Annotated in this window: 36 protein-coding genes (1 of these 36 cut by a window edge); 15 read left to right on the plus strand and 21 right to left on the minus strand. The window is 60.4% G+C overall.

All coding sequences use genetic code 11. From position 1 onward, the window contains the following. Positions 1 to 541 carry the 5' portion of an oligosaccharide flippase family protein gene (locus PSV38_RS18075; RefSeq protein ID WP_300549898.1) on the minus strand. The gene continues 1,007 nt to the left of window position 1, outside the view, so 541 of the gene's 1,548 nt are visible here — the first part of the coding sequence; the start codon lies at positions 539 to 541; its stop codon lies off the left edge, out of view. A gap of 499 nt (positions 542 to 1,040) precedes the next feature. Between PSV38_RS18075 and PSV38_RS18080 the strand changes: the two genes are divergently transcribed. Together PSV38_RS18080 and PSV38_RS18085 are read left to right on the plus strand one after the other, a co-directional pair. After that, complete coding sequence (locus PSV38_RS18080) at positions 1,041 to 1,877, plus strand: hypothetical protein (RefSeq protein WP_300549901.1); 837 nt, start codon at positions 1,041 to 1,043, stop codon at positions 1,875 to 1,877. Further along, a complete protein-coding gene (locus PSV38_RS18085) occupies positions 1,874 to 3,058 on the plus strand; it encodes a glycosyltransferase family 2 protein (protein ID WP_300549903.1) in 1,185 nt (394 codons plus the stop codon). The genes PSV38_RS18080 and PSV38_RS18085 overlap by 4 nt, the downstream gene beginning before the upstream one ends. On the opposite strand, the gene PSV38_RS18090 is transcribed toward PSV38_RS18085, so the two are convergent. Next, a complete protein-coding gene (locus PSV38_RS18090) occupies positions 3,035 to 4,183 on the minus strand; it encodes a glycosyltransferase (RefSeq protein WP_300549907.1) in 1,149 nt (382 codons plus the stop codon). The genes PSV38_RS18085 and PSV38_RS18090 overlap by 24 nt on opposite strands. Next, entirely contained in the window at positions 4,180 to 5,430 is a 1,251-nt protein-coding gene (locus tag PSV38_RS18095) for an acyltransferase (protein ID WP_300549909.1), read from the minus strand. Before PSV38_RS18095 ends, PSV38_RS18090 begins: the two co-directional genes overlap by 4 nt. Positions 5,431 to 5,463: 33 nt before the next feature. On the opposite strand from PSV38_RS18095, the gene PSV38_RS18100 reads away from it, so the two are divergent. Next, positions 5,464 to 5,973 carry a hypothetical protein gene (locus tag PSV38_RS18100; protein WP_300549911.1) on the plus strand — a complete coding sequence of 170 codons (510 nt, stop codon included), beginning with the start codon at positions 5,464 to 5,466 and terminating at the stop codon, positions 5,971 to 5,973. A 7-nt stretch (positions 5,974 to 5,980) separates the two neighbouring features. On the opposite strand, the gene PSV38_RS18105 is transcribed toward PSV38_RS18100, so the two are convergent. Beyond that, positions 5,981 to 7,339 carry an O-antigen ligase family protein gene (locus PSV38_RS18105; protein ID WP_300549914.1) on the minus strand — a complete coding sequence of 453 codons (1,359 nt, stop codon included), beginning with the start codon at positions 7,337 to 7,339 and terminating at the stop codon, positions 5,981 to 5,983. 406 nt (positions 7,340 to 7,745) lie between these two features. Then, positions 7,746 to 9,080, minus strand: coding sequence for a hypothetical protein (locus PSV38_RS18110; RefSeq protein WP_300549917.1), 1,335 nt, complete (start codon positions 9,078 to 9,080; stop codon positions 7,746 to 7,748). A 577-nt stretch (positions 9,081 to 9,657) separates the two neighbouring features. On the opposite strand from PSV38_RS18110, the gene PSV38_RS18115 reads away from it, so the two are divergent. Further along, positions 9,658 to 12,249, plus strand: a complete 2,592-nt coding sequence (locus PSV38_RS18115; RefSeq protein WP_300549920.1) for a hypothetical protein — start codon at positions 9,658 to 9,660, stop codon at positions 12,247 to 12,249. Between the two features lie 63 nt (positions 12,250 to 12,312). Here PSV38_RS18115 and PSV38_RS18120 read toward each other — a convergent pair whose 3' ends face one another. The 4 genes from PSV38_RS18120 to PSV38_RS18135 all read right to left on the minus strand — a co-directional run bounded on the left by PSV38_RS18120 (position 12,313) and on the right by PSV38_RS18135 (position 16,905). Beyond that, on the minus strand, positions 12,313 to 13,488 hold the full coding sequence (locus PSV38_RS18120) for a hypothetical protein (RefSeq protein WP_300549922.1): 1,176 nt from the start codon (positions 13,486 to 13,488) through the stop codon (positions 12,313 to 12,315). Positions 13,489 to 13,505: 17 nt separating this feature from the next. Next, a complete protein-coding gene (locus PSV38_RS18125) occupies positions 13,506 to 14,672 on the minus strand; it encodes a glycosyltransferase (RefSeq protein ID WP_300549924.1) in 1,167 nt (388 codons plus the stop codon). A 101-nt stretch (positions 14,673 to 14,773) separates the two neighbouring features. Next, the gene (locus tag PSV38_RS18130) at positions 14,774 to 14,965 is read right to left on the minus strand and encodes a hypothetical protein (RefSeq protein ID WP_300549925.1); all 192 of its coding nucleotides are present in this window, start codon (positions 14,963 to 14,965) and stop codon (positions 14,774 to 14,776) included. Between the two features lie 131 nt (positions 14,966 to 15,096). Further along, positions 15,097 to 16,905 (minus strand): TolC family outer membrane protein, encoded by a 1,809-nt coding sequence (locus PSV38_RS18135; protein WP_300549928.1) that lies wholly within the window; start codon positions 16,903 to 16,905, stop codon positions 15,097 to 15,099. A gap of 390 nt (positions 16,906 to 17,295) precedes the next feature. Here PSV38_RS18135 and PSV38_RS18140 point away from each other — a divergent pair, with 390 nt between their 5' ends. Next, complete coding sequence (locus PSV38_RS18140) at positions 17,296 to 17,856, plus strand: transglutaminase-like cysteine peptidase (RefSeq protein WP_300549930.1); 561 nt, start codon at positions 17,296 to 17,298, stop codon at positions 17,854 to 17,856. A gap of 22 nt (positions 17,857 to 17,878) precedes the next feature. Continuing rightward, entirely contained in the window at positions 17,879 to 19,792 is a 1,914-nt protein-coding gene (locus PSV38_RS18145; protein WP_300549932.1) for an EAL domain-containing protein, read from the plus strand. A 7-nt stretch (positions 19,793 to 19,799) separates the two neighbouring features. Here the strand turns inward: PSV38_RS18145 and PSV38_RS18150 are convergent, their stop codons facing one another. The 4 genes from PSV38_RS18150 to PSV38_RS18165 are packed head-to-tail and all read right to left on the minus strand — an operon-like array spanning position 19,800 to position 24,632. Then, on the minus strand, positions 19,800 to 21,242 hold the full coding sequence (locus tag PSV38_RS18150) for an HlyD family type I secretion periplasmic adaptor subunit (RefSeq protein ID WP_300549934.1): 1,443 nt from the start codon (positions 21,240 to 21,242) through the stop codon (positions 19,800 to 19,802). A 21-nt stretch (positions 21,243 to 21,263) separates the two neighbouring features. Continuing rightward, positions 21,264 to 23,468: a type I secretion system permease/ATPase gene (locus tag PSV38_RS18155; RefSeq protein ID WP_300549936.1), complete on the minus strand. Its 2,205-nt coding sequence runs from the start codon at positions 23,466 to 23,468 to the stop codon at positions 21,264 to 21,266. Further along, positions 23,469 to 24,014 carry an NUDIX hydrolase gene (locus PSV38_RS18160; protein WP_300549938.1) on the minus strand — a complete coding sequence of 182 codons (546 nt, stop codon included), beginning with the start codon at positions 24,012 to 24,014 and terminating at the stop codon, positions 23,469 to 23,471. Positions 24,015 to 24,044: 30 nt separating this feature from the next. Then, entirely contained in the window at positions 24,045 to 24,632 is a 588-nt protein-coding gene (locus PSV38_RS18165) for a chorismate lyase (protein ID WP_300549940.1), read from the minus strand. 84 nt (positions 24,633 to 24,716) lie between these two features. Here PSV38_RS18165 and pgeF point away from each other — a divergent pair, with 84 nt between their 5' ends. Continuing rightward, positions 24,717 to 25,451: a peptidoglycan editing factor PgeF gene (gene pgeF / locus PSV38_RS18170; protein WP_300549942.1), complete on the plus strand. Its 735-nt coding sequence runs from the start codon at positions 24,717 to 24,719 to the stop codon at positions 25,449 to 25,451. On the opposite strand, the gene PSV38_RS18175 is transcribed toward pgeF, so the two are convergent. Further along, positions 25,377 to 25,661: a hypothetical protein gene (locus PSV38_RS18175; RefSeq protein ID WP_300549944.1), complete on the minus strand. Its 285-nt coding sequence runs from the start codon at positions 25,659 to 25,661 to the stop codon at positions 25,377 to 25,379. The genes pgeF and PSV38_RS18175 overlap by 75 nt on opposite strands. 328 nt (positions 25,662 to 25,989) lie before the next feature. On the opposite strand from PSV38_RS18175, the gene phaC reads away from it, so the two are divergent. The 3 genes from phaC (at position 25,990) to phbB (ending at position 29,593) form a co-directional block, all read left to right on the plus strand. Next, a complete protein-coding gene (gene phaC, locus PSV38_RS18180; protein WP_366526671.1) occupies positions 25,990 to 27,561 on the plus strand; it encodes a class I poly(R)-hydroxyalkanoic acid synthase in 1,572 nt (523 codons plus the stop codon). 52 nt (positions 27,562 to 27,613) lie between these two features. After that, complete coding sequence (locus PSV38_RS18185; protein ID WP_300549948.1) at positions 27,614 to 28,792, plus strand: acetyl-CoA C-acetyltransferase; 1,179 nt, start codon at positions 27,614 to 27,616, stop codon at positions 28,790 to 28,792. 63 nt (positions 28,793 to 28,855) lie between these two features. Continuing rightward, entirely contained in the window at positions 28,856 to 29,593 is a 738-nt protein-coding gene (gene phbB / locus PSV38_RS18190) for an acetoacetyl-CoA reductase (protein ID WP_300549950.1), read from the plus strand. A gap of 83 nt (positions 29,594 to 29,676) precedes the next feature. Here the strand turns inward: phbB and PSV38_RS18195 are convergent, their stop codons facing one another. Beyond that, a complete protein-coding gene (locus tag PSV38_RS18195; RefSeq protein WP_300549952.1) occupies positions 29,677 to 29,919 on the minus strand; it encodes a hypothetical protein in 243 nt (80 codons plus the stop codon). A gap of 131 nt (positions 29,920 to 30,050) precedes the next feature. Then, complete coding sequence (lexA, locus tag PSV38_RS18200) at positions 30,051 to 30,749, minus strand: transcriptional repressor LexA (RefSeq protein ID WP_300549955.1); 699 nt, start codon at positions 30,747 to 30,749, stop codon at positions 30,051 to 30,053. An 84-nt stretch (positions 30,750 to 30,833) separates the two neighbouring features. On the opposite strand from lexA, the gene PSV38_RS18205 reads away from it, so the two are divergent. Further along, positions 30,834 to 31,820: an asparaginase gene (locus PSV38_RS18205; RefSeq protein ID WP_300549958.1), complete on the plus strand. Its 987-nt coding sequence runs from the start codon at positions 30,834 to 30,836 to the stop codon at positions 31,818 to 31,820. Between the two features lie 126 nt (positions 31,821 to 31,946). Here the strand turns inward: PSV38_RS18205 and PSV38_RS18210 are convergent, their stop codons facing one another. Further along, positions 31,947 to 32,537: a methylamine utilization protein gene (locus tag PSV38_RS18210; RefSeq protein WP_300549960.1), complete on the minus strand. Its 591-nt coding sequence runs from the start codon at positions 32,535 to 32,537 to the stop codon at positions 31,947 to 31,949. Positions 32,538 to 32,548: 11 nt separating this feature from the next. Beyond that, positions 32,549 to 33,043: a group 1 truncated hemoglobin gene (locus PSV38_RS18215; RefSeq protein ID WP_300549962.1), complete on the minus strand. Its 495-nt coding sequence runs from the start codon at positions 33,041 to 33,043 to the stop codon at positions 32,549 to 32,551. 122 nt (positions 33,044 to 33,165) lie between these two features. On the opposite strand from PSV38_RS18215, the gene PSV38_RS18220 reads away from it, so the two are divergent. The 4 genes from PSV38_RS18220 (at position 33,166) to PSV38_RS18235 (ending at position 38,769) form a co-directional block, all read left to right on the plus strand. Continuing rightward, on the plus strand, positions 33,166 to 34,065 hold the full coding sequence (locus tag PSV38_RS18220; protein WP_300549965.1) for a DUF3034 family protein: 900 nt from the start codon (positions 33,166 to 33,168) through the stop codon (positions 34,063 to 34,065). A gap of 90 nt (positions 34,066 to 34,155) precedes the next feature. Beyond that, on the plus strand, positions 34,156 to 35,376 hold the full coding sequence (locus tag PSV38_RS18225; RefSeq protein ID WP_300549968.1) for an efflux RND transporter periplasmic adaptor subunit: 1,221 nt from the start codon (positions 34,156 to 34,158) through the stop codon (positions 35,374 to 35,376). Positions 35,377 to 35,392: 16 nt separating this feature from the next. Continuing rightward, a complete protein-coding gene (locus PSV38_RS18230; RefSeq protein ID WP_300549970.1) occupies positions 35,393 to 37,345 on the plus strand; it encodes a MacB family efflux pump subunit in 1,953 nt (650 codons plus the stop codon). Positions 37,346 to 37,371: 26 nt separating this feature from the next. After that, positions 37,372 to 38,769, plus strand: a complete 1,398-nt coding sequence (locus PSV38_RS18235) for an efflux transporter outer membrane subunit (protein ID WP_300549972.1) — start codon at positions 37,372 to 37,374, stop codon at positions 38,767 to 38,769. 6 nt (positions 38,770 to 38,775) lie between these two features. Here the strand turns inward: PSV38_RS18235 and PSV38_RS18240 are convergent, their stop codons facing one another. The 3 genes from PSV38_RS18240 to PSV38_RS18250 are packed head-to-tail and all read right to left on the minus strand — an operon-like array spanning position 38,776 to position 42,112. Continuing rightward, a complete protein-coding gene (locus PSV38_RS18240; RefSeq protein ID WP_300549974.1) occupies positions 38,776 to 39,498 on the minus strand; it encodes a glycosyltransferase in 723 nt (240 codons plus the stop codon). A 12-nt stretch (positions 39,499 to 39,510) separates the two neighbouring features. Further along, positions 39,511 to 40,839: a UDP-glucose/GDP-mannose dehydrogenase family protein gene (locus tag PSV38_RS18245; protein WP_300549976.1), complete on the minus strand. Its 1,329-nt coding sequence runs from the start codon at positions 40,837 to 40,839 to the stop codon at positions 39,511 to 39,513. Between the two features lie 19 nt (positions 40,840 to 40,858). Next, on the minus strand, positions 40,859 to 42,112 hold the full coding sequence (locus PSV38_RS18250) for a glycosyltransferase (protein ID WP_300549977.1): 1,254 nt from the start codon (positions 42,110 to 42,112) through the stop codon (positions 40,859 to 40,861). Positions 42,113 to 42,314 lie beyond the last annotated feature (202 nt).

Here is a 42,314-nt window from a genome sequence, read left to right on the forward strand (position 1 = left end):
CGGCCTTGCCCAGTGCGAGCAGGCCCACGCCTGCGGCATAAACCAAACTCATGACCGTGTTGGTCAGGGCCTCAACGGAAAACTTCTTATGGCCTTTGGCGATAGAGACATCAAACAGATAGGCGGCCTTGGATGCCACGCCAATGATCAAAATGGACAGCAACAATGTTCGATGGTGTTCCCATCCCGCCATTGGAAGCCACCATGATGCAATCGTGAATACCAACAATATCAGCAAAGTGCTGATTTGCTGCCATTTATTCAACCAGCCGTGTATTTGGCGGGCGATTTGCTGCTGACCACGTCCGAGGTATTCAGAGACGAATCGAATCCCGGAAATGCCCAAGCCGTGATTGCAAAATACCACGAGTAAACCTGACATCCAGATGAGGTAGGAGTACCTTCCGTAGTCTTCGGGGCCCAGGCTGCGGGCGATGATTGTGCTGACAACTAAGCCCATCACCGTTGTCACATAAGTGGCAGCCGTTATGAGCAATGCATCACGGAGAGATGCTAGGCGTCCTGATGCGGGGGCGGTCACAGGCGGTGTACGATGGTCTCGTTGCATCGCCTGGGCGACATGCCCGAGGCTTTTACTCGAAGGGGTAGTGTAACATCATGAACTGTTGTTCACCTTGCTACATACTGTCAGTTTGGTCTGTTGGCGATGTGTGTCGGATGTTCAAATATTTTTCGCACCCATGACGTCTTTCCTACTTTTGATTTTGATGGTCGGCGTTGCGGCGGTCGCTTTCCTGGCCTGGGAAGTCCGAAAAAAAAATACGCTTGTTTGGTTGCCCAGCTACTTTAAGCAAGATTGGAAAGCGCCAGTTGAGCCGGGTGTGACCAGGCATCTGATGTTCTGCTTTGTTGATCACTACGAGCCAATGTGGCTCAAACCAACTTACGAGGTGGAGTGTGCTCGGGTCGCACGCTGGAGGCAAGACTACCCAAAACTGTGTGCCGACCACAGAGACGCGGACGGTCGAGCCCCCGTGCACAGCTTCTTTTATCCCGAAGAAGAGTATCGGCCTGAGCACATGCGTGCCTTGGTTGAGTTGTGCCAGTTGGGCTTGGGTGAGATTGAAATCCACCTTCACCATGACCAGGACACGGAAGCCGCTTTGCGAGAAAAGCTGTCGCGCTTCACCGAGTTGCTGGCTCGCGACCATGGCGCCTTGCCCAGAAACACGGTGACCGGGCAGCCGATGTGGTCCTTCATCCACGGCAATTGGGCGCTGGACAACAGCCATCCCCAGGGCCACCACTGCGGGGTCAACAACGAGTTGCTCATCTTGCGCGAAGAAGGATGTTACGCAGACTTCACCTTGCCTTCGGCGCCAGACCCCTGCCAGACCAGCACCATCAACAAAATCTACTACGCCATTGATGACCCGCACCGCCCGAAGTCGCACGACAAGGGCCCTCGCGTGCGTGTGGGGGGGCAGCCGGTTGGAGACCTGATGATCATTCAGGGACCATTGGGTTTCATGGCGGGGAATCGTAAATTCGGGATCATTCCCAGGATCGAGAGTTCGGATGTGCGCACAAGCTGCCCACCGAAACTGGACCGAATCGATGATTGGGTGAGCACTGGCATCCACGTGGAGGGGCGTCCCGAATGGATTTTCGTCAAGGTTCACACCCACGGCACACAAGAGCGTGACATGGACACCTTGCTGGGTGAACCCATGGACAAGGCCTTCACCCACCTTGAAACGCGTTACAACGATGGCAAGGCCTGGAAGCTCCATTACGTCAGCGCGCGTGAGATGTACAACATTGTCAAAGCGGCAGAAGGGGGGTTGGTTGGTGATCCCGGCCTGTACCGAGATTACATCGTGCCCCGACCAAGTTACGTGCCCGAGGCGGTATGAGCGTACTTGAGTGGGTGGTGGCTGCCAGTCTGGGGCTGGTCTTCTATTCGTATGCGCTTTATCCTTTGATTTTGGCCTTGGTGGCCATGGTGGTGCAGTTGCGAAGGGATGCGCGGTATGTGTCCTCCAAACAAGATCGTCGTGTGCCCGCCCAAGCTCGCATGCTTCCTGCCGTGGCGGTGATCATCTCGGCTTACAACGAACAAATGCATTTGCGGCAGCGCATCGACAATCTGCTCACGATGAACTACCCGCCAGAGTTGCTGAGGTGTTACATCGGGTCCGATGGCAGCAGTGATGCCACCGCCAGCATTCTGGCGGCGTGCACCGATCGGCGCATTCAGGCTTGTGTGTACGACGTCAATCGGGGCAAAGCCAGTGTTCTGAATGACCTGGTCGCGCAAGCGTCAGCCCCCATTCTGGTTTTCTCTGACGCCAACACGTTCTTTCATCCTGACGCGATCACAGTCCTGGTCAAGCATTTCGATCAAGCCGATGTGGGTGGGGTGAGCGGTGAGCTTCGCTTGAAAGGCAGTGGGGGCGACAACCAGGACAGCGTGTACTGGCGCCTCGAGCAATTTCTGAAATTTTTCGAAGGGCGCATCAATGGGCTGTTGGGCGCGAATGGTGCCATTTATGCCATTCGGCGCAACCTTTGGCAGCCTTTGCCGCCAGACACCATTTGCGATGACTTTTGTGTGGCCATGAATGTGTCGGCATCAGGGCATCGCCTGGTGTACGAGCCTGCGGCCTGGGCAGAGGAAGACACCCCACAAGCCATTGCTGAAGAGTACAACCGGCGTTTGCGCATAGGCATTGGCAACTTCCAAGCCTTGGTCCGGCATCCCGAGTACATCACCCGCACTTCTCTGGGCACATCCTTCGCCTATTTGTCGCACAAGGTGCTTCGCTGGACGGCGCCGCACTTGCTGTTGCTGGGATTGGTGGCATCGGCCATCCTGGCGACGCAATCCATCGGCTGGTTGAGCCTCACGTTGCTGCAGCTGGCTGCTTATGGAGCGGCCATGTGTTTGTATCAGCTGACGCAGCGCCAGGTGGTGCTGCCTTCATTGCTCCGGATGGCGGCGTTTCTGTATGCGCTCAATTGGGCGTTCATGGTTGCTTCTTGGCGCTTTGCCCGAGGCAATTACCGCGGCTCATGGCGCCGAACCGAGCGCTGAGCGGTAAAACCGGTCGTACGCTAGATGCAGGGCTTTGGCCGAGGCGTGTTCGAGCACCCAACGACGTGCGGTTTCACCCAGGCGGGCTCTGAGCGACGAGTCCTCCAGCAGCCGCAGTAGGGCGGCTTGCGTGGCAGGCGCATCGTCGCTGGCAACCAGAAGGCCGCTGTGGTCGTTTTTGATGATTTCGGGATTGCCTCCGACAGATGAGGCCAAGACGGCCAAGCCTGTGGCGCAGGCTTCCAGCAGCGCGATGGACAGGCCCTCCGTCAACGATGGCAAGGCAAAAACATCAAACGCCGGCAGCAAGTCGGCAACGTCGGAGCGTTGGCCGGTGATCAGCAGGTGCTTGGACACGCCCAGTTGAGCCGCCTGTTCATTCAACGCTTCGTGCAGTTCACCGTACCCCACGATGACCAGCTTCAGGTTGGGGTGGGCCTGGATCAAGGCGGGCAAAAGCCCGATCAGCAGCCGGTGATTCTTCAAGCCCACCAGCCGCCCGACACAGCCCAGCACCAGGTCGCTGGATGCTAGTCCAAGCAGGGTGCGGGCTTTCGCCCGGCGGTCGGGGGTGGGTGTGAACCGCTCAACAGGGATGCCATTGAGCACCATGTCGGCGCGCGTTTTAGGCACCATGCCTGACTGAATATAGCGGTCATAAACTTGCTGACCCACCATGGCCACCCGTGCGGTGCGTTTGAGTGAGCATTCGAACAGGAACTTCAATCGCTTGTGGCTCAGGCGTGTGCCCATGTCGTGGCACGTGTTCACCAGTTTGGGGGCACGCCGCCAGGCCAGTAGTGACAATGCCGAGTAGTAATTCGGAACGAAATTGTGCGCGTGCACGATGTCGGCTTTCATGTTGAAAGCTTCTTGGCGCAATGCCTTGAGCACGGACCAATCCAGGGTGCCGCTTTTGTTGCCGATGTGAACAGGGATGCCGACCGCCTGCAGTTCACTGGCAAAACCAGTGGTGTGATTGATGCTGAAAACCGCGACCTGGTGGCCATGTTGCTGTTGGGTGATGGCCAGATCGGTGACAACGCGCTCAAGACCGCCGAATTCGAGTGAATCGACGACATGCATGATGCGCAGGGGCGGAGTTGATGCGTTGGCGCTGCTCATGCGATGCGTTCTTTGAGCTTCAGAAAGGGGCGCTCCACCAAACGATGCGACAAAATGGCAGCCCCAAAAGCCAATGCGATGTTTTGGGGGAATGACGCAACCCAGTGCGTCGACTGGAAATTCAGGAATGGTTGCTGCCAAAGGTAGAGCGAATAACTCAACACCCCAATTTTGACCAGGAAGCGGGTATTGAGGATTTGACTCACCGCGCTGGTGGGATGCCTGACCAAGTGCTGCAGGATCAAGGCAATGCCAATGTTGGCGATGGTTTGACCAATCAAATAAGCGGCAGGTCGCGATGCATAGGCCAGCCCGTACCCTAACGCAACACACATCAGGCCAATTGGAATGGCTGGCCAGCGTGTCAGGCTGATAAACCAGCGCCATTCTCCCAGTTTGTTATGCAGCATGGCGGCCAAGCAGCCTGTGGCCAATGCGTCTGCGACGGCCTGGAACTCCCGACTTAAACGGATTTCAGGGCCATCGCTGTAAAGAATCATCAAAAGCCGGAAGCATGGCGCAAGGGCCAGCATCAGGAGGCCCGCCCACACGGCCCGCCGGGTTCCCAGCAAGAACATCGTGAACGGCCATATCAGGTAAAACTGCTCTTCGACGGACAGTGACCACAGGTGATTGAAATACCAGTTGTAGTCGTGCTGGTAGTTGGCGGTAAAGGTCAGGGCATGGGCCAGGTCAGGGAGCGCCGATGCTGCATTGGTGCGCGACGTGAGGTGGAAGGTCAGGTCGATGATCCCTGACATGTACAACAACCACATGATGGCGATGTAGCAAAAAGCCGCGGGCAGGATGCGCAGACTGCGTCGGATGTAAAAAAGCTTGAGGCGGATCTGCCCATGCTTTTCAATGTCACGCAACATCAAGGTCGTGATCAGGAAGCCGGACACAATGAAGAAAAACCGCACGCCGACGTTGCCCAACGAGGTAAACGAGGGGCGATCAAGCCAGAGTGGGGCGCCGTTGGTGGCGGCCATGTGCCCAAACAGCACCAGGCAGATCGACAGGGCTCTGAGGCCATCCAGGGATGGAATGTGCGCGGGCAGTCTGGGTGCTTTGATGGGATCCATTGAAATGAACGTGTACTTCGCGCTGGAGGTATGGCGGCGTGGCGTCGCTATTGGTAGCCTGAGTGCAGGCAATTGCCCGGATGTTAGACTGGCTTGGGCATAAATCGGCGATGCTGATCGGGAATTTGTCTGAACACTTTGGTTTCTGTCATTTGAATTCATGCCCTCCAATCAATCCGTTTGTCGTGGTCGAGAATGAAACTGATTGATGATTTGCGGGCCAAGCAGCGCCTTTATTCACAATACGGGCCATCATGCTCGATGGTGAAAGTTGTTCTGGCTGATGGAACGTTGGCCAATGCCTTGTTTCGTTTACAGGAGTGGCTGACCGGCTTGGGGTTGGCCCCATTGGCGCTGGTGCCGCATTGCTTGAATAAATGGATCAATGGTTGTGTGATCGGAACCAAGGCCAGTTTCGGGCCAGGATTCGTGCTGATTCACCCTATCGGGGTGGTCATCAATTCCAGCGTCCGCGGTGGTCGCGATGTATGGCTGGAAAGCGGCGTGGTCATTGGCGACAACCGTGGGCAGTCACCCCGGTTGGGCAATGGCGTCTTCGTTGGCTCGGGCGCCAAGATCATCGGGGGCCTGACGATCGGCGACGATGTCCGCATTGGGGCGAACGCTGTGGTGACCAAGGACGTGGATGCCGGAGTCACCGCCGTTGGTATCCCGGCCCGGGCGCTCAGCAAGCGCCCCTCATGACGCCCGGCTAAATGCTCTTGCCGACGGTCGCAGTCTTGACAATGACGATCACGTAAATAAGCACAATACTCAGGACCTCGATGCTGAGCGTCGCCTTGACCCAGGTGATGGGGCCTGGCAACGGTTGTTTTGCGTGAGAGCCCCCTGGTGATTTTTCGGCGCAGTAGGCGACGCAGATGCAGAAGCCCAGCAACAGGTAGAGCAGCGAGTCAAAGGCCTTGGATAAGAAAAATGCGCAGGTCAAAAAGCCCATCAAGCCTGCTCGCAGCATCATGGCTAGCGTTCGCTCATCGGAGCCAATAGCCGAGATTTCAATGGCGCGCGCTAAGCCCTTGTAGACCACGACAATCAGTCCCAGCCAAATGAAATACCCAATGAGGCCGGTTTCGGCAAAACACAATACAAACGAGTTGTGCGCCGTGTAGTAATGATGGTCTGTGAAGGCGCCATGCCCCACGCCAAACAGGGGGTGACTGGACAGCATGCGCATGCCTTCACTCCACGCATCGATGCGGCCACCGGCGGATTCTTCATTGGCGGTATAGGCGCGGCCACCCGTCAAGTTGACCGCCATGGCCCCAGCGCCCCCGATGACCATCAAGGTCGCGGTTTTCATGGTCCCCAATAGGCTTCTGACGCCGAAGAACATCAGGGAGGCGACGCCGAGCAATGCGCCGCGAGAATGGGTCAGGTAGATCGTGTAGAAGCACATGCCCATGGGGATGGCGACCGTGAACAGGTTCTTGATCCTGCTGCCTTTGGTGTACAGCCCGAACAAAAGCGGCACGGCCACCACCAGCGCTTGGCCAAAATCATTCGGGTCGCCGAGCAAACCCACGCTTCGAACTCGCCACAAATACTGCGGGGAGGTTTCATCGGCAGGAATGGCATTTTCAATCACCTCGGCGGGCGCCATGTCGTCGAGTTCGATGTTTTGTCGAAGCACCAGCTTGTCGACCATGAAGCCTGTGTGATACGAATAGGCCCCTGCTGCGGCCAAAATGGTCATGCTGTAGGCAAATACCTTGCAGCTTGTTTTCAACCGGTCAATGTTCTGCACATTGGCGACGGTGGAAAAAATCATGAACAAGGACAAGGAGAAGTCACTGAGGGACTCCAGAGCGCCTCCCATCCAGCCATTGGCGATGCGAGACAGCGGCAGTGCCAGCATGATCGCGAAGAACAGTTTGATGTGAATGGGGCGCGAAGCAATCGTTTTCGATTGCATCACGCTGACGGTCGACGTGAGGAGCGTCAACGCGCTCAGGATCACCATCGGACGGAGCACGGCCAGTTCAGGTGCAAACAGCTCGAATGGTCGAAGGAAGCTCAGCGCAAAAAAGAGCAAGTACAGGCGAAAGCTCATTTTGGTGATCCGATGTTCATGGCGCTGGGCAAAGCGTGGCTATCACGACTCTATGGCCGCGCCACTTTGTGAGATGTGCCATGTGGCATGGGTGTTCCGGAATGAAGTTTTCGTTCGGCCAGTCGGGCGGCTCGATGACGAGCAAGTGCGCTCTGTGTAGTCGCCCATTTTTGGACGGAGTGCACCAATGCCGTGGTGAGGATTCGGGTTCGTGGGAACGAGGTGGGGCGGGCGGCAAGCTGGGCACGATGGCTGGGCGGACCGCTTCAGGTTGCCGGTGTCAGTCGAAGTGACTGTCGTGGTAGGACGGGCGTGCCCCGATTCAAGCGTTGGCGCAATGTAGCATAGGCTTTTGCGCTGTCTGGCCATGCTTTGGCAGGCGCCAGAGGCGCCCGCTTTGGGCCTCCTACCAGGAGGCCGCCATGGAGTCCTTGTTGAACTTGGCGTTCTGGGTGATGGCGTTCAGGCTCACGAATTCCAGCTTGTCCAGGGTGATTCCCTGCTGCAGTTGTGAATAGGTGTTGGAGCTCCACTTCACGCTGGGCTCCCCTTGTACGTAGAAGCTGGAGCCGTTGTCGGCAATGTACAGTCCGTACCGCTTCATGGCTGTCGCCACCGCTTTGGCCTGTGTGTTCCAGGTCGAGGGAATCACAAAATCAGAGCGCAGCCGAAGCAGGGCCCCAAAAGGGATGCCGCCAGTTGCCAGTTGCCCCGCGGCATGCCGACCTGGCCACACGTAGCCATTGGTGGCGCGAATGCTGGCCATGACGCTTCCGGGCAGTGTGACGCGAAGTGCATGCTTGATCTCGCCAGCGCTGGCTTCATCGGCACGCACCAGGAGCGGGAGGATGGGCAGCCCGGCGGCATCGCCGGATCCCCATGTTTCTGGGCGCATTTCAAGCGAGTTCAGGTTCCATGCTGCTGAAGCGTAGCTGTGCCACTGCCCGTTGAATTTGTAGGTGTAGTAGCTTTCCCACAAGCGACAGGAGCCGGTTTCCAGAACCACGGCATGGCTGTCGGTGGTGAACTGATTGGCAGCGTTGCTCCCGCCTTCGATCTTGATGGTGGCGTCGGGTGGGAAGGGGAAACGGCGCTGAGTCGCTGCCACGCTGCCGCAATTGCGTTGCAGCTTGAAGGAGGCCCCGTTGGGCACGGCGCAATCACTTTCGTCGGGAACGCCCGCGCCGTTGCCATCCCGAGGGTCCGTGATGTCGTACGAGATCAATGGCCAACTCGTGCTGCTGAACGAGCCGTCTACGGTGTTGTAGGGGATGCCGTAGTAGTCGGAGGCGGTGGGGTCTTCATTCATGCCCCAATCCAGGTGCATGCGTGGGTTGCCGAGTTTGCTCTGCATGGAGGCCTTCCACGCCGTATTTTGGGGGTGGGCAGGGAACTTGGCAGTGTCATCAACGCGGGTGTTGAAAATCGCATTGGCCGGAAAGATGGTGCAACCAGCGATCACTGGGCTGCTGGCGGTCGTTGTGGCCGTCGTGCCCGTTGTGGCGGTGCCAGTGGTGGTGGTGCCAGTGGTGGTGGTGCCAGTGGTGGCGGTACCAGTGGTGGCGGTACCAGTGGTGGCGGTACCAGTGGTGGCGGTACCGCTGCTGGTGGCAGGCGGTGTCACCGTTGTGGCGGGCGGCACGGTGGTGGTGGTTGTCCCACCGCCGCCGCAGGCGGTCAGAGTGGCCATCAGTGACAGGCTGATCAGGTGGCTGTGGGGATATTTACTGGAGGAGTTCACGTTTAATTCAATCCACGCATTTGCACTACAAAATTGCCTTCTGCCGACGTCGACGACAACCGTTGAAAGCAGCATGGTTGGAAGGTTAGCGGCAAGGTCTTTCAGTCACTGGGCAAGTTGTAAGTGAATACAAAAAAAAGCTTTTTAAAGAAACATCTAAAAGTGTGAAATAAGTCAACCCCTGATATGGGGGGTTGTCCGGTTTAGCGGGGGAGGCTGTGTCGTTTGTGCCGATCTCTGGTGTTTCCGTGTGCCTGACGTTGTTACAAATTGGCGCATTATCCGCAACATGGGGCTGCCGAGGCTAAGCATGATGCATTCGTTGTTTGGGAAAAATCGCTTTCATCAAGCGGTTAGGGTTCTTGCAAACGGTCGGTTGGTTACATGAGCAGATGGTCGCATTCGATGTAGCGGCTACAGTGCTGGCCAAGTCGGTCGAAGAATTTGGAAGAGCTGGGCCGTGTTGGGTCATCCCAAGTTTGGACATGTTGCTCGCAATGCGAGTCTGGCTTGGCGCATCCAGTTATGTGCAGTAGAGGTATCAATGCTTATTTCTCGTCAATTTCTTTTCGCCGCAGTGACCTCCGCCATGTTGGCCGCCTGCGGCGGCGGTGGTACTTCAGGCACTGAAACCCCGACCACCAGTGGTTCGGGGACCGTGGTTCCCCCATCGGGCACGAGTTCCACCGGCTCTTCCACAGGCGGAACGACAACGACGCCGACCAGCCCCACGGCGCCTGTGCCCGCGGCCACTGTCACAATCACGGTTCAACCTGCCAATGTCAGCACTTCTGCTGGTGGCGATGCGTCGTTCAGCGTCACTGCATCTTCTACCGACACCCTGAGCTACCAGTGGCTGCGCAATGGGGTCGCCATTGCGGGGGCAACAGCTTCCTCTTTCGTGGCCAAGGCTGTGCAGTCCGCTGACAGCGGCGCCAAGTTCTCGGTGGTTGTCAAAGGCTCTGTGACCAATGTCACCAGCTCGCAAGCAATTTTGAGCGTGACGATGGCATCGGCCACGTCATATCCCGTCATGTTTGTGACCAGCGTGCCTGCATTTGGCTTTGCCAACCAGTTGAACACGTTTGGCAACCATGGCAGTGGTGTCACTGATGCCATTGCCGGTGGCGATTTGTATGTTCGCTATACCGATGGCACTTTGCGCAACCTGACCAAGGAAGCTGGCTGGGGCGTTGACTCTGGCGGTATCCAAGGTGGTGCCAAGGCCATTTCCGTGCGCCAGCCTTCGATGCACTGGGATGGCAAGAAAGCTCTTTTCTCCATGATGGTGGGCGGAGCTACTGCTCGCTACCAGGCGCCTGCCAGAAATTGGCAAATGTACGAAGTGACCGGCTTGGGCAAGGGCGAGAAGGTGGTCATCACCAAGGTGGCCAACCAGCCCGCCACATACAACAACATCTCGCCGATCTATGGCAGCGACGACAGCGTCCTGTTTATTTCCGATGCCCCATTGTTTGGCATGACCGCGACTTACCCGCAATTGGACGAGTACGAGGCCATTGCCACCAACACTGGTGTCTGGAAGCTGAATGTATCAAGCGGCAAAATTACGCAACTTGAGCACTCCCCCAGTGGCGTCTTTGACCTGTTCTTGGACAGCTATGGTCGTGTCTTGTTCACCAAGTGGGACCACTTGAAGCGTGACCAGGAAGCGGACATCGATCGCTACCTCGGTGGCGTGTACGGCACCATTGACTACGAGTCGGAAACCTCCACGAAGACCAAGACCTATCCCCGCAGGGACGCCAGTGGCAAGCTCATCGCCGACACGAAGGGCGTTCTCTACGACGTGTTCCCCGAGGCCCGCCATGCCCAGGATCCGACGCGCGACCCCAATGAGCCGCTGCATGACTACAACCAGTTCTTCCTCTGGCAGGTCAATGAGGACGGCTCTGAAGAAGAAACCATCAACCACGTAGGTCGTCATGAGTTTGGGGGCACTTACAACACCGGGGTGTTTCTCAATGACCCGAATTTGAGCGATGCCTTCCCGAGTTTTGGTGCCAACGTCAGCATGCGCGGCACGTTCAGGCCTGATGCCGGTATGTTCCAGATGCGTGAAGACATCAACCGCCCTGGTACTTATCTTGGCACCTATTCGATGGAATTTGCCCGTCAAACCTCTGGCCGCATTGTCGAATTCTCGATGCCGCCCGGCAAGAGTCCTGAGGAGGTGGCGGTCACTGACTACACCAATGCCACACTTGACGCGGACCCCTACGGTTCTGCCGCGCCCTTGGCCACCATGACCGGTCACTACCGCAACCCCCTGCGCCTCACGGATGACAGCATTCTGGTCACCCATACGGCTGAATACCGTTTGAACAACACCAGCAATCCATATCGGTTCCAGTTGAAGAAGTTGGTGCCCAATCCTTTTGGCAAGGACATGATTGCAGGTCCCTCCCTGACTGGTGGCATTGTCAAGAACATCCTCTACTGGACCGACGAGGCCACACCCCGCCAGTACCTGGGACCCCTGAACGAGCACGATGCCATCGAAGTTCGCTCGCGTCCTCGCCCTGTGTCTCGCACCATGACCGTGGCTGACGTCGAAAAGAAAGTGCTCACGGAAGAAGGTGTGAGTGAGACTGAATTGCGCGCTTGGCTGCAGAGCAAGAATCTGGCGCTGATCGTGACTCGCAATGTGACCCTGCGTGACCGCGCTGATGTGAGCCAGCCTTATAACTTGCGTGTGCCTGGTGGTGTTCAGAATGTGCCGAAGTCCGGCACGGTCTATGACATCGCTGGTTTGCAGATCTTCCAAGGCGATTTGACGCGTGGGTATGGCAATGGCGCCGGCAAGGGGCGCCGTGTTTATGCCAGACCCGTTCACAACAGCACGGTTCACACGGATGTGGAGTCTTGGTACCCCACGGGCACCCAAGCTGCCACCGTGCAGATTGGCAAGGATGGATCCACGGCGGCTTTCGTGCCTGCTGGCCGTGCACTGAGCTGGCAGCTGACCAGTCCCACGGGCAAGCCGGTGGTGCGTGAGCGGGTTTGGGTGAGTTTTGCGCCCGGTGAAATCCGCACCTGCGCCAGCTGCCACGGTATCAACAAGCAGACGCTCAATGGATTGACCGAGCCGAAGAATCCACCGGAAGCGTTGCGTGATCTGATGCGCACCTGGAAAACGCGCAAATAATCCGAGTTCCCTGGATGCAATGGCGGCCCGAAGGGCCGCCATTTTTACTTCTGAGTGCTGAAATCAGTATCGCAATGACACCAGCGTCAAGTTGACCACCGTCCAGGCGATCAATGATTTGGTCATGTTGACCAGCTTCGCAGGTTGGTCCAACGCGAATGCGAAGATGGACAGGGCGAGCGGCCAAATGTAAAAGTCCACATACTTGATGTAGAAAACGTTGCTGATGGCCAGGGTGGCGGACAAGCCCAACAATGTCAGCGTTGTCATGGGATCTTCGCGGAGGGAGGGCACGCACAAAGTCAATGTCAAGGACAGGATGAGGGGGCTGCTGAGGCACCAGCCCCATTGCTTGGCATCCATTTTGTCCAGGATTGAAAAGATGAATCCACCACGGTCGAAGTGGATGGATCCGTTGTAAACAATCAGGCAGATTGGGAGCAGGATCAGCCAGTACCGCAGAAGGGTTCCCCAGCTGGCCCGGGCAGGCCGCATGTTCCAGTTGAACAGTGCCAAGCCCATCATGGCGAAGGAGGCCAGGAAAGTTCGGCCACTGATGGCCATGTGGTCCTGGAATTTTGGCGGGGTGAGGCCATGCCAATGGTGGATCAGTGCCACCAGCATCACCCCAGCCACGGCCATTTTCAAGGCCAGGTTCTTGAATCGACCTTGTTGCAGATCCCAGAGCCCCAGGCCCCCGAGAATGGCAATGGCGGTTTGGCGGCTGGATACCGACAGCGCTGACAGCACCGATGCCGTGGCGACAAAACCTTGGGTGTGCAGCCACAGCGCCAGGAAGATCAAAAGCGTGGCCAAGGTTTCGGGGTGACCCCACAGCGCGGGGCCCAATTGAAATGGCGAAAAGTAAAACGCGCTGGCCAATAGCCATGGCCATGCCGTGGCGCCCAGTCGGCGATACCCCAACCACCAGACCAATCCGGTGGACATGACGTGCAACAACAAGGTGCTGATTCGGACTGAGTCAGGCCCCATGGGCGTGGTGCCCATGAGCGCGTAATAAAGTGGGCCGGAGGCCGTGTTCATCTCGCGCAGGAACACAAAGAAATCCAGCGTGCGGAACTGTTCGATGGTGGGGTAGTGATACCTGGTGAAATCGATCCGCGCCCCGAACGAGGGGTTGTACTCAAGCTTGCAGAACAGCACCCCCAGTGCCAGGCAGCCGATCAGGAACAGGGCGGCCATGATCCGTTGGCGGCCAGGCAGTGCGGGTGTGTTCATGCTGAGTTTGAATGATGTCAGGGACGGTTCGCGAGCACTTGCTCGCACACGGCCAGTGTTTCGGTGGCAACGTCGTCCCAGGTGCGGGTCATGGCTTTTGAGATGGCCGATCGGTTCCAGGTGTGGTGCAGGGCTTGCTCGAGCCCTTGCTCCAGGGCGGCTGTGTTCTTGGCGGGCACCAGCACGCCATTGCTGTCGTTGATGATTTCGGGGATGCCGCCAACCCGTGTGGCCACGACCGGGCAGCCGCAAGCCAGGGCCTCGACCAGCACATTGGGGTAGCCCTCTGACCAACTGGGCAGCACCACGAGTTCTGCGTTGCTCATCCATTCGGCGACTTGTTGCGGCAGCAATCCCCCGGTGAGGGTGACTTTGTCGCTCAAGCCGCGCTGCTGAGCCGTGGCCTGGAGTTCTTCCCGCAGTGCGCCTTCGCCGATCAGGGTGAGTCGAACACCGGGATCGCGTTGAGCCAGGCGTTCGAAGGCGTCGATCAATTCACGCAAGCCCTTGGCTTCGATCAGGCGGCCGACGTAAACCATGAGGCGGTGTTGATCATTCAAGCCGTGCAGCGCACGCAAGGGGCCGCGAGGTCTGGGATAGAACACCGTGGTGTTGAAGCCGTTGACAATGGTGTGGACTTTTTGCCCAGGCACCTGGTAGTGCTGAACGGTGAATCGGGTCATGGCATCACTGACGGTGATGACCGCGTCGGCTTCACGCAGGGTGTTGCCTGTCAGGCGTGCACTCAGGCCGGAGCGGACATGGATGTCGGTGCCCAGTGCTCCGATCACGATCGGACAATGGAGCTGTCGAGCTGCTTGGAGGGCGCCGGCTCCTTCGGGGTAGACCCAGTAGCCGATGACGATGTCGGGCGCGAATGCGCGTAGCTTGGGCAACAGGCTGCGGCCACAGGCCCAGCCATTGGTCAGGCGTGACAGCACAGGCAGGGCCGGGTAGGTGCCCGCTTGCACGTCGATGCCCGGCAAGGTGAAGTCGGGCCCCACGGGTGGAGGCGCCGGGCTTCTGGGCCGCAGGCCTGGAATCGATGGGTATTGGGTCTGTTGCAAGAAGACCCGAACCGTGGCGTGTCGGGACAGCGCCTGCGCCGTTTCGTAGATGAAGCGCCCCCGGGTCTTGTCATCTGGCACAGGCAAGATCGGCGTGACCACCGCAATTCGTGTCATGTGTGTTGTTCAGTGATTGAGCAGCCCGACGCAGGCGCCATTCCGTGCCAATTGTCTCAGCTTGTGGGGGCTGGGTGCGCTTTAAGCGCAGCGCCGCTCAATCAACCGCGTAGGCGCAACAGCAAATCGTCGGTTTCCTGGCTGGCTTCGCGCTGGGCGTTTTCGTCGGTGAGGAAGGACAGCTCCTGCAGCGACAGGCTCAGGTTCACCAGGCCATCGCGCAGATTGAACAGGGCCGCCTGCATGTCGAGGAGCTTTAACCTCATTTGTTCAGAGCGTTCTTCGTCATGCATTGCCGTACTCCTGCCCCCGAGACCATCACAACTTCAAGCGGGCCACGGGGCGGCCTGTGTGCTTGACGGCCTCACTTTACCCGCTGGTATTTCAGCGGGCTAGTGCCTATTCGCGGGGGGAGGGGCGTTGGTCAGCGGTTGCTTTCGTTGACGATCACCCATTGACCATCGATCAGCTTCCAGGTCAGCGCTTTGAAGCTGCTGTCTTTGAAGTTTTGCGATGTGTAGTTCTGGGTGAAGCTGGTGACCACGGCATCACCTCGGGCTTCGGCCTTGACTTGGGTCAGTTGGACCTCGATGGGGCCGGGCTTGCTGAGCAGGCGGCGGCGCTCATTGATCCATTTGGCAGAGGTGGAGCGCGCGGGAGCGAAGTCCTTGGCGTAGACGCCCATGTAGCGGTCGATGTCCTTGGTGGCCCAGGCGGAAGCCCAGCCGCGCAGGCGTTCGGTCACCGTGGGGACGGCCGCGATGGCGGGCGAGGATGCCGTGCTGGCTGCCACGGGGGCGGCATTGGCCACGGCCGGGCCGCTCAACTTTCGGGCACGGTTGTTCAGTTCTTCGCGGTTGATGGTGGGGGCATCAATGCTGATGGCCGGGCAGCGCTGGGCAGCGTCTTCCGCCGCCTGCCAGTTCTGACCGCGCTCGTTGGCGGTGTCCGCGCTGGGGTTCAGGCCCAGGTTAGCCGTCAGCGAGTTCTTGGCTGCGTGCGTGCGGGCAAAAGCAAGGTGCAGGTCGGCTTCGGCATTCACATAAGCGCGCTTGGCGGTGTAGAGCTCGTTCTCAGAGTTCAGCAAGTCCAGCAGGCTGCGTTGGCCAATGTCGAATTGTTGGCGGTAGGCGTCGCGGGCCTTCTCGATGGCCAGCACATTGCGGTCCAGGGCGGTCAGCTGATCCTTCAGCTTCTGGATGTCGTTGTGGGCGATGGAGGCGGTCTGGCGCACGTCGCGGCAAGCCTTGTCGCGTTGGTCGGCGGCCTGGTTGACCAGGTTGGCCAACTGGCGGGCACGGGCCTGGTCTGAGCCTCCGTTGTAGAGGTTCCAGGACATCAGGATCTCGGCGGAGGTGTCGCGCTTTTGGGTTTCGATGCCATCGAAGTTCTTGCCGACACCGCTGCGCACGCGGGCTTCCACCTTGGGCTGGTAGTTGCTTTTCTGGCCGGAGGCCTGGGCTTTGGCGGCGCGCAGGTTTTCAACGGCAGCTTCCACCGTGGCGCTGCCCATCACGGCCTGGTTGGTGGTGTCGTCGCTGCTGCTTGAAATGCCTTTGTCCAGGCCTTGGGCAGCAGCCTGGTTGCTGGCGGGGGCTTCACCCACGACGCGCAGATAGCGGGCGCTGACATCGTGCAGGTTGGCGGCTTCGGTGGTGAGGTTGGAGTCGGCCAGGGCCAGGCGGGCGTTGGCTTGCTCCGAGTCCACGCCTCGGCCCACGCCAGCCTTGACCTTGGACTGCAGTTGGTCTTGCACGTAGCGGTGCTGCACGTAGTTGTCCTGGGCCAGTTCCACCAGCTTGCGGTAGCGCTGCACGTCGATGTAGGCGCGGGAGGCTTCCAGGGCGGCCTCTTCGGTGGCGGACAGGAACTCGAAGTAGCGGGTGAGCTTGGCATGCCCCAGCCGTTCGACTTCACGGCGGGTTTGCAAGCCGTCCCACAGCACCTGGTTGGCACTCAAGGCCACGCCATTGCGGTTGAGGCTTTGTGATTCGGGGTTGCGGTTGGTGAGGCGGTCGCTGTCGCGGCCCACGCTGGCCGATAGATCCACGCGGGGCAGGTAGCCGCCTCGGGCAACGCTGATCTCGTCGGTGGCGGCGCGCAGGGCATTCAAGCGTGCGGTGACCTCAGGGTTGCTGTCGATGGCTTTCTGGGCCGCCGCGCTCAAGCCCGCATTGGGCGCGGTCTGCGCCTGGGCGGCCAGCGCGAACGCGGCCAAAGCAATGGCGGTCATGCCATGTTGAAAAGTCGCAATTTTCAAATCTGACCTCGTTCCTGGGTTGTGGCTGCGAAAGCTATGCGCAAAGCGGATTGATTTTGTCATCAATTGTTACATCACCGTTCGACGATTTCGGTGATTTCGCGCCCGAATTGGCCCTGCGAGGGTCCAAGCATCAAGTTTAGGCGGGGTCGGTCGATTCAGTGAGGTGACTGTTTGCGACCTTGACCCCCGACTGAGCCCCATGGAATGAGCCTGGCCCGTGCCACATTGAGATTGCCCTTGAAGGGAGGCCGGCCAGGGCAAGGCTTCGGAAACCCGTTCGGGATTTGGCTGGCGCGCTTGATGATCTTGGGCAGCTTGCTGCTTGGGCATGTCGGCAGCGCATTTGAGTCTCAGAGGATCATGGCTGCGGCGCAACGCTTGGGTCCGTCCACCGCCGTCCAGGCGCAGGCCTTGATCCAGGAGGTTGCCGAAGCAACTTCCAGCGACGAGGCCAGCCGCCTCAGCCGCCTCAATTCATTTTTCAACCGGCGTGTGGCGTACCGGGACGACCGCGACGTTTGGGGGCAGGTTGACTACTGGGCCACGCCGCTTGAAATGTTGAGCAGGGGCGCTGGCGATTGCGAGGACTACGCCATTGGCAAGTACTTGTCCCTGATCGCGGCGGGCGTGTCTCCGGCGAAGATGCGGCTGGTGTATGTGCGGGCCGAGGTGGGCGGGGCGATCCTGGCCCACATGGTGCTGGCTTATTATCCTGAGCCCCTGGCCGAGCCTTTGATCCTGGACAACCTGATCACGGACATCCGGCCCGCGTCCAGGAGGCCAGATTTGGCACCTGTTTTCAGCTTCAACGCCGAAGGTTTGTGGCAAGGTGTGGGCAGTACCACGGCTGGGGATCCGGTGGCACGTCTTTCGCGCTGGCGGGAGGTGTTGACCAAGACACGGTCGGAGGGTTGGTGGTGATGTCTATGACAAGGGACGCTGCATGTCGCTGATTCGTCAGATCTGGCTGCTGTTGATGGTGACGCTGCTCATGGCTTTTCTGGGCAGCTTTGCGGTCTGGATGGTTTCGTCGCGGAACTATCTGGAAACACAGTTGCGGTTGAAGAATGCAGACAACGCGCAGTCGTTGGCCTTGGGCCTGTCCCAGCAAAAAGGCGACATGGCCTTGATGGACCTGGTCGTGGCAGCCCAGTTTGACACCGGCTTCTACAAGCGCATTTCCCTGCGTGATCCGCGCGGTCAGGTGGTGTCCAACCATGAGGCTGACGTTAAACGCACCGATTCACTGGCGCCGACCTGGTTTGTGAACATGCTTTCGATCGATTCGACCCCGGGCGTGGCTCAGGTGTCTGATGGCTGGCGCGCGCTGGGTTCGGTGGAGGTGGTCAGCCATTCCTCGTTTGCCGATGACCAGTTGTGGCAAGGCAGCATCACCACGGCCATGTGGTTGGCGGCCATGGGCGCCCTGGCAAGCGTGGTGGCCAGTTTTGGGGTGCGCGCCATTCGCCGCCCGCTGGATGCCACAGTGGGACAGGCGCAGGCCTTGATGGAGCGGCGTTTCATCACAGTCGAGGAACCCCGGGTGCCTGAACTGGCGAGGCTGAGCCAGGCCATGAACGCGGTGGTCGAGCGGCTCAAATCTCAATTTGACGATCAGGCTTTTCAGGTGGAGCAGTTGCGCAAGCAGGCGCATTGCGACCCATTGACGGGTTTGTCCAACCGGACCCATTTCGTGGCTCAGTTGGGCGCTGCCCTGAACAACGATGAAGGCTCGGGTCGTGGCTTGCTCTGCATGATCCGTGTGGCGGACCTGGCCATGGTGAACCGGGTGATGGGGCACCGGCAGACCGACGTGCTGCTGCAGAAGCTGGCCGCGGTGCTCAATGAGGTTTCCGTGGGTGTGGTGGGTGTGGCCATCGGGCGCCTGAATGGCGGTGATTTCGCGGTGTGCCTGGCGCATGACGAGGTGCCCTTGCCACAGCCCGAGCATTACGCCGATGCGATCAAACGCGCCTTTGCCGAGTTGGGAACGACTGCCAGCGTGGTGGTGGGCGCCACGCACTGGGAACGTGGTGTGGCCATGCAGCAAGTGCTGGCTGCCGCCGATTCGGCCCTGGCCCGCGCTGAAAGCCGTGGTGGCTTCGCGGTGGAGTTGACCCATTTGAGTTCTGCGTCTGAATCCGCCATGGGCGAGGACGAATGGCGTCGCCGCATGAGCTCGGCCTTGCTGGAAGATCGCTTGCTGCTGGTGCGCTTTCCGGTGCTGGACCGCGAGCTGAAACTGGTGCACCACGAATCGCCCATGCGCATGCAACTGGAGCCGGGCGGGCCTTTCGAGTCTGCGGCGCATTGGTTGCCCATGGCCTTGCGTTGCAACCTGATTTCGCAGATTGATGAAGCCGCGGTGGCGTTGGCGCTGTCGCAAATCGCCGCTGACCAACAGCCGCGTGGGGTGAATCTGTCTCCCGCTTCTTTGGTGGACAGCGGCTTCGTGCCGCGTCTGCGAGCGCGTTTGGCCGAGGCGCCCATTGAGGCGCAGCTTCTTTGGCTTGAGGTCTCTGAAGTGGCGGCGGTCGAGCGTTTCGAGCTGGTGCGCGAACTGTGCAAGCAGTTGCGGCCTTTGGGAGCCCGCATCGGTCTGGAGCATGCCGGTGAGCGCTTGACGCGCATCGAGTTCCTGTTCGAGGCAGGGCTGGACTACGTCAAGCTGGACGCTTCCGTGGTGCAGGGCGTGTCGAAGGATCTGGCTCGGGCGGCCTTTGTGGCGGCAACGGCGTCCATGCTGCATGGCTTGGGTTTGCAGGTTTACGCCGAAGGCGTGGCCGAGCCTGAAGACATTCCCGCCCTGATCGATTGCGGCATCGACGGCGTGACCGGCCCTGCAGTGAGGGCATGACGCCGGTTCAGCGCTCTCGCAGTGCGTAGGCCCGGGCTTTGAGCACCGGCTTGAGCAAGTAAGACAACACCGTCTTTTTGCCGGTGAGGATGTCCACTTCGGCCGTCATGCCGGGAATGATGGGCATCTTGGCGCTGAAGTTGGCGGCCTTGGTGCGCACCCGCACGACGTAATAGGTGTTGACGCCACGCTCGTCGGTGATGGTGTCGGGGCTGATGTTTTCCACGACGGCGTCCATGCCACCGTAGATGGAGAAGTCATACGCCGTGAGCTTGACGGTGGCGGCCTGGCCAGGATGGATGAAGGCGATGTCGCGCGGTTGGACGCGGGCCTCCAGCACCAGGGCATCGTCCAGCGGCACGATCTCGAGGATGTCTTTGCCCGGCTGCACCACACCGCCCACGGTGTTGGCCAGCAGGCGCTGGATGCGACCGCGAACCGGCGACTTGACCTGGGCTTTGTCAACCTTGTCAGCCAGGGCCACGGCGCCTTCGTTCAGGGCGTTCAGCTTGCCCAGCACATCCGACAGATCTTTGCGGACGTCGTTGCGGAAGGTGAGTTCGGTTTCTTGAATCTTGCGCTGCGCTTCATTGATGGCGGCCATCACGCGGGCGCTTTGCGCACCAGCTTGCTCCATGTCGCCGCGGGCCTTGCTGACGTCGCGCTCCAGTCGCAGCACTTCTACTTCGGAGACGGCGCCGGTGGCCAACAAGGGGCGGGTCTTGGCCAGTTCCTGTTGTGACAAATCCAGGGTGCGCACGGCTGATTCGCGGCGTGAGCGCATTTCGCTCAGCTCCTGTTGCCGTTGCGCCAGCTGTTGCTGGTTGATGCCAATCATGGAGGCCAGTTCGGCTCGCTTGGCATCGTAGAGCTGGCGTTCTTCATCAACGATTCGAAGCTCGTCGAGGTTGTCGACGGTGGGGGTGGGGGGGGCAAAAGCCACACCTTCGGCCAGTGCTTTCAAGCGGGCAAGCTTGGTCCGCAGGGCAAAGGCATTGGCGTTGCTCTCGCGCATGCCGGAGGTGGCGCGGGTCTCGTCGATTTTCAGCAGCAGTTGGCCTTGCTCGACCAACTGGCCTTCCTTGACCAGGATCTCGGACACCACGCCGCCGTCGTAAGACTGGATGACCTGCAGTTGCCGCGATGGGATGACCTTGGCTTCGCCCTTGGTGACCTCATCGATCTCGGCCACGGCCGCCCAGACCAGCAAGCCCAGCACCACGAACACGGCTGAACGCACCAACGTTTGGGCGCGGTAGGTGCCGTGGGTGGACATGACCGCATCGGCATCCAGCTCGAAGCTGTGCATGCCGGCGGCCTGGGCGGATTCGGCCGTGACGCGCGGCCCGGCGACACGGTCCAGCAACCAGTCGGTGGCGGGGGCGGTGAAGCGGCGGATCGACTCCAGCACGGCGATCATCACCTGGCCCAGTTTCATGAGTTTTTTCATGGTCGCTGCCTTGGTGCTGGTTCAGACAGCGCGGGCGATTCGCCCAGACGCCAAGGCCTGCAGGATCTGCTCGCGCGGACCATCGGCCATGACCTTGCCCTGGTCCACCACGATGACGCGATCGACGAAAGACAGCATGGAAGTGCGGTGCGTGACGAGCACCACGGTCTTGCCGGCCGAGAATTCTTTCATGCGCTGGGTAACGAAGGCCTCGGTCGAGAAGTCCATGGCGCTGGTGGGTTCGTCCAGCAGCAGGATGGGGGCGTTGTGCAGCACCGCACGGGCGATGCCCACGCCTTGCCGCTGTCCGCCAGAGAGCAACTCGCCACGCTCGCCCACAGGCATGTCGAAGCCTTGCGGATGGCGGTGGATCATGTCGCTGATCCCGGCCAATTCGGAGGCCGCCACGATGGCGTCGTCTTGCGCATGCGGCATGCCAAAAATGATGTTCTCGCGCAGGGTGCCGAAGAACAAGGTCACGTCTTGCGAGACATAGCCCAGGTTGCGGCGAACGTCGGCGGGGTCGAGCTGGCGCATGTCGATGCCATCGAGCAGGACGGCGCCCTGGGCTGGGTGGTACAGGCCCAGGATCAACTTTTGAAGCGTGGTCTTGCCGGAGCCCACCTTGCCGATCAGGGCGACTTTTTCACCAGGTTTGATCTTGAAACTGATGTTGTCCAGCGCCGAGTCCTGGCGCCCGGGGTAGGCAAAGGACACGTGTCGGAACTCGATCTCGCCCTTGATTTCGCGGCGCTCCAGGAAGTTGGTGCCCAAGGGGCGCTCCACCGGCTGGTCCATGATTTTGTTGAGGGATTCCATCGCGGTGACGGCGCCCTGGTACTGCATCAGCAGTCCCACGATCTGCCCGGCGGGCGCCAAGGCGCGGCCCGCCAGCATGGTTGATGCGATCAATCCGCCCATGGTCAGGCTCTTGTCGGTGATCAGGTACACGCCAATCAAAATGATGGCGACCGAGACCAGTTGCTGCAAGGTGGCCGTGGTGTACATGGCGCTGGACGACAGCCCGCGCATGCGCACGTTCAGCTTGGCCAGATACTGGTTGGCCCGCTCCCACCGAGCCTGGATCAGGCCTTCGGCGCCTTGCGACTTGATGGTCTCAATGCCGGTCAGGCTTTCCACCAGGGTGGCGTTGCGCTGGGCGGATGCCTGATAGGTGCTTTGCGACAACTCGTGCAGGCGGTGTTGAAGCACATAGCCGGCCACCAAAATGATGGCGAACACCAGCAGCACGGGGATCACCAACCACAGCGAGATCCAGCCGATGACCACGACGAACAGCAGTGCGAAGGGCAGGTCGATCAGGGCGGTGACGGTGCTGGAGGCGATGAAGTCGCGCACCTGCTCGAAGCCGCGCAGGTTGGCCGCGAACGAGCCCACCGACTGCGGGCGATTTTCCAGCTTCATGCCCAGCACGCGTTCCATCAGCGTTGCCGAAATCTGCACATCGATGCGTGCGCTGGCCTCGTCCACGAAGTGGCTGCGCAACAGGCGGATGGCCAAGTCCGAGGCCTGCACCAGCATCACGCCGATGGCCAGGGCCCACAAGGTTTCGACCGCGTGGTTGGGCACCACCCGGTCGTACACGTTCATGGAAAAGATCGGAAAGGCCAGGGCGAACAGGTTGATCAGCAAGGCGGCCGACAACACGTCGCGGTAGACAAAGCGCTGCGCCAGCACCGCGCCCCAGAACCAGTGTCCTGTTTTGGTGTCACGCACTTCAGGTGTGCGTTCGTCGAATCTGAAATGAGGGCGGGCGAACAGCACCACCCCGCTGTACCTTGCGGCCAGGTCCTGCGCAGACAGCTCAATGCGGCCTTGGCCGGTTTCTGGCAGCAGCACTTGGGCGTTGCCCTGTGCATCCTGGCTGAGCAGCACGCAAGCCTGGTTCTCCTTGAGGACCAGGATCGCGGGCAGGGTTTGGTCGTCGATGTCTTTCAAGCTCAGGCGCTGCAGCTTGGCGGCCAGGCCAGCACGTGCAGCGGCTCGTTCGGCCAGTGCCAAGGGCAGGGGGCCTTTGTCCATCGGCAGCCCGGCGGACAGGGAAGCGCGCGTGGCCGCATGGCCATGCAGCCGTGCCACTTCAATCAGGCAATCCAGCAGCGGATCGGGCGCGATCAGGTCTTCGCGCAGGCGCGCCGTGGCATCAACTGACGATGTGGCGGACGGCGGTGCGAGCGCCGCAATGGGTTCCTGAGGTTTGTTCACTCAACGGATATCGGCACAGTGGACGCCAAATTGACCACTCATGCGGTCGGCGTAGTACTTTTCAAGCGTCATGCGGACGGTGCGAAAGGCCAACTCGCTCCAGGGGATGTCTTTCTCGCTGAACAACTGAGCCTCGATGGTTTCTGGGCCCGGGGCGAAATCCGTGTCCAGCAAGCGGGCGCGGTAGAAGAAATGCACCTGGCCAGCCGTCAGCACATTGATCATGCAATACAGGCCTTGCATCTCGAAGCGTGCGCCGGCTTCCTCATCGGTTTCGCGGGCGGCGCCTTCTTCGGTGCTTTCGCCCAGCTCCATGAAACCAGCGGGCAAGGTCCAGAAACCCTTGCGTGGCTCGATGTTGCGGCGACACAGCAGCACCTTGTCTTCCCAAACGGGAAGGGTGCCCACAACGTTGAGGGGGTTCACATAGTGGACATGGTGGCAGGCGGGGCAGACCGCGCGCTCCCGGTTGTCGTCCTCGGGCACGCGATACTCGACTCGGGTGCCACAGACTTGACAGTGCTCGATGCGGCGTGAAAAAAGCATGGGCATCAGTGTAAGGGCATCAGGGACGCCTCAGCCGACTTGGCGGGTCAGTCGGTGGGCATCCAGTTGCCCGATCGTGGGGGCAAAGGACTCCATCACCCGCAGGGCCTGGCCATGCTGCCAGAACACTGAGCTGCGTGCCCAACGGGGATGCGCGCCAGTCCATGCGGCGCGCAGTCGCGATTCGGCGAGTCCATGTGGGGCCAAGTGCTGAAGGCGCAGGGGTTCGCGGCAAACATGACTTCGCTGGAACAGCAGCTCGGCCAGCGGCCGCGTGCCCAAGCCGGTCAGTGCTTTCCAGGTGCCTTGCAGCGCGCGGTGCGAGGTGGCGCTGCGCGCCCATACGACGGGCACACCATCGAGCAGCAGCACCACTTCGCGGACGTGGCCACTGCGGCAGCCCAGGTCGCGGCGCTCTTGCGGCCAGAGGCGTTGGCTGCCCTGGCGTTGCACCCGGACCTCGACCGCGCCATGTGCCCGCAACCGCGCGGTGAGCGAGCCCGGAGCGGTCAGCCAGGCTTGAAGCGAGGCGCTGGGGGGATGTGGCTCGCGACGTCGGCCAGGGTGGCGGGCGCTGCGGTGGCGGGGCAAACTGGAGGCGGTGGAACGAGGTAGCATCGGGCCGCGATGATAGCCTCGACACCCCAACTTTGGCCTGCGGGCTGGATTGCTCCGCAGTTTGGGCCGGGCGCGCGCGCGCTCATGACGGCGCGTGCAAGCTTGCACAACGTCACTTCCAGCCAGCCGCCCTGGGATGGTTTCAACCTGGGCAACCATGTGGGCGATGACCTGGCCGATGTTCGCCAGCATCGCCTGGAGTTGGCGGCCGCCATGCAGGCCCAGCCCGTTTGGCTGCAGCAGGTGCACGGACACCGCGTGGTGCGCCTGAGCAGCCCAACGCAAACGACATTGGCCGAGGCGCAGGCCGATGGGGTGTTCACCACCGAGCCTGGTCTGGTTTGCGCTGTCATGGTGGCCGACTGTCTGCCCATCCTGCTGGCCGCGCCGGAAGGTCGGGGTGTGGCGGCATTGCACGCAGGCTGGCGGGGCTTGGCGGGGGCAGGTGATTTGAACGGCCTGGGCATTGTCGACACCGGGGTGACCGCGCTGTGCGAAGCAAGCTCAGCGGATCCGAAAGATTTGCAGGCATGGCTGGGCCCGTGCATTGGCCCGACCGCCTTCCAGGTGGGCGTTGATGTCCTGTCAGGATTTGGCGTTGATCCCAGTCAACACTCGCCGCGTTTCATTCGACAATCGCGGGACCGCTGGCTGGCAGATTTGGCGGGGTTGGCAACGGACCGGCTGCAGTCGCTGGGACTCCATCGCATTGAAGGAGGTCGCTGGTGCACCGTGTCTGAGCCTTTACGCTTCTTTTCGTTCCGGCGGGACCGTGTCACTGGGCGGCAGGCCGCCTGCATCTGGCTTGACGGCGCCTGAGCTTGCAGCTTCATCGGCGGCGTCCTCCCTGGCGCGGCGTGCCTTGCGGCGCATGGGGGTGCCTAGCAGGTACATCACCAAGGACAGCGGGCCCACCCCGTACAAAAAGAAGGTGACGATCGCCCCCAGCACACTGCCGATGGGGCTGACGGCTTCGGCAATCGACATCAACAACACCACGAACATCCAGGCTATCGCGACGATCCACATTTCAGGTCAGGGCCTTTGTCAAGCCAGGGGCGGCCCGAAGTTTGCTTTGAGTGAGGCGAAAACACATCAAACCGAAGACAGATGTTGATCCACCGTAAAAAAACTGTGCTCAGAATACGGCAACATTGAAGCATCCACCCGGATGTTCGCAATCTCGCAGGTCCTGCCAAGGAGACATATGGCTGTCATTCAACGGTCTCGCTCAAAAAAATCGACGAATGCTTCCTCCGCGACTGCGCCGCCACCCCTCGAATCCACGCAGGTTCTGACTGACAGCGTGGGCACCAGCCTGCAATCCATCGCAGGCTTGACCGTGCCTTGGGACCAGATGTCCCGCATTCAGCAAGAGTATGTCGAGCAGGCCACGGCCTTGTGGAACCAGTCGCTGGCGCAACAAGGCCAACCCAAGCCCGATGACCGCCGATTTGCCGCGCCCGAGTGGAGCAGCACGCCGGCCAATGCTTTCATGGCATCGATGTACCTGCTCAATGCGCGCACTTTGCAGCGCCTGGCCGACAGCCTGAGTGGTGATGAGAAAGCCCGTGACCGTGTGCGCTTCGCCGTGCAGCAATGGGTGGACGCGGCCGCGCCCTCCAACTTCCTGGCGTTGAACCCCGAGGCGCAGAAAAAAGCCATCGAGACGAAGGGTGAAAGCATCACCCAGGGCCTGCAGATGCTGCTGAGTGACATCCGCCAAGGGCACATGTCGCAGACCGACGAAAGCGTGTTCGAAGTGGGCCGCAACGTGGCCACGTCCGAAGGCTCGGTCGTGTTCGAGAACGAATACCTGCAACTGATCGAGTACAAACCGCTGACCGACAAGGTCCATGCCTTGCCCTTGCTGATCGTGCCCCCCTGCATCAACAAGTTCTACATCCTGGACCTGCAGCCAGACAACTCGTTGGTGCGGTTCGCTGTCTCGCAAGGGCACCGGGTGTTCGTGATCAGTTGGGTCAATGCCGATGACGACCTCGCCCAGTCGACCTGGGACGACTACATCGAAAAGGCCACCATTGAGGCCATCAATGTGGTGCGCGAGATCACCGCCACCAAGCAGATCAACGCCTTGGGCTTTTGCGTAGGAGGGACTTTGCTGGCGACAGCCCTGGCGGTGATGGCCGCGCGTGGCGAAAAGCCCGTGGCCAGCATGACCTTGCTGACCACCTTTCTGGACTTTACCAACACTGGCACTTTGGATTTGTTCGTGGACGAGGCCATGGTGCAGATGCGCGAAACCAGCATTGGCGAACGCAGCCCGCAAGGCGGTGGCCTGATGCGTGGCGGCGAGTTGGCTGCCACGTTCTCATTCCTGCGCGCCAACGACCTGGTCTGGAACTACGTGGTGGGCAACTACCTCAAGGGTGAAAAGCCTCCGGCGTTCGACCTGCTGTACTGGAACGGCGACAGCACCAACCTGCCCGGGCCGATGTATTGCTGGTATTTGCGCAACACCTACCTGGAAAACAAGCTGTCCCAGCCCAATGCCGTGACGGTGTGCGGTGAACCTTTGGATTTGCGCCGCCTGGACATGCCCACTTTTGTCTACGGCTCGCGCGAGGACCACATCGTCCCCTGGGACGGTGCCTATGCGTCTACTCAATTGATGCAAGGCCCCGCCACCTTCGTGCTGGGCGCCTCCGGGCACATTGCGGGGGTCATCAATCCGCCACAGAAACACAAGCGCAGCTACTGGACCAGTGGCACGGCTGGTACACATCCCCCCACGGCCAAGGCGTGGATGGCCACGGCGCAAGAGCACCCTGGCAGCTGGTGGATGACCTGGGCCGAATGGTTGGGCACGCACGCCGGCAAGCAGGTAGCCTCACCCAAGCAGCTGGGCAGCAAAAAACACCGACCGATTGAAGCTGCTCCGGGCCGTTACGTCTTGCGCAAGGCGTGAACCGCGCTCATCATTTCACTGCAATTGACACTTCTGAAAAAAGGAACTTGTCATGACTGACATCGTGATCGTTGCCGCTTCTCGCACCGCCGTGGGCAAGTTTGGCGGCACCTTGGCCAAGACGCCAGCGTCGGATTTGGGTGCCGTGGTGATTCAGGACCTGCTCAAACGCACCAAATTGGCGGGCGACCAGATCAGCGAAGTGATCCTGGGGCAGGTTCTGGCGGCCGGTTGTGGTCAGAACCCGGCCCGTCAGGCGGTGATCAAGGCGGGCCTGCCGCAGGGCGTGCCTGCGTTCACCATCAACAAGGTGTGTGGATCGGGCTTGAAAGCTGTGATGCTGGCGGCCCAGTCCATCCGCGATGGCGATTCCGAGATTGTCATTGCGGGCGGCCAGGAAAGCATGAGCCTGGCCCCGCACGTGCTGCCTGGTTCGCGCGACGGGCAACGCATGGGCGACTGGAAACTGATCGACACCATGATCACCGACGGCCTGTGGGACGTCTACAACCAGTACCACATGGGCATCACCGCCGAGAACGTGGCCAAGAAGTACGAGATCAGCCGCGAGCAGCAAGATGCGCTGGCCCTGGCCTCGCAACAAAAGGCCGCTGCGGCGATTGATTCAGGTCGATTCAAGGACGAGATCGCGTCGGTGTGGATTCCCCAGCGCAAGGGCGATCCCTTGGTGTTTGACACCGATGAATTCGTCAATCGCAAATCAACCGCCGATGTGTTGGCGGGCCTGCGCCCGGCTTTTGACAAGGTCGGCACGGTGACCGCCGGCAATGCCTCAGGCTTGAACGATGGTGCAGCGGCCGTGATGGTGATGAGCGCCAAGAAGGCTCAGCAACTCGGTTTGACGCCATTGGCCCGCATTGCCTCGTACGCCAGCGCGGCGCTTGATCCGGCCTACATGGGCATGGGGCCGGTGCCCGCATCGCGCCGTGCCTTGGAACGCGCGGGCTGGAAAGCGGCCGACCTGGACTTGCTTGAAATCAATGAAGCCTTTGCCGCGCAAGCCTGCGCTGTGCACAAGGAAATGGGCTGGGACACCAGCAAGGTCAATGTCAATGGCGGCGCCATTGCCATCGGTCACCCCATCGGCGCTTCGGGCTGCCGCGTGCTGGTCACGCTGCTGCACGAAATGCAAAAACGTGATGCCCACAAAGGCATTGCTTCACTGTGCATTGGCGGCGGCATGGGCGTGGCCCTGACGGTCGAACGCTGATCACCCGATTTGTTCTTTATCTCTCGCAACGATTAGATTTTTTCCCAAAAAGAGGAGCATTCCATGAGTCAAAAAGTGGCCTACGTGACCGGCGGTATGGGCGGCATCGGCACCTCGATCTGCCAACGTCTGCACAAAGACGGTTTCAAGGTGATCGCAGGCTGCGGGCCGAGTCGTGACTTCAAGAAGTGGCTCGATGAGCAAACGGCGCTCGGCTATCACTTTTACGCTTCTGTGGGCAATGTGGCTGACTGGGATTCCACCGTGGAAGCCTTCAAGAAAACGCGCGCCGAGCATGGCCCGGTGGATGTGCTGGTCAACAACGCCGGCATCACGCGTGACGGCATGTTCCGCAAAATGACTAAGTCCGATTGGGACGCGGTGATGGATACCAACCTGAACAGCCTGTTCAACGTGACCAAGCAGGTCATTGACGACATGGTGGACCGGGGCTGGGGCCGCGTGGTCAACATCAGCTCGGTCAATGGTGAGAAGGGCCAGTTTGGCCAGACCAACTACTCGGCCGCCAAGGCTGGCATGCACGGTTTCACCATGGCCTTGGCCCAGGAAGTGGCCAACAAAGGCGTGACGGTGAACACCGTGTCGCCTGGCTACATTGGCACCGACATGGTGCGTGCCATTCGCCAAGACGTGCTGGACAAGATTGTGGCCACCATCCCGGTGAAGCGCCTGGGCACGCCTGAAGACATCGCGTCGATGGTGTCGTGGGTGTCCAGCGACGAGTCGGGCTTTGCCACAGGCGCAGACTTCTCGATCAACGGTGGTCTGCACATGGGCTGAGCGCACGCCTTCGGCATGGGCTTGACCAGAAAGCCCCGCAGGTCTTCGGATCGCGGGGCTTTTTCACGCCGGGCCAAGGGAGCTCAGACGGCTGCTTCTTGTTCAAGCACCAGGCGGTCAAGCGCGGCGCAAACATCGGCGAAACGGCCGGCGATGACGGTGCGGCGGGCATCGGCTGGGTCGCTGCTGATGCGCAGTCGGCGCGGGGCGATGACGGTGGGGCTCAAAAGCCGTTCAGGGGCAAAGCTGGGCTCGGTGCGAGTGGCCCCCGCACGCGCGGCGCTGGAGGAGCGAACAAAGAAAGCACGGGCAAAGTGATGAATCATGGAGAACTCCGGCAACAACGATTGAAGTTCGGCAGGATTCCAAAATGACGTCAACGCGCGGGACTGCACACTCAAGCGAGGTGCAAATGCCCGCCACCCGCGCGATGACGTTGCCAACATGGCAAGTTAGATCACATCAAGAGCTGATTTCGGATCAGGCCCACGGCCAACCCTTCGAGTTCGAATTCAGGGTGGTCGGGCGGCACGATGATGGGTTGGAAGTCGGCGTTTTCAGGCAACAACTCGATGCCTTTGGACGTGCGCATGAAGCGCTTGACGGTGACTTCGTCGCCCAGGCGTGCCACCACGATCTGGCCATTGCGGGCATCTTTGGCACGGGCCACGGCCAGCAGGTCGCCGTCGAGGATGCCGATGTCTTTCATGCTCATGCCGCGCACGCGCAAGAGGTAGTCGGGGCGTTTGGTGAACAGGCTGGGTTCAAGCGAATAACTTTGCTCGACGTGTTCTTGCGCCAGGATGGGGCTGCCTGCGGCGACTCGGCCGATCAGTGGCAGCACCAGTTGTTCAAGACCCGGCAGGCTCATATTGAACGGAGCACCACCAGCCGAGCCAGACTTTTTGCGGGTTTCGTTCACGGTGCGCAGGGTGCCCGCCTTGAGCCGGATGCCGCGTGATGTGCCGCCCAGCAACTCGATCACGCCTTTGCGAGCCAATGCTTGCAGGTGTTCTTCAGCGGCATTGGCCGAGCGGAAACCCAACTCGGTGGCGATTTCTGCGCGGGTGGGTGGGGCACCTGTGCGCGCGATAGCCCGCTGGATCAGCTCGAAGATCTCTTGCTGGCGGGGGGTGAGTTTGGGTTTATCGTTCATCTGCTATCCACTGGATGGCTTGGTTAACTGTCATTCTATACAGGCCTGTTCGTTTGTCCAGTGTTTTTAAAGAGGTTGCGTTGCATGGATGTGAAGTCGCGATTGGTGGTGGTGCTGGGCACCGGGGGCACGATCGCCGGCACGGGCGCTGGGCCGGATGACGTGGGCTACCAGGCCGCGCAGTTGAGCGTGGAGCAATTGCTGCGCGCGGTGCCCGCGTTGGCGGGCGTGCCAATGGAGGCACAGCAAGTCGCACAGATCGACAGCAAGGACATGGACTGGTCTGTTTGGCAGGCGCTCGCGCAACACATTCGGGAGGCTTTGGCGCGCGATGACGTGGCCGCGGTGGTCATCACCCATGGCACGGACACGCTGGAAGAAACGGCGTACCTGTTGCACCGTCTGCTGGATGTCCACAAGCCTGTGGTTTTGACGGCGGCCATGCGCGCCGCGACGTCGGCTCAGGCCGATGGCCCCCGCAATCTGCACGACGCGGTGCGGGTGGCCGAACACGCGGCGTCTCAGGGGTGGGCTGGCGTCGTGGCCGTGATGGCGGGGGTGATCTGGCCTGGGCACGCCGTGCGCAAATCTCACACCTGGCACATTGATGATGCCTTTGATGGTGGTGGTGAGGCGCCGCTCGGGCACATCACCGACAGTGGCGCCATTGTGGGCGCCGTTTCATGGCCGCCCCCAGGTCGTGCTGGTTGGTTTTGCCTGGAGGCCGCGGGACCACCGCCTCGGGTCGAGATCTTGACCAGCCATGCCGGGGCCGACGGACTTCTGGTGGAGGCGCTTTTGACGCAAAGTCAGCTGGCAGGTCATGCCCTTGGGGGCTTGGTGGTGGCCTGCACCGGTCATGGCACCATTCACCAGGGATTGACGCGCGCTCTGGAAAAGGCCGAGCAACAAGGCATCAAGATTTGGCGAAGCAGCCGTGTCGCGCGGGGCGGGGTGCTAACGCGGGCCGGAGACCATTGGCCTGCGGCGGGGGCGCTGACAGCAGCCCAGGCCCGTGTGGCCTTGATGCTGGATTTGTGGGGTGTCCCGTGTGGCGAGATGAAGGACTGAACCGTGCTGCGGTGACCGACTAGCCAGGTACTGCCTTCATCCCTGAGGCACGCATTTGCCCCGAGACAAGCGTGACTTTAGTGGCGGGTCATGACGGGCTGATGACAGCCCCAGCACGCCGACGGATCAGGATTTGACGCGCAGCATGACGGCCTGGCCGCCAGCCTTGAGCACCTGCTCGACGCCGGGGTTGCTTTCACCCAGGGCGGGCCACCAGATCTGGACGCGGTGTTCACCAGCCGGCAGGTCCAGGTTTAATTGGCCGTCGCTGCCAGTCACGCTGAAAAAAGGCGTGTCAACGACGTGGATGTAGCCCAGCATCTGGTCATGGATGTTGCAGCCCAGCGTGGCGGTGCCCGCTTTGTCGAACACCACGGGTGCGGCGGGGGTGCCCGCATACAGCTTGATCTCGAACTTCCTGGTGGGCGAGAACGAGTAGACGTGGTGGCGAACCGTGTCGAAATTGGGGAACAGCACGGGCGTGCCCGTTTGCACGACCAGCAGGGTGGGCTGGAAGGCGCGGCCCTTCTGGGCCATGTTGGCGGTAGCGTTGGCTGGGGCCGTGGCGCGCAGGCCCTTGACGTACACGGACACTGCCGCTTGCGCCACAGGTTGACCGGCCTCGTTGGTGACCAGGATGGCTTGCGGTGCGGCGTGGGGGCCCAGGCTGACCGCGCTCAGGGCGCTCAAGAGGGCGATTCGGGCAAGGGGCGTCATATCGGCAGGGCTCAGGAGTTTTTGACGATTTCGCGGCGCGTGGGGGCCAGGCGCTTGAGCAGCTCATTTTTGGCGCCAGTGGGGGCATTGGCACGGTTGATTTCCTCGCGCAGGATTTCAACCATGAGGTCGAACTCTGCGCCAGTGATGCCCAGGTCCGCGTGCGAGTTGCGCATGGTTTCGCCCTCATAGGCGCAGGGGCCATCGGCTACCTTGCACACGTAGGCGGCCACGCTCTCCTTGAGCGCTTTCATTTTGATGTTGGCAAACGTGCGGTGGGTGCGTGGGTCGCTGGACACCCGGTCCAGCGTGCGGTCGGAGATCTGCGTGATGGCCGTGACACCGCCCAGTTGCTGGTACAGCGGGGTGGTGCCGCTGGTTTTCGTGGAGGTTGCGCAGGCCATCAGGCTGGCCAGGGTCCAACTGATGGCCAAGCCCACCGCCAGGGTGATGAGGTTGCGCTTGCGCTCTGGCGTGAGTTGAATGCGCAGGTCTGGAAATTTCATGAATGCCACCTTTGTGATCCTTCTTTCGGCGTTTGCTGCTCAATGTTGAGGCGTTTTGACCGATACCGATCTGTTGAACAAAGGCGTTTTGGCCCCCACGGGCCCTGAAAAGGCAGATTCACATGCAGCGATTCCCGGCCAGTAAGAATTCGAAAAATGCGTGGCTCACCCTGGCAGTGGCCGCCGCCTGTGCGGTGTTGGTGCCCAATTCGGCCCGCGCGGGCGACCGCTTGCTGGCCACCTGGGGCGTGACCCAGGTGGAAGGCGCAGCGGGCGGCGGGCTCACGCCCTGGGCCACCATCGCGGGCAGTGGCAGCAGCAACCAGATCGGGGGCTCGGCGTTTGTCACGCACAGCAGAACCAACGATGGCTATGACTTGAAAGTGGCCGGCGCGGCAGTGGGCATCCACGACCGGGTGGAATTGAGCATGGCGCGCTGGAGTTTCAAGCTCGGCGATGTCGTGCCAGACAAGTCCATCGAGATGACTGCCCTGGGCGTAAAGGTCAAGGTGCTGGGCGATGCGGTGTATGCGCAGGACAGCTGGATGCCGCAGATCAGCGTGGGCGCGCAGTTCAAATCCAATGAGGACAAGGTGCTGGTGAACTCGTTTGGCGCTGACAGCAGCGACGTGGACGTGTACGCCTCGGCGACCAAGCTGTGGCTGGGTGCGGCAGGCGGCTACAACGTGCTGGCCAACCTGACCTTGCGCCTGACGCGGGCCAACCAGTTTGGCCTGGTGGGCTTTGGCGGGGCCGGTCATGACAAACGCCAGTTGATGGCAGAGGGCAGCGTGGGTGTGATGCTGCGCGATGACCTGGTCGTGGGCACCGAATACCGCCAAAAGCCCAACAACTTGGAAGACACCGCGGCCATCTTGAAAGAACAAGCGGCCTGGGACGTTTTCGTGGCCTGGTTCCCGACCCGGCAAGTCAGTTTGACGGTGGCCTGGTTGAACCTGGGCAACATCGTCAGCAAGCCGGATCAGCAGGGCTTGTACTTGTCTGGACAAGTGACCTTTTAAGCTGGGGATCGAAGGACCAGTTTTTCTCCTTTACAGTCGGTTCACAAGCGGGACACCGTTGGTAAACCTGAGTGGGCAAGACTGGTCTTCATGAAAAAAATCAAATCCGCCTGGTTCACGCCGACGCGCGTGGTGCTGGGCGCCCTGGTTGTGGCGGCCGCCGCCTGGGGTGTCAAAAAAGTCTTCTTCGCCGAGCCGACCAAGCCGGATGTGATCACCGCCACCGTGACGGTGGGCGATATGGAAGACACCGTGTTGGCCAGCGGCACCATCAAGTCCTTCAAGGACGTGAGCGTGGGAGCGCAGGTGTCAGGGCAGATCAAGCGGCTGCATGTGGCCTTGGGTGACCGAGTTCAAAAAGGCCAGTTGGTCGCCGAGATTGACTCCACCACGCAGCAAAACGCCTACCAGAATGCCCAGGCGCAGATCGCCTTGCTGCAAGCCCAGTTGCTGGCCAAGCAGGCCACCCTGACGCAAGCCGAACTGTCGTTCAAGCGCAAGAAGAGCCTGCTGGCCCAGGACGCCGGCTCGGCCGTTGATTTTGAAGACGCGCAAGCCGGCCTGGCCACGGCCAAGGCCGACATCGCGGTGCTCCATGCCCAGATCCAGCAGGCCAAAACGTCCTTGGACACGGCGCGCGTGAACCTGGACTACACCCGCATCACGGCGCCGATTGATGGGGTGGTGGTGGCGGTGCTGGCCGAGCAAGGCCGCACCGTGAATGCCAACCAGTCGGCACCGACCATCATCAAGTTGTCCAAGCTGGACACGGTGCAAATCAAGGCGCAGATCTCGGAGGCCGACGTGGTGCGGGTCAAGCCCGGTCTGCCCGTTTACTTCACGATCCTGGGCGAGCCCAACAAGCGCTATGAAGCGCAACTCAAATCCATCGAGCCGGTGCCTGATTCGTCGCAGACCGACACCAACACCTCGGCAACGAGCACGTCCACCAGCGCCACCGCCATCTACTACAACGGCCTGTTTGAGGTGCCGAACCCGGATGGCAAGTTGCGCGTGGCCATGACGGCCCAGGTTTTCATCGTGCTGGCCAAGGCCAAGGATGCCTTGCTGATTCCCGCCACGGCCTTGTCGGACAAGGCAGTGAAGGGCGAGTACACCGTGCGCGTGCTGGAAGGCGAAGAGGGGGACCAGAAGGTGGTGCCGCGCAAGGTGAAGGTCGGCCTGAACAACCGCGTGCAGGCCCAGGTGCTGTCGGGCCTGAAGGCGGGCGACAAGGTGGTGGTGGGTGAGGGTGGTCCGGCAGGCAGTGGCAGCAGCGGCGGTGGCCGTCGCAGCGGCGCGCTGTTCTGATCGCGAAAGGCCTGCCATGACACAAACCCTGTTGGAGGTGAAAGACCTCTGGCGCGAGTTCCCGTCCGGTGAGGACAAGGTGGCCGTGCTCAAGGGAGTGAACCTGAGCATACAGGCTGGCGAGATGGTCGCCATCATGGGCGCCTCAGGCTCGGGCAAGTCCACCTTGATGAACATCCTGGGTTGCCTGGATCGACCTAGTCGGGGTTCGTATTTTGTGGCTGGCCAAGAGACCAGCGAACTGGCGCCTGACGGTCTGGCCCGTTTGCGCCGCGAGCACTTTGGCTTCATCTTCCAGCGCTACCACCTGCTGGGCGACTTGACCGCCTTGGGCAACACCGAGATACCGGCCATCTACGCCGGCCACGGCAGCGAAGAGCGCCAGCAGCGCGCCCGGGCGTTGCTGACGCGCCTGGGTTTGGCCGACCGCGTGATGCACCGGCCCGGACAGCTGTCGGGCGGGCAGCAACAGCGGGTCAGCATTGCGCGGGCCTTGATGAACGGCGGCGATGTCATCCTGGCCGACGAGCCCACGGGCGCACTCGACAGCGTCAGCGGCGCCGAGGTGATGATCATCTTGCGCGAGTTGCATGCCGAAGGGCACACGGTCATCATCGTGACCCACGATCAAAAGGTGGCGGACCACGCGCAGCGCATCATCGAGATCGCCGATGGCGTGATCGTGGCCGATCGCATCAAGCCTGGCGATCCCATGCCGAGCACCATCCTGCATGGTGGTGGCCCCGCCAATCCGCACCCGTGGGCCGCGCACTGGGACCGCTTCACCGAGGCCTTCACCATGGCCCTGCGCGCCATGGCCGGCCACCGCCTGCGCACCTTGCTGACCATGCTGGGCATCATCATCGGCATCGCCTCGGTGGTGTCGATGGTGGCACTGGGGCAGGGCACGCGAGAGCGGGTGCTGAAGGACATCAGCGCGATGGGCACCAACACCATCGACATTTTCCCGGGCAAGAACTTTGGTGATCGGCAAGCGGGGCGCATTCGCACTTTGGTGCCCAGCGATGCCGATGCCTTGGCGCAGCTGAGCTATGTGGACAGCGTGACGCCGACCGTCAGCACGAGCGTGACCCTGCGGCGCGGCAACGTCGAAGCCTCGGCCAGCATCACCGGCGTGGGCGACCAGTTCTTCCGCGTCAAGGGCTACACCTTGGCGAAAGGGCAAACCTTTGACGCCGACAGCATTCGTCGCCAGACCCAGGAGGCGGTCATTGATCCCACCACCGCCAAGACCATGTTCGGGCCCAATGAAGACCCGGTGGGGCAGGTGATTTTTCTGGGCAATGTGCCAGTGCGCGTGGTGGGCGTGACCGCCCCCCAAGAAAGCGCCTTCATGGCCAGCGACAGTTTGAACGTTTGGGTGCCCTACACGACGGCCTTGCGCCGTTTGCTGGGTCAGTCCAACCTGCGCAACATCACGGTGCGGGTCAGCGACACGGTGTCTTCCTCAGCGGCCGAGCAGGGCATCGTCAAGCTGCTCAAGCAGCGCCACGGCCGCGAGGATTTCTTCGTGCGCAACAGCGACAGCATCCGCCAGACGATCGAGACCACCACGGCCACCTTGACCTTGCTGATCTCGTCGATCGCGGTGATCTCGCTGATCGTGGGCGGCATCGGGGTGATGAACATCATGCTGGTGTCAGTGACCGAGCGCACGCAAGAGATTGGCGTGCGCATGGCCGTGGGTGCGCGCCAGAGCGACATCCTGCGGCAGTTTTTGATCGAGGCCGTGCTGGTCTGCCTGATCGGCGGGCTGCTGGGTATTGCGCTGGCGCTGGCCATTGGCGCCATTTTTGACGCGGTGAGTGGCGGCAATTTCCGCCTGGTGTATTCGGCCTCCACCATCGTGCTGGCCTTCGCGGTGTCTTCGCTGATTGGGGTGCTGTTCGGTTTCTTGCCGGCGCGCAACGCGGCCCGGCTGGACCCGGTGGATGCGCTGTCGCGCTGATGGTGAAACGGATGGAAACCTTGCTCATGACGGATCGTTTGCCCCTTCGATGCCAGGCCTCAGCCCAGCGCCTCGTGATGCTGGCCGTGGTGGCCATGCTGGCGGCGTGCGCCAGCCCCAGTGTGTACCGCTCGCCCGAGGTGGCCGTGCCCACGCAATGGCAGCAGCAAACCGCAGCGCCAGCTCCCAGCCAAGCTGCGCAGGTGCCGGAAGTTGACCGCTGGTGGGCGCGCTTTGGCGACCCGCGGCTCACGCAGCTGGTGGACGAAGCCCTGCAGCGCAACAATAACCTGGCCGTGGCTGCCATCAAGGTGCGTCGTGCGCAATTGCAGGCCGGTTTAGCCGCCAGCGCTCAATGGCCCTCCGTCAGCGCGGGTGCCAACACCTCGGCCAGCCGATTGCTGGATGGCGGTCCGACCACGCGCACCAACAGCTTGAGCGCCGGTGTGAGTTGGGAAGCCGACTTGTGGGGGCGCCTGGCGGCGTTGCGCAACACCGCCGAGTGGGAGGCGCAAGCCACCGACCAGGACCGCGCAGCCGCTGCTCTGTCCCTGGTGGGCACGACCGCGTCCTTGTACTGGCAGGTGGCTTACCTGAACCAACGCATCGAATCCAGCCAGCAAAGCATTGACTACGCCCGCAAGACCTTGGACCTGGTCAAGGCGCAACACGAGGCGGGCAGCGTGACCGGCCTGGAAGAGGCCCAGGCTTTGCAAACGCTGGCCAGCCAGGAAGCCAGCCAATCGCAACTGGTGCAGCAGCGGGTGGAAGCCCGCAACGCCTTGTCCATCTTGTTCGATGGCCCGCCCAGCCAAAGCCTGGCGGAAGCCCGGCGCTTGCCCGAGGCTGCCTTGCCGACGGTGGAGGCCGGCTTGCCTGCTTCGGTGTTGGCACGCCGGCCTGATCTGCGCGCGGCCGAACTCCGCTTGCGCGGCGGCTTGGCCACGGTCGATGCCACACGCACCAGCTACTACCCCACCTTGAGCTTGACGGGCAGCTTGGGGGGCACCAGCAATGTCTTGTCCAATGTGTTGAGCAACCCGGTAGCCACCTTGGGTGCCGGGCTGGCACTGCCCTTTATCCAGTGGCGCGACATGCAGCGCAATGTCGCGGTGTCGCAAGCCGACTATGAACAGGCCGTGCTGGGCTTCAGACAGGCCTGGTACCAGGCCTTGACCGACGTGGAGAACGCGCTGTCGGCGCGCACGCAGTACGAGGTGCAAGCGCAGCAATTACAGCGGTCTTTGACGGCGGCCTTGCAATCAGAACGCTTGAGCGAGATTCAGTACCGCGCCGGCGCCGTGTCTTTGAAGACCTGGCTGGACGCGCAGGAAACCCGGCGCGTGGCGACCAACAACCTGGCGCAGAACCGCTTGAATCGTTTGACCAACCTGGTGACGCTGTACCAAGCCTTGGGTGGCTGAGACCCGTCAACGGTCCACGTCGTAGAAGAAGTGATCCGCCGCCGCGCGGTCCCCCTCGAAGATGCGTCGCACCAGACCCGGGTTCTTGAAAAAATACCAGTCACCAAAGGTGTCGAATTTGCGGCAAGAGGTGGTGATGCCATGGCGCCAAACAGTGCCGTATTTCTGGCCCCGCTGCCGGCCGAGGGCCCTCAGGCGCAGCGCAAAGTCCACGTCCTCGACGCTGACCATCTTCTCGTCAAAGCCGTTCAGTTCGTCAAAGGTTTCTTTCCGGAACCAGAACATGCCGTACGACAGCCGATGTTTGACCACGTAGGGCAGCACGGTCAGGGCACTGAAGAATAGGCCGACCGACATGCGTTCAGGCTTGATCATCGAGCCGCCACCCACGTACACGGGGTCTTGCACGCGATGCATGACGGCCGCCACGGTGTTCTCTGACATCCAGCTGTCAGCATCGATGGTGGCAATGGCGGGCGCATTGCTGGCGCGGATGGCCGCATTGCGCACGGCCGAAATGCATTTTTTGTCTTCGACCACGCAACGCGCGCCCAAGGACTCTGCAATCGCCTGGGTTTGGTCGGTGCAGCGGTTCAGCGCCACCACCACTTCCACGGACTGGTCGGCCCTCTGAGCCGATTGGAAGACGCTTTCGATGCACCGGCCGATGAAGCGTGCTTCATTGTGGGCGGGGATGGTGACCGAAAGGGCCAGCGGCTTGGCGCTCATGGATTGAACTGCTTACCAGCAAATGCCCTGGTAGCGACCGGCCTCGGACCGACCGCTGGTGATTCTCACGAAATCAACCACCATTTGATGAGGCTGTATCTTGCTCAAAATGTCTTTGAACTCAGGCGCGTCATTGCCAATGAGAATGACTTCTGCATGAGCAAGGATGTCGTCAATGTTATCCACCATCAGGCGAGATATGTGCGGGATGTGGTTCAAAATATAATCACGGTTTGACCCGGTGATGCTGGCGATCGACACATTCTTATCGTAAAGGCGCAAGTCGTAGCCCTTGCCGATCAATGTTTCAATGACTTCGACAACGGGGCTTTCACGCAAATCATCGGTGCCCGCCTTGAAGCTGAAGCCTAAAACGCCGATCTTCCTTTTGCCATGCTCCGTCAGCATCTTGATGCCGCGCTGAACCTGCAAATGGTTTCCCGGCAATATTGAATTCAGGATGGGTGTCTCAACATCCAGGGTTTTGGCCTTGTAGGTCAGCGCCCGGACATCCTTGGGCAAGCAAGATCCCCCGAAGGCAAAACCGGGCTTCAGGTAATAAGAAGACAGATTCAGCTTGTGATCGTGGCAGAAAATGTCCATCACCTTGTGGCCGTCAATATCCAGAGATTTGCAGATATTGCCAATTTCATTGGCAAAACCCACTTTCAAGGCATGCCACACATTGTCGGTGTATTTAACCATTTCCGCCGATGCGACATCGGTTCGGATCAATGGAGCGTCCATGTTCGCGTAGATTTCCGCCAAAAGGGCGCCACTTCGGCTGTCCGTTTCACCAATCACGGTTTTTGGGGGTTGGTAATAATCGTGAACCGCTGTGCCTTCGCGCAGGAATTCAGGGTTGTTGCAAACGCCAAAGTCCACGCCTGCAGTTTTGCCGGAACTGGCTTCCAGCGTTGGAATCACGATGTCCTTCATCGTTCCCGGCAGCATGGTTGAGCGCGCCACGACGATGTGAAAGCTTGTTTTCTGGGCAATCGCGGCACCGATTTCCTCGCAGACCCGGCGCACATAGGTCAGGTCAAGGCTCCCGTTGAGCTGGCTGGGCGTGCCCACGCAGATCAGCGAAATATCGGAATTGTTCACGGCCTCGGCCACGTTGGTGGTGGCGCTGAGTCGCCCATCGCGAACACAGGTCGCGATGATGTCGCCGATGTCCTTCTCGACGATTGGAGAGACCCCTTCGTTGATCAACTTGACCTTGGCCGCGTTGGAGTCAACACCGATGACGCGGTGGCCGTCATTGGCCAAACAGCCCGCTGATACTGCACCGACATATCCAAGGCCGAAAATACTGATGTTCATTTTCAAATCACTCAAGGGTTGAAGGCGGTTAAATTTAGTGGCGTGACGATGGGTTCATGGCCTTGTCGCAAAGTTGGTCGAATTGATCAACCGCGGTGCGCCAAGAGAATTTTTCACTCACCATGTGCTTCCCAGCATCGCCCATTGCGCGAGCCGTTGGTGGATTCTGAAGTAAAGCAAGCACTCGTTGCGAGAAAATGTTGGCATCGTCGGCGACATGGATGTTGACGCCGTCTTGAACGGGCAGGCCTTCGGCGCCGATGGTGGATGAAACCACGGGGATTCCCATGGCCATCGCTTCAAAAATCTTGATGCGGGTGCCACCCCCCACGCGCAGTGGGACCACGGACACCGTGGCTTTGCTCATGTAAGGCCGAACATCATCCACCGTTCCGGTGACTTTAATGCTGGGATCCAGTGCGGACAGTGCCACGATGGCGGGGGTGGGATTGCGACCAATGATGGTCAGGCGCACATCCGGACATTGATTTTTAATGAGGGGGTAGACATTTTTGGTGAATTCTAGGATGCCATCTATATTGGGCATCCAATCCATCGAGCCCAGAAAAACAATGTGCTTGGGCTCAGGGGCGTATTCAATTTCTGAGAAAAATTCGGTGTTGACCCCGGTGGGGACGTGGCCGAGCACATTGCGAAGCTTGAATTCATCCTGAAAGCGGAGGGCGTCGTCTTCGCTGACGGCAATGACCCCCTTGAACTTGGCGCATGTCTCCTGCTCGAAGCGATGGTAACGCTTCCATTGGATACGCATGTAGGTTTTCAAAAGGATGTTCTTGGCGGATTCAAAGTGGCGTTTCCATATCTGACTTTCAACATTGTGTTGAAAGACGATGATTTTGGAAGGGCTGATTCCGGAATCCAGAATATTGGGGGTCATTGACAGAAAATCTGCGATGACGATGTCGTAGTTGTTTTTCTTTTCAAGGGCCGCAATCTCTTGGGTTGCTTTGGCGCTTCGGTATTTGTCAATGACGTAAGGGTCTTTTGAAAAAAAGAGATTCTTAAGCGCGCTGATTTTGAATTTTAAACTGCTTTTTGGTTGGTCCTGCCATGGAACCCAGGTCTGCTTGCTGGAATAGGTCAAGGCATGTTCTTTGGCGGCTTGCGGCATGCCTTGTGGAAACAAGGCCAAATAGGTGATGTCGTGTCGAGTGTGCCACTCCTTCAGCATCTGGAAGGTGCGGATTTTTCCGCCTGAATCCAATGGGTATAAAGGATCTGCTTTAATCCAAAGTATTTTTTTGGGGGAATGTTTGTTATTCGACATATAAAAGCCGCATGCCTATGACAGTTGGTGTGGCAGGCTCGTATTCTAGCGATAATGTGGACGCAAGGCGATTGCAAGAATGGGGGTTGACACACCTGCATCATTCATTCTTCTTCAGCGCCCTTGCCTGTATTTTCACCAAGTTAGTTGTCGCGTCCCGTGTGATCATGTACCCATTCGTAGCTGGGCACTATTCCGGGCA

The sequence above is a fragment of the Aquabacterium sp. genome (assembly GCF_029946005.1).
Classification (GTDB): Bacteria; Pseudomonadota; Gammaproteobacteria; order Burkholderiales; family Burkholderiaceae_C; genus Aquabacterium.

Bases quoted from the DNA above. Each gene is read 5' to 3' on its own strand.
- PSV38_RS18080 (WP_300549901.1), top strand. From the start codon at position 1,041: ATGCGTGCCTTGGTTGAGTTGTGCCAGTTGGGCTTGGGTGAGATTGAA.
- PSV38_RS18085 (WP_300549903.1), top strand. From the start codon at position 1,874: ATGAGCGTACTTGAGTGGGTGGTGGCTGCCAGTCTGGGGCTGGTCTTC.
- PSV38_RS18090 (WP_300549907.1), bottom strand. From the start codon at position 4,183: ATGAGCAGCGCCAACGCATCAACTCCGCCCCTGCGCATCATGCATGTC.
- PSV38_RS18095 (WP_300549909.1), bottom strand. From the start codon at position 5,430: ATGAATTCAAATGACAGAAACCAAAGTGTTCAGACAAATTCCCGATCA.
- PSV38_RS18100 (WP_300549911.1), top strand. From the start codon at position 5,464: ATGAAACTGATTGATGATTTGCGGGCCAAGCAGCGCCTTTATTCACAA.
- PSV38_RS18105 (WP_300549914.1), bottom strand. From the start codon at position 7,339: ATGAGCTTTCGCCTGTACTTGCTCTTTTTTGCGCTGAGCTTCCTTCGA.
- PSV38_RS18120 (WP_300549922.1), bottom strand. From the start codon at position 13,488: ATGAACACACCCGCACTGCCTGGCCGCCAACGGATCATGGCCGCCCTG.
- PSV38_RS18125 (WP_300549924.1), bottom strand. From the start codon at position 14,672: ATGACACGAATTGCGGTGGTCACGCCGATCTTGCCTGTGCCAGATGAC.
- PSV38_RS18130 (WP_300549925.1), bottom strand. From the start codon at position 14,965: ATGCATGACGAAGAACGCTCTGAACAAATGAGGTTAAAGCTCCTCGAC.
- PSV38_RS18135 (WP_300549928.1), bottom strand. From the start codon at position 16,905: ATGACCGCCATTGCTTTGGCCGCGTTCGCGCTGGCCGCCCAGGCGCAG.
- PSV38_RS18140 (WP_300549930.1), top strand. From the start codon at position 17,296: ATGGCTGCGGCGCAACGCTTGGGTCCGTCCACCGCCGTCCAGGCGCAG.
- PSV38_RS18145 (WP_300549932.1), top strand. From the start codon at position 17,879: ATGTCGCTGATTCGTCAGATCTGGCTGCTGTTGATGGTGACGCTGCTC.
- PSV38_RS18150 (WP_300549934.1), bottom strand. From the start codon at position 21,242: ATGAAAAAACTCATGAAACTGGGCCAGGTGATGATCGCCGTGCTGGAG.
- PSV38_RS18160 (WP_300549938.1), bottom strand. From the start codon at position 24,014: ATGCTTTTTTCACGCCGCATCGAGCACTGTCAAGTCTGTGGCACCCGA.
- PSV38_RS18165 (WP_300549940.1), bottom strand. From the start codon at position 24,632: ATGCTACCTCGTTCCACCGCCTCCAGTTTGCCCCGCCACCGCAGCGCC.
- pgeF (WP_300549942.1), top strand. From the start codon at position 24,717: ATGACGGCGCGTGCAAGCTTGCACAACGTCACTTCCAGCCAGCCGCCC.
- PSV38_RS18175 (WP_300549944.1), bottom strand. From the start codon at position 25,661: ATGTGGATCGTCGCGATAGCCTGGATGTTCGTGGTGTTGTTGATGTCG.
- phaC (WP_366526671.1), top strand. From the start codon at position 25,990: ATGTCCCGCATTCAGCAAGAGTATGTCGAGCAGGCCACGGCCTTGTGG.
- PSV38_RS18185 (WP_300549948.1), top strand. From the start codon at position 27,614: ATGACTGACATCGTGATCGTTGCCGCTTCTCGCACCGCCGTGGGCAAG.
- phbB (WP_300549950.1), top strand. From the start codon at position 28,856: ATGAGTCAAAAAGTGGCCTACGTGACCGGCGGTATGGGCGGCATCGGC.
- PSV38_RS18195 (WP_300549952.1), bottom strand. From the start codon at position 29,919: ATGATTCATCACTTTGCCCGTGCTTTCTTTGTTCGCTCCTCCAGCGCC.
- lexA (WP_300549955.1), bottom strand. From the start codon at position 30,749: ATGAACGATAAACCCAAACTCACCCCCCGCCAGCAAGAGATCTTCGAG.
- PSV38_RS18205 (WP_300549958.1), top strand. From the start codon at position 30,834: ATGGATGTGAAGTCGCGATTGGTGGTGGTGCTGGGCACCGGGGGCACG.
- PSV38_RS18210 (WP_300549960.1), bottom strand. From the start codon at position 32,537: ATGACGCCCCTTGCCCGAATCGCCCTCTTGAGCGCCCTGAGCGCGGTC.
- PSV38_RS18215 (WP_300549962.1), bottom strand. From the start codon at position 33,043: ATGAAATTTCCAGACCTGCGCATTCAACTCACGCCAGAGCGCAAGCGC.
- PSV38_RS18220 (WP_300549965.1), top strand. From the start codon at position 33,166: ATGCAGCGATTCCCGGCCAGTAAGAATTCGAAAAATGCGTGGCTCACC.
- PSV38_RS18225 (WP_300549968.1), top strand. From the start codon at position 34,156: ATGAAAAAAATCAAATCCGCCTGGTTCACGCCGACGCGCGTGGTGCTG.
- PSV38_RS18230 (WP_300549970.1), top strand. From the start codon at position 35,393: ATGACACAAACCCTGTTGGAGGTGAAAGACCTCTGGCGCGAGTTCCCG.
- PSV38_RS18235 (WP_300549972.1), top strand. From the start codon at position 37,372: ATGACGGATCGTTTGCCCCTTCGATGCCAGGCCTCAGCCCAGCGCCTC.
- PSV38_RS18240 (WP_300549974.1), bottom strand. From the start codon at position 39,498: ATGAGCGCCAAGCCGCTGGCCCTTTCGGTCACCATCCCCGCCCACAAT.
- PSV38_RS18250 (WP_300549977.1), bottom strand. From the start codon at position 42,112: ATGTCGAATAACAAACATTCCCCCAAAAAAATACTTTGGATTAAAGCA.